At 71.8% G+C, this 57,268-nt stretch carries 47 protein-coding genes and 2 pseudogenes (2 of these 49 only partly in view); 28 read left to right on the forward strand and 21 right to left on the reverse strand.

The window, feature by feature from the left end; all coding sequences use genetic code 11:
• A protein-coding gene (locus ACTWQF_RS19350; RefSeq protein WP_443280802.1) for a geranylgeranyl reductase family protein crosses the window boundary here: on the forward strand, positions 1-393 show its 3' end. The gene continues 1,215 nt to the left of window position 1, outside the view; only the last 393 of its 1,608 coding nucleotides appear in the window; its start codon lies off the left edge, out of view; it ends in the stop codon at positions 391-393.
• A 48-nt stretch (positions 394-441) separates the two neighbouring features.
• On the opposite strand, the gene ACTWQF_RS19355 is transcribed toward ACTWQF_RS19350, so the two are convergent.
• Complete coding sequence (locus tag ACTWQF_RS19355) at positions 442-897, reverse strand: nitroreductase family deazaflavin-dependent oxidoreductase (protein WP_443280803.1); 456 nt, start codon at positions 895-897, stop codon at positions 442-444.
• Positions 898-1,134: 237 nt separating this feature from the next.
• On the opposite strand from ACTWQF_RS19355, the gene ACTWQF_RS19360 reads away from it, so the two are divergent.
• The 3 genes from ACTWQF_RS19360 to ACTWQF_RS19370 all read left to right on the forward strand — a co-directional run bounded on the left by ACTWQF_RS19360 (position 1,135) and on the right by ACTWQF_RS19370 (position 4,077).
• Entirely contained in the window at positions 1,135-1,845 is a 711-nt protein-coding gene (locus ACTWQF_RS19360) for a TetR/AcrR family transcriptional regulator (protein WP_443280804.1), read from the forward strand.
• A gap of 333 nt (positions 1,846-2,178) precedes the next feature.
• Positions 2,179-3,375 (forward strand): sensor histidine kinase, encoded by a 1,197-nt coding sequence (locus ACTWQF_RS19365; protein WP_443280968.1) that lies wholly within the window; start codon positions 2,179-2,181, stop codon positions 3,373-3,375.
• Between the two features lie 36 nt (positions 3,376-3,411).
• Positions 3,412-4,077 carry a response regulator gene (locus tag ACTWQF_RS19370; RefSeq protein WP_443280805.1) on the forward strand — a complete coding sequence of 222 codons (666 nt, stop codon included), beginning with the start codon at positions 3,412-3,414 and terminating at the stop codon, positions 4,075-4,077.
• A gap of 23 nt (positions 4,078-4,100) precedes the next feature.
• On the opposite strand, the gene ACTWQF_RS19375 is transcribed toward ACTWQF_RS19370, so the two are convergent.
• The 3 genes from ACTWQF_RS19375 to ACTWQF_RS19385 form a co-directional block, all read right to left on the reverse strand.
• Entirely contained in the window at positions 4,101-4,568 is a 468-nt protein-coding gene (locus ACTWQF_RS19375) for a DUF4442 domain-containing protein (RefSeq protein ID WP_443280807.1), read from the reverse strand.
• A 37-nt stretch (positions 4,569-4,605) separates the two neighbouring features.
• Positions 4,606-5,442 (reverse strand): alpha/beta fold hydrolase, encoded by an 837-nt coding sequence (locus ACTWQF_RS19380; RefSeq protein ID WP_443280808.1) that lies wholly within the window; start codon positions 5,440-5,442, stop codon positions 4,606-4,608.
• A 152-nt stretch (positions 5,443-5,594) separates the two neighbouring features.
• Complete coding sequence (locus tag ACTWQF_RS19385) at positions 5,595-6,845, reverse strand: MFS transporter (protein ID WP_443280809.1); 1,251 nt, start codon at positions 6,843-6,845, stop codon at positions 5,595-5,597.
• A gap of 17 nt (positions 6,846-6,862) precedes the next feature.
• On the opposite strand from ACTWQF_RS19385, the gene ACTWQF_RS19390 reads away from it, so the two are divergent.
• The 5 genes from ACTWQF_RS19390 to ACTWQF_RS19410 all read left to right on the forward strand — a co-directional run bounded on the left by ACTWQF_RS19390 (position 6,863) and on the right by ACTWQF_RS19410 (position 12,536).
• Positions 6,863-8,095, forward strand: a complete 1,233-nt coding sequence (locus tag ACTWQF_RS19390; RefSeq protein WP_443280810.1) for an ROK family protein — start codon at positions 6,863-6,865, stop codon at positions 8,093-8,095.
• A gap of 4 nt (positions 8,096-8,099) precedes the next feature.
• Entirely contained in the window at positions 8,100-8,639 is a 540-nt protein-coding gene (locus ACTWQF_RS19395) for a GNAT family N-acetyltransferase (RefSeq protein WP_443280812.1), read from the forward strand.
• Positions 8,640-8,851: 212 nt separating this feature from the next.
• Positions 8,852-9,169 carry an SHOCT domain-containing protein gene (locus tag ACTWQF_RS19400; RefSeq protein WP_443280814.1) on the forward strand — a complete coding sequence of 106 codons (318 nt, stop codon included), beginning with the start codon at positions 8,852-8,854 and terminating at the stop codon, positions 9,167-9,169.
• Positions 9,166-9,912: an ABC transporter ATP-binding protein gene (locus ACTWQF_RS19405; RefSeq protein ID WP_443280815.1), complete on the forward strand. Its 747-nt coding sequence runs from the start codon at positions 9,166-9,168 to the stop codon at positions 9,910-9,912. The genes ACTWQF_RS19400 and ACTWQF_RS19405 overlap by 4 nt, the downstream gene beginning before the upstream one ends.
• Positions 9,909-12,536 (forward strand): ABC transporter permease, encoded by a 2,628-nt coding sequence (locus tag ACTWQF_RS19410; protein WP_443280816.1) that lies wholly within the window; start codon positions 9,909-9,911, stop codon positions 12,534-12,536. The genes ACTWQF_RS19405 and ACTWQF_RS19410 overlap by 4 nt, the downstream gene beginning before the upstream one ends.
• Positions 12,537-12,569: 33 nt before the next feature.
• On the opposite strand, the gene ACTWQF_RS19415 is transcribed toward ACTWQF_RS19410, so the two are convergent.
• Together ACTWQF_RS19415 and ACTWQF_RS19420 are read right to left on the reverse strand one after the other, a co-directional pair.
• Positions 12,570-13,172, reverse strand: coding sequence for an ATP-binding protein (locus ACTWQF_RS19415; protein WP_443280818.1), 603 nt, complete (start codon positions 13,170-13,172; stop codon positions 12,570-12,572).
• A 143-nt stretch (positions 13,173-13,315) separates the two neighbouring features.
• Positions 13,316-13,627 (reverse strand): hypothetical protein, encoded by a 312-nt coding sequence (locus ACTWQF_RS19420; protein WP_443280819.1) that lies wholly within the window; start codon positions 13,625-13,627, stop codon positions 13,316-13,318.
• Positions 13,628-13,764: 137 nt separating this feature from the next.
• Between ACTWQF_RS19420 and ACTWQF_RS19425 the strand changes: the two genes are divergently transcribed.
• Entirely contained in the window at positions 13,765-14,895 is a 1,131-nt protein-coding gene (locus ACTWQF_RS19425; RefSeq protein ID WP_443280820.1) for a PLP-dependent cysteine synthase family protein, read from the forward strand.
• A 26-nt stretch (positions 14,896-14,921) separates the two neighbouring features.
• On the opposite strand, the gene ACTWQF_RS19430 is transcribed toward ACTWQF_RS19425, so the two are convergent.
• Together ACTWQF_RS19430 and ACTWQF_RS19435 are read right to left on the reverse strand one after the other, a co-directional pair.
• Complete coding sequence (locus tag ACTWQF_RS19430) at positions 14,922-15,410, reverse strand: SRPBCC family protein (protein WP_443280821.1); 489 nt, start codon at positions 15,408-15,410, stop codon at positions 14,922-14,924.
• A gap of 12 nt (positions 15,411-15,422) precedes the next feature.
• The gene (locus tag ACTWQF_RS19435) at positions 15,423-16,262 is read right to left on the reverse strand and encodes a DeoR/GlpR family DNA-binding transcription regulator (RefSeq protein ID WP_443280822.1); all 840 of its coding nucleotides are present in this window, start codon (positions 16,260-16,262) and stop codon (positions 15,423-15,425) included.
• A 230-nt stretch (positions 16,263-16,492) separates the two neighbouring features.
• Here ACTWQF_RS19435 and ACTWQF_RS19440 point away from each other — a divergent pair, with 230 nt between their 5' ends.
• Positions 16,493-18,955 (forward strand): hypothetical protein, encoded by a 2,463-nt coding sequence (locus ACTWQF_RS19440; RefSeq protein WP_443280823.1) that lies wholly within the window; start codon positions 16,493-16,495, stop codon positions 18,953-18,955.
• On the opposite strand, the gene ACTWQF_RS19445 is transcribed toward ACTWQF_RS19440, so the two are convergent.
• Both ACTWQF_RS19445 and ACTWQF_RS19450 read right to left on the reverse strand, forming a co-directional pair.
• On the reverse strand, positions 18,925-21,432 hold the full coding sequence (locus ACTWQF_RS19445) for a right-handed parallel beta-helix repeat-containing protein (RefSeq protein WP_443280824.1): 2,508 nt from the start codon (positions 21,430-21,432) through the stop codon (positions 18,925-18,927). The two genes, ACTWQF_RS19440 and ACTWQF_RS19445, sit on opposite strands and share 31 nt — an antisense overlap.
• 248 nt (positions 21,433-21,680) lie before the next feature.
• Positions 21,681-22,283 carry an Rv1733c family protein gene (locus tag ACTWQF_RS19450; protein WP_443280825.1) on the reverse strand — a complete coding sequence of 201 codons (603 nt, stop codon included), beginning with the start codon at positions 22,281-22,283 and terminating at the stop codon, positions 21,681-21,683.
• Positions 22,284-22,868: 585 nt separating this feature from the next.
• Between ACTWQF_RS19450 and ACTWQF_RS19455 the strand changes: the two genes are divergently transcribed.
• A complete protein-coding gene (locus ACTWQF_RS19455) occupies positions 22,869-24,293 on the forward strand; it encodes a family 2B encapsulin nanocompartment shell protein (protein ID WP_443280827.1) in 1,425 nt (474 codons plus the stop codon).
• A gap of 58 nt (positions 24,294-24,351) precedes the next feature.
• The gene (locus tag ACTWQF_RS19460; protein ID WP_443280828.1) at positions 24,352-25,737 is read left to right on the forward strand and encodes a family 2B encapsulin nanocompartment shell protein; all 1,386 of its coding nucleotides are present in this window, start codon (positions 24,352-24,354) and stop codon (positions 25,735-25,737) included.
• A 55-nt stretch (positions 25,738-25,792) separates the two neighbouring features.
• On the opposite strand, the gene ACTWQF_RS19465 is transcribed toward ACTWQF_RS19460, so the two are convergent.
• Complete coding sequence (locus tag ACTWQF_RS19465; RefSeq protein WP_443280829.1) at positions 25,793-28,177, reverse strand: phosphoketolase family protein; 2,385 nt, start codon at positions 28,175-28,177, stop codon at positions 25,793-25,795.
• Between the two features lie 150 nt (positions 28,178-28,327).
• Here ACTWQF_RS19465 and ACTWQF_RS19470 point away from each other — a divergent pair, with 150 nt between their 5' ends.
• From ACTWQF_RS19470 to ACTWQF_RS19480, 3 genes are all read left to right on the forward strand, one after another.
• Positions 28,328-29,671: a GAF domain-containing protein gene (locus tag ACTWQF_RS19470; RefSeq protein WP_443280830.1), complete on the forward strand. Its 1,344-nt coding sequence runs from the start codon at positions 28,328-28,330 to the stop codon at positions 29,669-29,671.
• Between the two features lie 96 nt (positions 29,672-29,767).
• Positions 29,768-31,291: an acetaldehyde dehydrogenase ExaC gene (exaC, locus tag ACTWQF_RS19475; protein ID WP_443280831.1), complete on the forward strand. Its 1,524-nt coding sequence runs from the start codon at positions 29,768-29,770 to the stop codon at positions 31,289-31,291.
• A complete protein-coding gene (locus ACTWQF_RS19480) occupies positions 31,291-31,653 on the forward strand; it encodes a DUF779 domain-containing protein (protein WP_443246883.1) in 363 nt (120 codons plus the stop codon). The genes exaC and ACTWQF_RS19480 overlap by 1 nt, the downstream gene beginning before the upstream one ends.
• 97 nt (positions 31,654-31,750) lie before the next feature.
• Here ACTWQF_RS19480 and ACTWQF_RS19485 read toward each other — a convergent pair whose 3' ends face one another.
• The gene (locus ACTWQF_RS19485; RefSeq protein ID WP_443280833.1) at positions 31,751-32,434 is read right to left on the reverse strand and encodes a DUF6643 family protein; all 684 of its coding nucleotides are present in this window, start codon (positions 32,432-32,434) and stop codon (positions 31,751-31,753) included.
• Between the two features lie 401 nt (positions 32,435-32,835).
• Here ACTWQF_RS19485 and ACTWQF_RS19490 point away from each other — a divergent pair.
• Positions 32,836-34,229 (forward strand): annotated as a pseudogene (locus ACTWQF_RS19490) (TerD family protein).
• Positions 34,230-34,271: 42 nt separating this feature from the next.
• On the opposite strand, the gene ACTWQF_RS19495 reads toward ACTWQF_RS19490, so the two are convergent.
• A complete protein-coding gene (locus ACTWQF_RS19495) occupies positions 34,272-35,423 on the reverse strand; it encodes a glycosyltransferase (protein ID WP_443280835.1) in 1,152 nt (383 codons plus the stop codon).
• Between the two features lie 251 nt (positions 35,424-35,674).
• Between ACTWQF_RS19495 and ACTWQF_RS19500 the strand changes: the two genes are divergently transcribed.
• From ACTWQF_RS19500 to ACTWQF_RS19515, 4 genes are all read left to right on the forward strand, one after another.
• On the forward strand, positions 35,675-36,487 hold the full coding sequence (locus ACTWQF_RS19500) for a glutamate racemase (RefSeq protein WP_443280836.1): 813 nt from the start codon (positions 35,675-35,677) through the stop codon (positions 36,485-36,487).
• 122 nt (positions 36,488-36,609) lie between these two features.
• Positions 36,610-37,227: a hypothetical protein gene (locus ACTWQF_RS19505; protein WP_443280837.1), complete on the forward strand. Its 618-nt coding sequence runs from the start codon at positions 36,610-36,612 to the stop codon at positions 37,225-37,227.
• A gap of 130 nt (positions 37,228-37,357) precedes the next feature.
• Positions 37,358-38,161 (forward strand): ABC transporter ATP-binding protein, encoded by an 804-nt coding sequence (locus ACTWQF_RS19510; RefSeq protein ID WP_443280838.1) that lies wholly within the window; start codon positions 37,358-37,360, stop codon positions 38,159-38,161.
• Positions 38,155-40,680: an FtsX-like permease family protein gene (locus tag ACTWQF_RS19515; RefSeq protein WP_443280839.1), complete on the forward strand. Its 2,526-nt coding sequence runs from the start codon at positions 38,155-38,157 to the stop codon at positions 40,678-40,680. The genes ACTWQF_RS19510 and ACTWQF_RS19515 overlap by 7 nt, the downstream gene beginning before the upstream one ends.
• 128 nt (positions 40,681-40,808) lie before the next feature.
• On the opposite strand, the gene ACTWQF_RS19520 is transcribed toward ACTWQF_RS19515, so the two are convergent.
• Both ACTWQF_RS19520 and ACTWQF_RS19525 read right to left on the reverse strand, forming a co-directional pair.
• A complete protein-coding gene (locus ACTWQF_RS19520) occupies positions 40,809-41,453 on the reverse strand; it encodes a LuxR C-terminal-related transcriptional regulator (RefSeq protein ID WP_443280841.1) in 645 nt (214 codons plus the stop codon).
• Positions 41,441-42,610 carry a sensor histidine kinase gene (locus ACTWQF_RS19525; protein ID WP_443280969.1) on the reverse strand — a complete coding sequence of 390 codons (1,170 nt, stop codon included), beginning with the start codon at positions 42,608-42,610 and terminating at the stop codon, positions 41,441-41,443. The genes ACTWQF_RS19520 and ACTWQF_RS19525 overlap by 13 nt, the downstream gene beginning before the upstream one ends.
• A gap of 215 nt (positions 42,611-42,825) precedes the next feature.
• Here ACTWQF_RS19525 and ACTWQF_RS19530 point away from each other — a divergent pair, with 215 nt between their 5' ends.
• Together ACTWQF_RS19530 and ACTWQF_RS19535 are read left to right on the forward strand one after the other, a co-directional pair.
• Entirely contained in the window at positions 42,826-42,996 is a 171-nt protein-coding gene (locus ACTWQF_RS19530; RefSeq protein WP_443280843.1) for a hypothetical protein, read from the forward strand.
• 50 nt (positions 42,997-43,046) lie between these two features.
• Positions 43,047-43,544: an NUDIX hydrolase gene (locus ACTWQF_RS19535; RefSeq protein WP_443280845.1), complete on the forward strand. Its 498-nt coding sequence runs from the start codon at positions 43,047-43,049 to the stop codon at positions 43,542-43,544.
• An 84-nt stretch (positions 43,545-43,628) separates the two neighbouring features.
• Here the strand turns inward: ACTWQF_RS19535 and ACTWQF_RS19540 are convergent, their stop codons facing one another.
• A complete protein-coding gene (locus ACTWQF_RS19540; protein ID WP_443280847.1) occupies positions 43,629-44,831 on the reverse strand; it encodes a cytochrome P450 in 1,203 nt (400 codons plus the stop codon).
• Positions 44,832-45,512: 681 nt separating this feature from the next.
• Between ACTWQF_RS19540 and ACTWQF_RS19545 the strand changes: the two genes are divergently transcribed.
• Positions 45,513-46,328 (forward strand): helix-turn-helix domain-containing protein, encoded by an 816-nt coding sequence (locus ACTWQF_RS19545; RefSeq protein ID WP_443280848.1) that lies wholly within the window; start codon positions 45,513-45,515, stop codon positions 46,326-46,328.
• On the opposite strand, the gene dhaM is transcribed toward ACTWQF_RS19545, so the two are convergent.
• From dhaM to dhaK, 3 genes are all read right to left on the reverse strand, one after another.
• Complete coding sequence (dhaM, locus tag ACTWQF_RS19550; RefSeq protein WP_443280850.1) at positions 46,313-46,729, reverse strand: dihydroxyacetone kinase phosphoryl donor subunit DhaM; 417 nt, start codon at positions 46,727-46,729, stop codon at positions 46,313-46,315. The genes ACTWQF_RS19545 and dhaM overlap by 16 nt on opposite strands.
• Before the next feature lie 2 nt (positions 46,730-46,731).
• Positions 46,732-47,376 carry a dihydroxyacetone kinase subunit DhaL gene (dhaL, locus tag ACTWQF_RS19555; protein WP_443280970.1) on the reverse strand — a complete coding sequence of 215 codons (645 nt, stop codon included), beginning with the start codon at positions 47,374-47,376 and terminating at the stop codon, positions 46,732-46,734.
• Positions 47,377-47,753: 377 nt separating this feature from the next.
• Complete coding sequence (gene dhaK / locus ACTWQF_RS19560) at positions 47,754-48,746, reverse strand: dihydroxyacetone kinase subunit DhaK (RefSeq protein WP_443280852.1); 993 nt, start codon at positions 48,744-48,746, stop codon at positions 47,754-47,756.
• A 615-nt stretch (positions 48,747-49,361) separates the two neighbouring features.
• On the opposite strand from dhaK, the pseudogene ACTWQF_RS19565 reads away from it, so the two are divergent.
• Both ACTWQF_RS19565 and ACTWQF_RS19570 read left to right on the forward strand, forming a co-directional pair.
• Positions 49,362-49,843: pseudogene (locus ACTWQF_RS19565) on the forward strand (carbohydrate ABC transporter permease); the annotation flags it as partial.
• A 292-nt stretch (positions 49,844-50,135) separates the two neighbouring features.
• Entirely contained in the window at positions 50,136-51,992 is a 1,857-nt protein-coding gene (locus ACTWQF_RS19570) for a glycoside hydrolase family 35 protein (RefSeq protein ID WP_443280854.1), read from the forward strand.
• A 619-nt stretch (positions 51,993-52,611) separates the two neighbouring features.
• On the opposite strand, the gene ACTWQF_RS19575 is transcribed toward ACTWQF_RS19570, so the two are convergent.
• Both ACTWQF_RS19575 and ACTWQF_RS19580 read right to left on the reverse strand, forming a co-directional pair.
• Positions 52,612-53,556: a hypothetical protein gene (locus tag ACTWQF_RS19575; RefSeq protein ID WP_443280855.1), complete on the reverse strand. Its 945-nt coding sequence runs from the start codon at positions 53,554-53,556 to the stop codon at positions 52,612-52,614.
• A 141-nt stretch (positions 53,557-53,697) separates the two neighbouring features.
• On the reverse strand, positions 53,698-54,585 hold the full coding sequence (locus tag ACTWQF_RS19580) for an iron-sulfur protein (protein WP_443280856.1): 888 nt from the start codon (positions 54,583-54,585) through the stop codon (positions 53,698-53,700).
• Positions 54,586-55,125: 540 nt separating this feature from the next.
• On the opposite strand from ACTWQF_RS19580, the gene ACTWQF_RS19585 reads away from it, so the two are divergent.
• Together ACTWQF_RS19585 and ACTWQF_RS19590 are read left to right on the forward strand one after the other, a co-directional pair.
• Positions 55,126-56,340 carry an ATP-grasp domain-containing protein gene (locus tag ACTWQF_RS19585; RefSeq protein ID WP_443280857.1) on the forward strand — a complete coding sequence of 405 codons (1,215 nt, stop codon included), beginning with the start codon at positions 55,126-55,128 and terminating at the stop codon, positions 56,338-56,340.
• Positions 56,337-57,268 carry the beginning of an IucA/IucC family protein gene (locus ACTWQF_RS19590; protein WP_443280858.1) on the forward strand. It continues 1,000 nt past the right edge of the window, so only the first 932 of its 1,932 coding nucleotides appear in the window; it begins with the start codon at positions 56,337-56,339; the stop codon falls past the right edge of the window. The genes ACTWQF_RS19585 and ACTWQF_RS19590 overlap by 4 nt, the downstream gene beginning before the upstream one ends.

Raw genomic sequence — 57,268 nt, forward strand, 5'->3', positions numbered from 1 at the left:
CGCCGCCCCGGCCTCTTCCATGCGGCGCTCACCGGATTCCGTCCCGCCTGGAACGTCTTCGCCCGCTTCACCCGCGGCGCCACCTCCCTCGCCGAGGTCGTCCGCGTCCACCCCATCGCCCGCCGGGCCTTGGACTCCCTCGACCGCCGGGAGGCCGGACGGGGAGAGGGCGCCGACGGCGCGGTCGGCCCCGGGAACGATCCCGGAAGCGGCCCCGGGGTCGACGACGGCAGTGCGGGTGATGGTACCGGCGGCGGGACCGGTGGGGCCGACGAGACGGGCGGGACCGGTGGGACCGGTGGAGGCCGCAACGGTGGCGGAGGCCGCGGCGGCGGTGAAGGCCGCGGCGGTGAGGGCAGTGCCGACGGGACGACGTCCGGGCGGTCCGCGTAGTCCTTCGCGCGGGGCGTGGCACTCGCCCCGCGCAGCCCGCGCGGGTGTTCAGCCTGTGTAGGTGAGCCGGAAGACGGGGTGACGCTCCGCCACCGAGCGGAGCTCCTCGTCGGAGGAGTCCGGGCCCACGCCCTCGAAGAACGCCCCGACCTCCCACTTCCACTTGCGCAGGTAGGCCCGCAGAATCTCCGGCTTCTCCGCGTCGGGCACCTCGGTCGCGGTGAAGCGCCGACCGCGCTTACCGTGGAACATCTCGCCCCCGCCCGCGGCGCGCATGTTGTGCGTCCACTGGACGTGTCCGCGGGCGGCCACCAGGTAGACCTCGCCCGCGTGGGTGAGCGGGTTGACCGGGGTACGGCGCCACTCGCCGCTCTTGCGTCCCTTGACCGCGAGCACGCTCGACCCCGCGAGGCTGATACCCCGCCGGGAGAGCCAGGAGACGGCGCGGTTCAGCACCTTGTTGGTGAACCAGCCGGGGCGCTTGACGAACGGCTTGGACGACATCTGTTCCTCCGACGAGGGGCGGGTGGAGCGGGAAGGCGGCGATGGAAGCGGCGCCGGGAGCGGCGATCCGAAACGAGAGCACTGCTCTCGACGTAGGGCAGTGTTGCACCTTCCGTGCTTCGAAACAAGAGCACTGCTCTCGGATTGCTGCGGCGCCCTCGTTGCTGAGCGCTGCACTCGAAGATGAGCACTGCTCTCGTTGTTGAGCGCTGCTCTCCTAGCTGGCACACTGCTTTCATGAGCAGCAAGATCCAGGGCGCCCGGCAGCGCGCCCGAGGCGAGATCACCAGCGCGATCAAGGACGAGGCACGCCGCCATCTCGCGAACGAGGGCGCCTCCCGTCTCTCTCTCCGCGCCGTCGCCCGCGAGCTCGGCATGGTCTCGTCCGCCCTCTACCGCTACTTCCCCAGCCGCGACGACCTTCTGACGGCGCTGATCACGGATGCCTACGACGCGGTCGGGTCAGCGGCTGAAGCGGCGCTCGCCGAGGCCGAGTCGGTGGGGGACTCGCATCTCGTTCGCTGGCAGGCCGTCTGCCGGGCCGTGCGGGCGTGGGGGCTGGAGCATCCGCACGAGTACGCGTTGATCTACGGTTCGCCCGTCCCCGGGTACGCGGCTCCGCCCACCACCACGCAGCCCGCGTCCCGGGTCGGTCTCGCCCTGCTGACGGTTCTCCGTGACGCGCACGCCAGTGGCGCGTTGCGGGAGCCCGCTCGGTCCTCCGCGGCGCCGGACGTGGTGCTCAAGGATACCGACCGGCTGGTCGGTGAGCTCGGGGTGCGGCTGCCCGCGGCTGTGGCGGCGGAGGCGGTCGCGGCGTGGTCGCAGCTCTTCGGGCTGGTCAGTTTCGAGCTGTTCGGGCAGTTCACCAATGTCGTCGCAGCGCGGGACGCGTTCTTCGACCACGCCGTCGAGCGCCTCGCCGATCAGGTGGGCCTGCGCCGCTGACGCGAGCGGTCCGTGCTGCTGACGCGAGCGGTGTCCGCCGCTTACCTGGACGCACGGCTGGCCCCCCCGCAGCCCGGCCCGCGTACTCCGCAGGGAGTAGCCGTCCGCACCGCGCTCGGCTGACGCCGCGGTGCGTGCGCCAGGGCTAGCGTGAGGGGTGTGACCAGCAGGCTCCCGTTCCGCCGCCCGTCGTGTGCCTCCAGGCACCGGCCTCCCGGCGTGCACCCGCGCCCTGGCGGCGACTCGCGCCGCGGTGGCGACTCGCCTGCGGGCGGCAACTCACCCGCGCCAGGCGACTCGTTCCTCGGCCGGAATCCCGGCGCCGACTGGCCGCTGTTTCCCCCGTGGCTCCGCCGCCCAGGGCAGGGGCCGGGGGCGCGGCGTATCCCGTGGCCGTCCTCGCTCGCCGTCCTGGTCGTCCAGCAGGTCGGCACCACCTTCGCCGCGTACAACCAGCGGGCCGACACCGTGGGCCTGGACGGTGCGGCCCGGGCGCTGCTGGTGCTCGGGCCGCTGTTGTTGCTGCTGCGGCACCGGTTTCCCCGTACTGCTGTGTTCGGTGCGTCGGCGGTCACGCTGGTGTATCTGGCGGCCGGTTATCCCTACGGCCCGTTGCTGTTCAGCGTCGTGGTGGCCGGGTTCGCCGCGCTCGTCGCCGGGTACCGGTACGCGACCTGGGGTGCGCTCGGGATGCTGTGGGTGGGCAATCTGCTGGCGGCCCACACGTTCTACGGCCGGCTGCCGCCGACGGGGAACGGGCCGGGGCCGTGGGGGACCGACCTGTTCATGGCCGTATGGATGGTCGCGCTGTGCACGGCGGGCGACCTGGCCCGGGTGCGCCGCGCCGAACGGGAGCGCCGGGTACGCGAGGAAGAGGAGGCCGCGAAGCGGCGGGCCGACGAGGAACGGCTGCGGATCGCGCGCGAGCTGCACGATGTACTGGCGCACAGCATCTCCGTCATCAACGTGCAGGCGGGCGTGGGGCTCGCGCTGCTGGACTCCGATCCGGCGCAGGCCCGTACGGCACTCACCACCATCAAGTCGGCCAGCAAGGAGGCGCTCGGCGAAGTGCGCCAGGTGCTGGCCACGCTGCGGGCGCCAGGGGATGCGCCCCGCGCGCCGGCGCCGGGTCTCGACCGGCTCGGCGAACTGACCGAGCAGGCCGCGAGCGCCGGGCTCCGGGTCAGCACCGAGACCGAGGGGACGCCGGTACCGCTGCCGCCGGGGGTGGATCTCGCGGCGTTCCGCGTCGTCCAGGAGGCGCTCACCAACATCGTGCGGCACTCCGGCTCCCGCACGGCAGCCATCCGTATCCGCTACGGCACCGACGTGCTGGAGCTGCTCGTCGACGACGAAGGGCCCGCGACCGGCACCGGGCCGACGGGGGGCGGCAACGGGCTGGTGGGGATGCGCGAGCGCGCCGCGGCGTTCGGCGGCACCGTCGAGGCGGGGCAGCGCCCGGACGGCGGCTTCCGCGTCCAGGTGACGATCCCGCTGCGCTCCGGGGAGACGAGGCCGCCGCTACAGTGAGCGCCCGGCCATGAGACGCCGAATCGAGGAGAGACCGTGATCCGTGTGCTGCTGGCCGACGACCAGCTCCTGGTGCGCGCCGGCTTCCGCGCGCTGCTGGACGCGCAGCCCGACATCGAGGTGGCGGGCGAGGCGGCCGACGGCGAGGAGGCGGTCGCGCTGGTACGGGAACGCGGCCCGGACCTGGTCCTGATGGACATCCGAATGCCCCTCGTGGACGGCCTGGCCGCCACTCGTCGTATCACCTCCGACCCGGAGCTGCGCGAGGTGAAGGTGGTCATGCTGACCACCTTCGAGCTGGACGAGTACGTCTTCGAGGCGCTGCGTTCGGGCGCTTCGGGGTTCCTCGTCAAGGACACCGAGCCGGACGAACTGGTGCGGGCGGTGCGCGCCGTGGTCGACGGGGACGCGCTGCTGTCGCCGGGCGTCACCCGGCGGCTCATCGAGGAATTCGCGGCCCGTTCCAAGGAGCCCGCGGGGACCGAGGGGCTGGCCGCACTCACCGAGCGGGAACGGGAGGTGATGGCGCTGGTCGGAATCGGGCTCTCCAACGAGGAGATTGCCCGCCGCCTGGTCGTCTCGCCGCTGACCGCCAAGACCCATGTGAGCCGCACGATGGTCAAGCTGGGCGCCCGCGACCGCGCCCAACTGGTCGTCCTCGCCTACGAGTCGGGCCTGGTGCGCCCGGGCTGGCTCGGCTGACTCTCTTACGGAGGGCCTCGCGGTCACCCGTCCCGCTTTTTGCGGCGTACGTAGAGCTGTTTGCGGACCCGGGCGACGACGGTGCTGTCCGCCGCGGTGACCGTCGACTCGAACCAGGGCAGCGCCTTGGAGCCGTCCGCGGTGGCGGTGCGGATCTCCTCCAGCCGGTCCTCGGTCAGCTTGAACTCGGTGTAGACGTCGCCGCGTCCGGGGGAGACGAACTCGATCTCGGCCGCCTTGTCCCACACCACGTACTCCCGGCCCAGCCGGTTGACCGCCAGCAGGCACCAGAAGGGGTCACTCATCGAGTAGAGCGAGCCGCCGAACTGGGTGCCGAAATAGTTGCGGTTCAGCCGGCCGAGCTTCAGCCGTATCCGGGCACTGCTCCAGTCGTCGGCGATGTCCAGGACCCGGATGCCTGCAAAGCGGTACGGCGGGTACCAGCTCAGGGCCCGCCGCAGTCCCTTCGGGGTGCGCAGCACGTTAGCCATGAGCGGGACGGTAGCACCGATCGTTACTGCTCGGTAATCACTTGTTGCCCAGGAACCTCACCAGCGCTGCGGTCAGTTCTGCCGGAGCATCTTCCTGTACGAGGTGGCCCGCGCCCTCGATCAGCCGGAGCCGGGCTCCGGGGATGCGGTCGGCGACCTGGTGTGCGTTGTCGGACCGGATCCAGGCGTCGTCGCTGCCCCAGCAGACGAGTACCGGCACTGTTGTCTCGCCGTACCGCTCTTCCGCTTCGTGGGTCCAGCGCTGGTCGTTCTGGGCGATCTGACGGAAGAACGCGGGCTGTCCCGCCTCGTCCAGCCAGGGCCGGGCCAGTTGGTCGAGGACATCGGGGTGCAGGCCCCGCGCGCTGGCGGAGGAGATGTACTCGCGGACCATGGCGCGATGGAGCGCGGGCGGCAGCTGACCGAAGATCTCGGGGTGCGTGCCCATCAGCTTGTACGTGGGTGAGCCCCAGGAGTCGAAGGCCACCACGACGTCCACCAGCGCGAGCCGCTCGAACGGTACTTCGTGCAGCAGGTGCGCACGCATGGCCACCGTGCCGCCGAAGTCGTGCGCCACCACGGCGGGCCGCTCCAGCCCCCAGTGCTCCAGGAGTTCGGTGAACACCCGGGCCTGCGCACCTAGGGTGACGTCCTGCCCTTCGTATTTCTCCGAAGCGCCGTAACCCGGCATGTCCCATACGTACACCTGGTGGTCGGCCGAGAGCGCGCGGGCGACGCTCCGCCAGGTGTAGGAGGACCAGGGCGTTCCGTGCAGCAGCACCACGGGCGGCAGTGCGGGGTCGCCGAGGGTGGCCCAGCGCACCGTTCCGGTCGTGCTCTTGAAGGTGCGGTCCAGCGTCCATGTGTCGTTCATGGGCACCACTCTGCGGGCCGCTGGGCCGTCGAAAAACTGGCCTGGGCGACGACAAACGCAAGATTCTGGCCACCTCAGGGGTCCGGCAGCCACCCGACCGTCGCCCCTCCCCGCGTCTCACCTCGCGACTCCCCCTCGGCTCATCCCGCGTCTCACCCTTCCGGCAGCACCGCCCGTCGCGTCGCCGCCGCGGTCACCGAGGCGAGCGCGGCCAGCAGCGCGACCGTCAGCAGCGCTGCCTGGAGCGAGAACCAGTCCGCCAGGAAGCCGATGGCCACCGGGCCGAACAGGATTCCGCCGTAGCCGAAGGTGGAGGCGGCGGCGACACCGCCGGGCCCCGCGAGGTCGCCTGCCCGCCCGATGGCGATGGGGAAGACGTTGGCCAGGCCGAGACCGGTGAGGACGAAGCCACCCAGAGCCAACCACACCGACGGCGCCAGCGAGCCCAGCAGCATGCCGCAGCAGCCGAGCGCGCCACCGCCGACCAGCACCCGGCCGGGGCCGAGGCGTTCGACGAGGGTCGTGCCCGAGAGCCGTCCCAGCGTCATGGCCCCGGCGAACACCGAGTAGCCGGAGGCGGCGAGGCCCGCGCTCGCCCCCAGATCGTCCGTCAGATGCAGCGCACTCCAGTCGGCCAACGCGCCCTCGCCGTACGCCGTACAGAGTGCGATCAGCCCCAGTACGGCGACCAGCCGGCGCGCCCGCCCGGTCATCCGCGTGGCCCGTGCGGGACCGGTGTCCTGCTCGTGCTCCGCGCGTGGTGCCACCGGCAGTTGGAAGCGCAGCAGGGGCCGGGCGGCGAGTGCGGCGACGATCAGCCCCGCGACCGTGAGGAGCAGCAGATGCCGGGTCGGGCTCAACTCCCCGGCGAGCAGCCCGCCGAGGCCCGCGCCGACCATGCCGCCGAGGCTGAAGGCGGCGTGGAAGCCCGGCATCACCGGGCGGCGCAGAGCGGCGATCAAATCGACGGCGGTGCTGTTGAGGGCGACGTTGATCCCTCCGTATGCGGCGCCGAAGACCAGCAGTACCAGTCCCAGGGCGAGTACCGAGCGGGTGAGCGGCGGCAGTGCGACGCTGAGGGGCAGCAAAAATCCGCAGGCGAGCAGAACAGGCTGGTTGCCGAAGCGAGAGCACAGCCGTCCGGTCACCATCATGGTGGCCACGGCTCCCGCCGACACGCCGAGCAGCGCGAGGCCGAGAGCGCTGGCAGAGGCGCCGGTCTGGGCCTTGACGGCGGGGATGCGGACAACCCAACCGGCGAAGAGGAAGCCATCGAGAGCGAAGAAGGCGGTCAGGGCGTAACGGAAGCGGCGCAGGTCCGGGCGGTGGGAAGCGGCGGTGGACCGGCCGCCGTGCCCCTTCGCACCGGCGAGCGCCGACCGTATTTTGTTTAGTGTCGGCACAAAGAGAGAATAGAGGCGTGACCCCTACGCGTACAACAAGGTTGGAGAGAGGGCGTTCGGCGCTCGGGCCCGCACTGGAGCTGGTCCACACCGGGCAGGCGCCCACCCGCGCCGTGCTCACCGCCGAACTGGGCGTGACCCGCGCGACCGCCGGGGCCGTGGCCGCCGAGCTGGAATCCCTCGGGCTGATCACCGTCGATGCCCATCCCACCGCTCCCGTCGGCAGCCAAGGCCGCCCTTCCCACCGGCTCGCCGTCGACCCCGCGGGGCCCGTGGCGCTGGCCGCGCAGATCCACGCGGACGGCTACCGCGCGGCCTTGGTCGGCCTCGGCGGGCGCATCGTCGCCACCGCGCCCGGCTGCGGCACCGTGGACGCCGACCCGGCGCAGGTGATCAGCGAAGTCGTCGGGGTGGGCGCCGAGTTGCTGCGCAGCACGGGGCGGCGCTGCGTCGGCGCGGGGCTCGCCGTGCCCTCGGCCGTCGCGGAGCCGGAAGGCACCGCGCTCAACCCGCTGCACCTCACCTGGGAGGCGGGCGCTCCAGTGCGGGACACCTTCCGCACCTGCCTCGCCGAAGCCGACGTCACCGGCCAGACCGGTGATGCTCCGGTCACCGGGTTCGCCGCCAACGACCTCAACGTCGCGGCGCTGGCCGAGCACCGGCACGGTGCCGGACGCGGAGCCCGCCATCTGCTCGTCGTCGGCACCGGACACCACGGCGTCGGCGGCGCGCTCGTGCTCGACGGGCGGCTGCACACCGGGAGTTCGGGCCTCGCCCTGGAGGTCGGCCATCTGACCGTGGACCCCGAGGGCCGCCCCTGCCACTGCGGCAGCCGCGGCTGCCTCGACGTGGAGACCGACCCGGTGGCCCTCTTCGACGCCGCCGGGCGCGAGGCCGACTCCGGCACCTCGCTGCTGACCCAGGCCGCCGAACTCGTCCGTACGGAGTACGACACCGATCCCGGGGTCCGTGAGGCGGCCGGCCGGCTCATCGACCGGCTCGGGCTCGGCCTCGCCGGGCTCGTCAACATCCTCAACCCCGACCGCATCGTGCTCGCCGGACTGCACCGCGCCCTGGTGGAGGCCGACGGGGACCGGCTGCGCGGCGTCGTCGCGGACCGCAGCCTGTGGGGGCGCAGCGGCAGCGTGCCCGTACTGCCCAGCGAACTGGAGCACAACTCCCTGGTAGGCGCCGCCGAACTGGCCTGGCAGCCCGTGCTCGATGACCCGATCGGGGCGCTGAGAGGATAGGCCCATGCTTATCCGAGCGGGTACCGCCCGCGAACTCGGCAGGCTTCAGGAGATAGAACGGGCTGCGGGCCGGTGGTTCCGCGACCTCGGCATGGACGAGATTGCCGACGACGAGCCGCCCTCGACGGAATGCCTGCGCGAGTTCGCGGACGCGGGCGGGCTGTGGGTCGCCACGGATGCCACGGACGCTCCACCAGTCGCCTACGTGCTCACCGAACCGGTCGACGGCTGCCTGCACATCGAGCAGCTCTCCGTCCACCCGGACCGCGCCCGGCGCGGCATCGGGCGCGCACTCCTCGACCACCTGACGGTCCGCGCAGCCGCCGACCGGATGCCCGCGCTCACCCTCACCACCTTCACCGACGTCCCCTGGAACGCGCCCTATTACGCACGCCTCGGCTTTCGCACCCTCGCCGCACACGAACTCGGCCCAGGACTACGGGAGATCCGCGTCCGGGAGACCAAGGCAGGGCTGGACCGCTGGCCGAGGGTGTGCATGCGCCGGGAGGTGGACGGGAGACAGGCTGCCGCTCCTCGCCGGTAGCCCCCGAGGGGACCGGCCGGGCACCTGCGCCAAGGCCCTCGCTCGCTCACGACCCTGAGTGAGGCGCCCCGCGAGGAGCAGCCGGAAACCCTCTCCGTACTCCCCGGGAGGTATCCGTACTGCCGCTGGCCGTACGACGACCGGGCCCCCTCTCGGCGCGCACGCTCGGTAGCGACAAAGCACTGCTGACCGCTACCGAGGAGCTGAGGATCATGCAGACCCTGGCGCAATGGCACAACGGCTCAGGACCGGGCCCCTGGATCCTGTTCTTCCCCCTCGTCTGGGCCACCGTCATCGCGGGCGGGATCTTCCTGCTGCGCCGCACCGTGTGGCGCGGCGGTCGCGGCCCCCGCGGCCCCTGGCAGCCGCAGCCGCACATGGCGCAGGGCGGCACCGAGAGCCCGCTCGACATGCTCGACCGGCGCTTCGCGCAGGGCGAGATCGACGAGGACGAGTACTGGCGCCGCGTCTCCGTGCTGAACGAGAGCACCCGCGAGCGCGGCCACGGGTCCAAGGGTGGCAAGCGATGAGCGGCACCGCCGCGGCCCGTGTCACCGCTGCAGTGAAGGTATACGGCGGCGGTGACACGGAGGTCCGCGCACTCGACGGCGTGACGCTCGGCTTCGCAGCGGGCCGCTTCACCGCCATCATGGGCCCCTCCGGATCGGGCAAGTCCACCCTGATGCACTGCGCCGCCGGGCTGGACACGCTCACCTCGGGGGAGGCGTACATCGGTGGCACCGAACTGGGCTCCCTCGGCGACAAGAAGCTCACCCTGCTGCGCCGGGAGCGGGTCGGCTTCGTCTTCCAGGCGTTCAATCTGCTGCCGACCCTGAACGTCGCCGAGAACATCACACTCCCGCAGGATCTGGCCGGCTCGCGTCCGGACCCGGAGTGGACCGCAGCCCTCATCGACGTCGTCGGGCTCGGTGACCGGCTGCACCACCGGCCCGGTGAACTCTCCGGCGGTCAGCAGCAGCGCGTCGCCGTCGCCCGCGCGCTCGCCTCCCGTCCCGAGGTGGTCTTCGCCGACGAGCCCACCGGCAACCTCGACTCCCAATCGAGTGAGGAGGTGCTAGGGCTGCTGGGCCGCGCGGTGCACGAGATGAGCCGCACCGTCGTCATGGTCACCCACGACCCGGTGGCCGCCGCACACGCCGACGAGGTCGTCTTCCTCGCCGACGGCCGGCTCGCCGGGCGGATGCAACAGCCCACGGCGGAGCGGGTGCTGGACCAGCTCAAGTCGTACGACCGTACGGGGGCGGCCCGATGAGCACCGACAGCAGAGCCCGCGCAGGCGCCGACAACGGCGCCCGTACGCGCACCGACGGCAGTGCCCGTGCCGCGCTGCGGATCAGCTTCGCGTCGCTGCGGACCCACAAACGCCGCTTCGCCGGGACCTTCTCCGCCGTGCTGCTGGGCGTCGCCTTTCTCACCGGCACCCTCGTCATGGGCGACACGCTGCGGGCGAGCTTCGACACGCTGTTCGGCAACGCGACCAGCGGCACCGACGCGGTGGTGCGCAGCGACAGCGTCATCACCACTTCGGACAACGCGATGGGCACCCGCAGCCCGCTGCGCACCGGCGAGAGCCTGAAGGCAATACGTGGCACGGCTGGCGTCGCCGCCGCCGAACCCAGCATCGAGGGCGCCGGGCAACTCGTCGGCACCGACGGCAAACCCGTCGGCGGCCAGGGCCCGCCCACCACCGCGGGCAACTGGATCCACGACAAGGAGCTCAACCCCTATGAGCTCTCCCGGGGCCGTGCGCCCCGCTCCTCCGGCGAGGTCGTCGTCAACGAGGGCGCCGCCGAGTCCGGCAAGCTACGGATCGGCGACGTGACGACCCTGCGCACCCCCGACCCCGTCCGGGTGAGGATCGTCGGCCTGGCCACCTTCGGCGGCGAAAGCGGCATGGGGCAGTCCACCTTCGCCGGGCTGACCCGCGCGGACGCCGAGAAATACCTGATGCCCGAGCCCGGCATGGCCGCCTCCATCCGGGTACGGGCCGAGGACGGCACCAGCGAGCGGCAGCTCGCCGAGCGGCTGGAGTCCGCACTGCCCAAGGGCATCGAGGCCGTCACGGGAGAGGAGGCGGCCGAGGAGAACTCCGAGAACATCTCGGGCCAGTTCCTGACCCTTTTCACCAGCCTGCTGCTCGTCTTCTCCGGCATCGCACTGCTGGTCGCCGTCTTCTCCATCCACAACACCTTCGCGATCGTCGTCGCCCAGCGCACCCGGGAGAACGCCCTGTTGCGTGCCCTGGGCGCCTCCCGCCGCCAGGTGCTGGGCACCACGCTGAGCGAGGCCGCGGTCGTCGGTGCCGTCGCCTCGGCCGTGGGGCTCGCCGGGGGCATCGGCATAGCCGCCGGGCTCCAAGTGCTCTTCCCGGCGGTCGGGTTCCCCTTCCCCGAGGGCTCGTTGGTCATCAGCGCCCTGTCCCTGCTGTTGCCGCTCGGTGTCGGGGTCGCGGTGTGCCTCGCCTCCGCACTGCTGCCTGCCGTACGGGCGGGTCGCACCGCGCCGCTGGCAGCACTGCGGGAGACCGCAGCGGAAGACACCCGCGTCTCCCGCGCCCGCGCCGCCCTCGGAGTCGTGCTCGGCGCTGCCGGGATCGCTCTCGCCGCGCTTGGCGCCGCCTCCGGCAGCAGGTCGGTGACGATGACCGCGTCCGGCGCCGTCGCCGTCCTTGCCGCGTTCATCGTCCTCGGCCCACCGGCGGCAGCACTCGCCGTACGGGCATTGGGCGGGCCGGTGGCCAGGCTGCGCGGTACGACAGGGGCGCTTGCCCAGCGCAACGCACTGCGCAGCCCCAAGTGCACCGCCGCGACCGCCGGCGCGCTGATGATCGGCGTCGCCGTCGTCACCCTCTTCACCGTCTTCGCCGCCTCGCTGAAGGCGATGATGGACGAGACGGTCAGCCGGAACTTCGCCGGGGACGTCGCCGTCGGCACCCCCGGCTTCGGCGCCGGCGGCAGCGATCTGAGCCCCGAGCTGGCCCCCGCCCTGCAGCGGCTGCCCGAGGTGGACACCGCGCTCGGCCTGGGCCGTGGCATCGCCCGCGTCGACGGCGCGGGCCAGGAACTGACCGTGACCGATCCGGCCGCGCTGCCGCGTGTGATGAACCTGGGCGAGGTGGACGGCTCCCTCACGGATCTGGGCACCCGAGGCATCGCCGTCTCGCGGAGCGAGGCCGCCGACCACGGCTGGCGGCCCGGCTCCACGGCGAAGCTCACCTTCACCGACGGCACCGAGCAGCGCTTCACCGTCCGCGCCGTCTACGAGACCGGCGAGCTGACCGGCGACTACGTCATCACCCACCAGGCGTGGGCACCGCACCGCACCCAGGACGCCGACAGTCTGCTGGCCGTCGGCTTCAAGGACGGCGTCTCCCAGGAAGCGGGCCAGGCCGCCGTCGAGCGGGTCGCGGACCGCTACGGCAAACCGGATGTGCAGACCCGTGAGGAGTACGCGCAGTCCGCGGCCGGCGGCATCGACATGATGCTCACCCTCGTCTACGCGCTGCTGGGCCTCGCCGTGCTCATCGCCCTGCTGGGCATCGCCAACACCCTCACCCTCGCCGTGCACGAGCGCACGAGGGAGCTGGGGCTGCTGCGTTCGGTCGGCCAGACCCGCGGCCAACTGCGGGCCATGGTGCGGTGGGAGTCGGTGCTGGTGGCCGCCTTCGGCACGCTCGGCGGACTCGGCCTCGGCGGGTTCCTGGGCTGGGCGCTGGTGCGGGCCACCGACAGCCGGGGGCTGAGCGTCTTCAGCCTGCCGCCGCTGCAGTTGGCCGTGATCGCCCTGGTCGGCGTCGCGGCCGGCCTGCTGGCGGGCTGGCGTCCCGCGCGCAGGGCGGCACGGTTGGACGTGCTCCGCGCCATCGCCACCGAGTAGCCCGGGCGGGGCAGCCAGGCTGTCGCGGGGCCCTCAGCCCGCTGCTGCGGGTTCCACCTCGGCGGGGGGCGGCACGGGCGCCGGGGCGGGGGCCGAGCGGTCCGGCGGGGCGGCGTCGCGTGCGGCACCGCCCGTACGGCCCCGGGGCTGGGCTGCCGGATCGGGCGAGGGGGCGGGGAGGGAGAACCAGACGGTCTTCCCGGAGCCGTCGGACTGGGTCCGCATCCCCCAGCTCTCACTTATGGACGCCACCAGCGCCAGCCCCCGCCCGCTGGTGGACAGCGGCTCCCGCTCGGCCGAGCCGCGAACCCGGGGCAGCCGGGGGTCGTGGTCGCGTACCGAGACCGTGAGCCGGTTCCACACGAAGGAGAGCTCCACGGTGCAGTGCTTGTCGGCGAGGGAGGGGCCGTCGCCGGCGCTGCGCACCTCGGGATCCGCGTGCCGGTGGACGTTGGCCAGCAGCTCGGTCAGCCCGAGTGCGGTGGCGTCTATGAGGGCGTCCAGACGCCAGTACCGCAGCTGGGCGGAGACGATCCTGCGAACCTGGCCTATGCGCGAGGGCAACGCCTGGAACTCCACGGCACAGTGTCGCGCTGGGCTGATGTGCTTGCTCGTGCTGCTCGGTGGACTGATCACCACTGTGACTCCCTCACGAGGGGCCGCCCGGAGGGCGGGGACGGATCACATGTGACGTGCGCTACAGAGCCAGGATGAGAGCGGACGAGCGGAGGTGCAAACGCTCAGCGACGATTCGGTCACTCAGGGAGCTCGGCGTCTGCTCATCTACCGAGCACACCGCGCTCGGCGGCGGCCTTCGCCCGCGCCGTACGCACGGCCGACAGCAACCCCTCCCGATGCCTCAGCCCCAGCCGCAGCAGATAGCTTCTGCCGCGCAACGTCGCCAGTGCCTGATCGCGCAGTCCGTAGACGCTGATCCGCACCTGGTCGACCGGCGCGCTGTCGATCTCACTGCCGTAGCTGGTCATCAGCACCAGCTCGCCGTCCCGCACCAGCACATGGCCGGCCCGGGTGAGTGAGCGAAGCATCCTGCTTATCCCGACCCCAGTCGCGTCGAACTCCGGCTCCGCCACTACACACCGCCTCCCACCGGATCCTGCCGAGCAGGGGTACCCCCGAGCGGTGCCCGTACACCCCGGGGGAACTCCACCCCTCGCCGGGAGCATGCCCATGTCCGGGCGTGTCTACCTACCCCCTCTATGATCGGCCCGTGAGCGCCACGGAACCCGCCCCTCCTGTCCCGGATCTCCCCACCCAGGACGTGGACCGCAGCGACCCGGACCACCGCGGCTGGCTGAAGGAGGCGGTACGCAAGGTGCGGGCCGAGAGCGGCCGCAGCGCCGACACCCACCTGCTGGCCTTCCCGCTCCCCGAGGAGTGGGGCATCGACCTGTACCTCAAGGACGAGTCGACCCACCCCACCGGCAGCCTCAAACACCGCCTGGCGCGCTCGCTGTTCCTCTATGCGCTGTGCAACGGGTGGATCCGCCCAGGCCGCCCCGTCATCGAGGCGTCCAGCGGCTCCACGGCGCTGAGCGAGGCGTACTTCGCCAAGCTGATCGGGGTGCCGTTCATCGCGGTGATGCCGCGCACGACGAGCCGCGAGAAGACCCGCCTGATCGAGTTCCAGGGCGGTACCTGCCATCTGGTGGACGACCCACGGACCGTGTACGAGGTCTCCGCACGGCTCGCCGCCGAGAGCGGCGGACACTTCATGGACCAGTTCACCTACGCCGAACGGGCCACCGACTGGCGCGGCAACAACAACATCGCCGAGTCCGTCTACCAGCAGCTCTGCCGGGAGCGGTACCCGGAACCCGCCTGGATCGTCGCCACCGCGGGCACCGGCGGCACCTCGGCGACCTTCGCGCGCTACATCCGCTACATGCAGTACGACACCCGGGTCTGCGTCCCCGACCCGGAGAACTCCTGCTTCTTCGACGGCTGGACACGCGGCGACCCGGACGCCACCAGCGAGACCGGATCCCGCATCGAGGGCATCGGACGGCCCCGTATGGAACCCAGCTTCGTGCCGGGCGCCATCGACCGCATGATGAAGGTCCCGGACGCCGCGAGCGTGGCCGCCGTACGCACTCTCGACCGGGTACTGGGGCGCAAGGCGGGCGGCTCCACGGGCACCGGGCTGTGGAGCAGTCTGCGGATCGTCGCCGAGATGCTGGCCGCCGGAGAGCAGGGCAGCGTCGTCACCCTGCTCTGCGACCCGGGCGAGCGATACCTGGACAAGTACTACTCCGACGCCTGGCTCGCCGGACAGGGCCTGGACATCGGCCCGTACACACGCACGCTGGAGCGCTTCCTCGCCACCGGCGAATGGTCGTAGCCACCCCGCCCCGCAGGCCCCGCACGTCAGGGGCGCAGTCTGCGCTCCAGCTTCCGCATCGCGTCCCGGAACGAGGCGCCGACTCCCGGTCTGCCCAGCCGCAGCACGGCACGCAGTACCGGCGTGCCGTCCACAGCCATCGTCCAGCGCACCCGGGTCCCGCCGGCTGTGGAGTACGCCAGGTTCCAGTCCTCCAGCATGGCGCGTACGCCAGGCGCGTTGGTGCGGTCGATCCGGTAGGCGTACCGCTCAGCGGGGTGCGCCGCGAGGACCGTCTCGTGGAAGAAGCCCCCGCCCTTCAGCCTGACATCCCGGGCCTTGCCGTCACCGGTGGGCCGCACGTCGGTGACCGCCGTGAACCAGCACGGCCACGTCTCCAACTCGTCGGCCAGCGCCGTGTAGACCCGCTCGACCGGCACCCCCAGATTCGCTGTGAAGGCGAGGCGGAGTGGCGCTGTGTCAGCGAAGTCCAGTCCGACAGGACGCAGTTGACGTGCCGACAGTTGACGTGCCATACGAACGACCCCCTAGCTCCCGTCCGGCTCCTGCTCCCCGGCCACCACCAGTTCCGGCAGCCGGTCCCGGATCTCCTCCCGCGCCTCGGGCGGCATCCCGCTGTCCGTCACCAGCGCGTCCACCTGGTCCAGCGAGGCGAACGAACTCAGCCCCACCGTCCCCCACTTGGTGTGGTCCGCGACCACGATCACCCGGCGCGCCGAACCCACGAAGTGCCGGTTCGTCTCGGCCTCCGCCAGATTGGGCGTGGACAGCCCGGCCTCCACCGATATGCCGTGCACACCCAGGAACAGCGCGTCGAAGTGCAGCGACCGGATCGCCGCGTCCGCGACCGAACCCACCAGCGAGTCCGAGGGCGTACGCACCCCGCCCGTCAGCACCACCGTCGCCGCACCCGGACGGCTCCCCGTGGCCCCGGCGCCCGCACGCTGCGCGGAGTGGAAGACATCGGCGACCCGCACCGAGTTGGTGACCACCGTCAGGTTCGGCACGTCCAGCAGGTGCTGCGCCAGCGCGAACGTCGTCGTACCGCCCGACAGCGCGATCGCGGTGCCCGGCTGCGCCATGGTGGCCGCCGCACGCGCGATGTCCTCCTTCGCGCTCAGCTCCAGGGAGGACTTCGCCTCGAACCCGGGCTCGTGCGTGCTCGCCTCGGCGACGGGTACGGCACCGCCGTGCACCTTCTCCAAGGCACCTTGCCGTGCCAGTGCGTCCAGGTCGCGCCGCACCGTCATGTCCGAGACCGACAGTTTCCGGGTCAGCTCGTTGACCCGCGCCCCGCCCCTGCGCCGCACCTCCTCCAGGATCAGCGCGCGCCGCTGCTCGGCGAGGAGGTTCTGGTTGTCGCTCACTTCCGCTGTCTCCGTTCCTTTCGTGACCGACTTCTCGAGGGCTGTGGGGGAGGCCGCCGGTGGGGCCATCCTCGCACGCGCACAACGGGTGCGCCGCTGTCACGACCGAGCACTCCGCACCCCACCTTCACCCTTGAGGGACTGGCACAGCGGCGGGCCGGGCGGTGATGCTGTCTCTACGTAGCTGACACCTAGCTGACAGACCGTTCGGGGGACTCGGGGGAAGCACAGTGCCGTCAGACCACGCACCTAATGGCGCGCCCGGAAAAGGGCCGGGACTCGCGCTCGAACTGCTCGTACACGGAGTGGGGGGAACCACTCCCGCCGAGATGCTCGGCGACGCGCGTACCGTGCGCGTCACGGGGGACAGCACGGCGGCGGTCCACCGCCGCACCGACGACAAGGACGCCGAGCGGCACCCTGCGGACCATGCGGGCAGGCCGGTCCCGGAGGCGTACTGCTGGTCGAACCTCACCTCGGGCAACGGGGCCCGCGCCCTGTGGCTGATCCTGCTGCCGTTCATGGTGGCCAACCTCGCGCACTGGACCCGGCCCGCCTCCCACGGCCGCTGCCGCACCGTGCGGCTGCACGGCCTCCTGGTCCGGCTGATCGCGCTCTCCTTGACGGTGCTGCTGGTCGCCGCCGTCTGCGAGGTCGCACTGGACCTCATCGCCTGGCAGTGCGCCGGAGCCGCGCGCTGCGGACAAGACCGGTCCTGGCTCGCCTTCATGACAGCACCGCAGGACCCCGGCGACCCCGGCGGCTGGTGGAGCCAGCCTGGCCGCAGGCTGGCACTGGCCGCCGTGCTGCCCACTGCTGTGACGGCGCTGCTGTGGTGGCTCTCGCACCGCACCTGGAGCGCGTACGAGTCCCAGCCGCCGCTGGAGCGCGCCGTCCCGGAGGACGCCCCGGCAGCCGACGGGCGACCGCCGCTGTCGCTGCCCGGCTTCTGGTACGGCAAGCGCCTCGTCGCCCGGCTGCGGGCCGCGCACACCGCCGTCGGGTTCCTGACCGTCGCCGCCGCACTCACCGCCGCCTCCACCCGCCACGACCGCGCTCCCGGCGGCAACGCCGTGCTCAACGTCTGCGGCTGGCTCCTGGAGGGGCTGGTGCTCGCCGGTGCCGCCTGGGTGCTGTTCGTCGTCTGCCGCAGGGGTCGCAAGGAGAGCGAGCCGGACCAGGATGCCGACACCCTCGCCGTACGCGCGCTGCCCGGCGCCTCCCTCGCCCTGTTGCTGCTCGCTGTCGTGCACAGCGGCTGGAGCCGTCCCGGCTGGACCTCCAGCGGGACGCTCCCGGGCGACGAGACGTTCAGCGTCATCGCGGTGCTCCAGGGCACGCTCGTGGTCGTGCTCGGCGTTCTCGGACTGCGGCTGCACCGCATCACGCGGCTGTCCCGTACCGCGCTGGGCGGGCTGGCCTCCGCCGCCGTCGGCATGCTCGCCTGCGCACTGGGCGGCCTGCTCTCCGGCGGCGTCTCGCAGCGGGTCGGCGACTGGCTGGACGGGCCCGGCACACCGGGTCAGGGCGGCGGCGACATCGACGGTCCGCCCACCGTGCTCACCTGGCAGGCGTCCATCATCCCCGTACTGCTCGCCCTGGTGCTGCTCCTGGCCTGCTGGTTCGCCTTCCGCGTATGGCGTGACGCACGGCGGCTCACCGGCGACGTGGCGGCCGGCTATCCCGGCGTCGTGCCCGACGAGTCCCGGTCCCGCCGGATCGCGTCGGCGATCGCCCGGGCCGGACTCACCGACCGGGCACCCTGGCTGGTCGCGACCGTCGCCGCCGCCACGCTCGTCCTGGGCGGCGGGGCCGTGGTCGGCACCATGGGAACCGGAAAGGTGCCCGGGGAGGCGACCGACGGCGCCCCCGACATCGTCGCCGGGTTCGCCGACACCGTGCAGGCGCTCGGCTCCTGGCTGGTCGGCTTCGCCTTCGTGCTGCTGCTCGCCTGGAGCCGCCGCGCCTACAAGGACGCCTCGGCCCGCCGCACCATTGGCATCCTGTGGGACGTGGGCACCTTCTGGCCGCGCAGCGCCCACCCGTTCGCGCCGCCCTGCTACGCCGAGCGCGCCGTGCCCGACCTGGCCTGGCGGATGGCGATGTGGACCCGCGGGCAACCGGAGCGGCAACTGGTGATCTCCGGCCACTCGCAGGGCAGCGTCCTGGCCGCCGCAGCCGTCTGGCAGCTGGACCCCGACACCCGCCGCCAGATCGCGCTGCTCACCTACGGCTCACCGCTGGAGCGGCTCTACGGGCGCTGGTTCCCCGCCTACTTCGGGCCGCACCGGCTCGCGGCGCTCCACGACGGCCTGGGGTGCTGGCGCAACCTGTGGCGGCTGACCGACCCGATCGGCGGCCCCGTCCGGCCCGAGACCGCCGACGCCCCCGAGCCCGGCCCGCCCGAGGAGTGCCGTGGCGTGGACCGCGGCCCGCTCCACGACCCCCTCGTCTACGGCCGCACCTGCGAACTGCCCCTTCCGGAGCCGATCCTGGCGCACGGCGACTACCAGGCCGACCCGGCCTTCGCCGAGGAACGCGCCGGACTGCTTGCCCGCCTCAAGGCCCGCTCCCGGCGGCTCCACAAGCATCCGGGGGGTGTGCCGCGGCAGCCCGAGCCCCGGCCGAACCGGTCGGAGAACGGATCGTGGGTCCGGGCCGGTCAGTCGGAGCCCGGCAGGTCCGACGGATAGAGCAGGGTGAGGTCCTCGGTGCTCGGGTCGGGCAGCTGCGCGACCCGGCCCGCGTGCCGCTCGACCATCGCCTCGAACGTCTGCCGTGCCGTACGGCCGTTACCGAACGAGGGGCCCTTCGGCAGCCGCGTGAAGTAGCCGAGCAGCGCCTGCCGCGCGCCTTCGCCCAGGTGGTACTCATGCTCGTCGGCCTGCTGCTCCACGATGCGCAGCAGTTCCTCCGGCGCGTAGTCGCCGAAGGTGATGGTGCGGGAGAAGCGGGAGGCCACGCCCGGGTTGGCGGCCAGGAAGTGCTCCATCTCGGTCGTGTAGCCCGCCACGATGACCACCACGTCGTCGCGGTGGTCCTCCATCAGCTTCACCAGCGTGTCGATGGCCTCCCGGCCGAAGTCGCGGCCCGAGTCCTGCGGGGCGAGCGCGTACGCCTCGTCGATGAACAGCACACCGCCCTTGGCCCGCTCGAACGCCTCCTGGGTGCGGATCGCCGTCGAACCGATGTGCTCGCCCACCAGGTCGACGCGGGAGACCTCCACCAGGTGGCCGCGCCGCAGCACACCGAGGGCGTGCAGGATCTCGCCGTAGAGGCGGGCCACGGTGGTCTTGCCGGTGCCCGGCGAGCCGGTGAAGACCAGGTGCCGCCGCGCGGACGCCGCCTTGAGCCCCGCGCGCTGCCGCCTGCGGCCGACCTCGATCATGTCGGTGAGCGCCCGGACCTCGCGCTTGACGCCCTCCAGCCCGACCAGCGCGTCGAGTTCGCCCAGCACCTCCTTGGCCGGGCGCGGTGCGTCCTCGCCGGTCTCCGCGCCGGACGTGCCGTCGCCCGGCGCGGTGGTGCCGCCCGTCGGTGCGGCGAGTGCAGGCGCGGCCGATGAGCTGCCCGAACGTTGCCGGGGGAGTGCGGCCTGCGCGGTCAGCAGCCCGGTCGAGCCGTCTCCGGACCCGTCGGCTGCGGACCCGGGCGAGGGGGTGGCGGCACTGGCGGCGGCGGACAGCGCGGTCACAGCCGTCGCGCTCTCGTCGCTGGTGCAGTCCTCGACTGTCGGACCCTCTTCGGCGAACTCGTAGCCGCCGCGGGTGCACCGCTCGGTACGGCAGCGGCGCAGCGTGGTGCGGCAGCCGTCGATTACGTGGAACCCGTAGCCGCGCGAGCCGGTCACCCGGCAGTTGTGGAACGTCCCGCGCCCCTCGGCGGACACATAGAACCCCGCCTCGCCGGCGCCGCTCACCGTGCAGCGCTCGATGGTGGGGTCCGCGCCCTTGGTGACGATGACACCGGTCGACGCCTGGTCGATGGTGCAGCCGTTGAGCACCCCGCCGCTGCCGTGGTCGCGGAACCAGGCACCGGTGGCCGCCTTGCTGATCCGGCAGTCGTCCAGCTGAACGACGGCACCGTCGCTCACCGAGACGGCGGTACCGCGCACCTGGGAGAGATCGCTGTCGAGCACGTCGGCGCGGGAGCCCCGGTCGAGGACGAACAGCGCGTCCGGCACCGAGTGCACCCGGCAGCTGTCCAGCACGGCGGTGGCACCGTCGCTGACCCACACCGCCGGATAGTCGCCCGTACTCTCGTGTATCTCGCAGCCGTTGGCGTCCGCACGGGTGCCCGGGTCCCATACCGACAGGCCGTTGCGGCCGAAGCGGCGCACTTTGGAGCGGGTCAGCGTCAGCACGGAGCGGGATCGCAGATCGACCGCGTTCTCCGGGATGTCGTGGATGTCGCAGTCGGCGAGGGTGAGCACGGCGTCGGCCTCCAGGGTGACGCCGTCGGCCGAGGTGCGGTGCACCCGGCAGTCGGTGAAGTGACCGCTGGCGCGCGCCGCGACGCGCAGCCCGCTGCCTTTGATCTCGTACACCTCGCAGTCGAGCGCCTCCAGCGTGCTGCCCTCGCCCTGCAGCGCGATACCTGCCCCCGAGGCGAGGTGCACCCGGCAGTGCGCGAGGCGCGGACGTGCGCCGTCCCGCACCAGGACGCCGGACTGACCGGCGGCCACCACCTCGCACTCCTCGTAGACCCCACTCGCCCCGCCGGTGATGCTCAGGCCGATCCCGGCCGGATTGTCCACGGTGCAGCGCCGCACCGTGGGCCGGGCGCCGCCGCGTACCTCGATCCCCGAAGCCGAGCGGGTCATCACGCGCAGCCCGGCCAGCTCCGGGGCCGCGTCCTCCACCAGTACAGCGGGTACGGCCGAGTCCTGGCCCTCGACCTGGAGGTCCTGGACGAGCGCGGCGGCCCGTACGGTCAGCGCCACCCCGTCAGCGGGCGCGATACGCACAGGCCCGGAGCCGCCCCGCTCCGGGCCGCGCACGGTCACCATGCGTTCGATGACGAGGTTCTCCCGGTAGGTGCCCGGAGCCACGGTGAGTACGTCACCGTCGCCCGCCGCCTCCAGCGCGGCGGACAACGACGCGTATTCGCCCGTGCGTCGCCGCCACCGCGACGTGCCGCTGTGCGTCACCTGGACCGAGCCCTGTGCCATGGAGTGCTGTGCCCCAACCTCGTGCGTGCCAAGATGCGTTACGCCTGTCGCACGGAACGCCGGGTGCGTCGTTCGTGCTGGCCGCACCACCGTAGCGTGCGCTGGTGGTCGGCGTTGACGGGTCCAACCGAGTGACCGGCACGGACACCGCTCCGGCACCCTTCGGAACCCCGTTCGGAACCCCCTCGGAGTCGCTTCGGAATCCTTTCGGGAGACCGATTCGGAACCCGCGGAACCGCGAGCGCCCGTCAGCTGCTGGTGCCGGTGCGGCCCCAGTCGGGACCGATACGCCCCCACTCCTCGTCCCAACGCGCATACCGGCGCCGCAGCAGCAGCCGTACGGCGGTCCGGCGCCCGGCCTCCAGCACCCCGGCGGTGCAGGCGGCGCCGGCCAGCCCTGCCAGCAGCGAGTACGAGCCGGCGCTGCGCACACTCATCGGACGGGACGTCAGACGGCCGTGCGTATCGGCCCACACAGGGAAGCGGCTGCCGGCCTCCACGGGATGACGCAGCACGAGGACGCCTGTGTGCCGGCTGCCGTCGGGCCCGGTCCAGTGCGCCGTGACCCGGTTGCGGTTCGGGGCACCGGCGGCGGCCTCCCTCTCGGAGTCCAGCGGCGGGAGAACAGTCACGTGCTCGACCGTCGCCCAGATCCGCTGTCTTTGGTCCCGCTGCTCCTGGGCCGTGTGAAGCAGCGCCTCATGGGCGGCTTCCGCCGCGCCCCAGCCCGCCAGCGGTGTGCCCAGGACAACCAGCAGCGCAGCGCACAGGGTCAGCCATGCCTCACGGCGGTCGGTTCGGCGGCACAGCGGATTTCCGCGCCAGCGCCACAGGCCGACAACAGTGCGCACCGCTGCTCACCCCCTTCTCGCCGTCCCTTACGTACCTCATCGGGCTCGGTGCATGCACGAGAAGGGCCGAAGAGCCTAAAAGTCACCGATTTGTGATCGGTGTGCCGGACATCGGGGCCTGGTCCGGATGGCCCGGCCTGCACCTGGTCGAGGCGCGGGGCATGGTGGTTCGGGCGCACTCTTTCGTGGTCCGTGGGCTCGTCCGTGGGTCCCTTTCCACTCCGCAGGCTCGCTTCGTTCCCCCTCGTGATCCGCCGAGTTTACCGAGTGGACTTCCGGTGTCGGACAGCGGGCGCAGACCTGGCGCCTGTGCGCCCCCCGGCGCGCCCACGCATGGTGGTGGTGGGTTCCGTAGGGGGCGGTGGCGCGCACCGCACTGGAAACGTCGCACATGGTGAGGACGGCCGGAATTTCGTCACCGTCGGTGAATCGAACGGGAGTCGGCGGGGCCTTTACCCCGGAAATCGCGCGGGCATTCGGAGAGCGGCGTCATCTTTTGAGCGATTGCCGCGGGTCATGGACCTCACCTAGCTTCGAGCCGCGGCATGTGAATTGACAGATGATCACGAGGATTGGCGGTGTCGGATGACGACTGCGGCGGAGCGGAATTCCGGTAACGAGAGCGCGGAGCAGGCGTCCGAACAGACGCAGCAGAGCCTCGCCACAGCGGCGGCACGGAATCTCGCGACCACCACGAAGACGCCCCCGCAGATGCAGGGGATCACCTCGCGGTGGCTGCTGCGGGTCCTGCCGTGGGTGCAGGTGACCGGTGGCACCTTCCGGGTGAACCGGCGGCTGAGCCACACCCTCGGTGACGGCCGCGTCGAGTTCGTCTCCACCGGTTCCGAGGTCCGGGTCATCCCGCTGGAGCTCTCGGAGCTGCCGACGCTGCGTGGTTACGAGGACCGCGAGGTCCTGGAGGCTCTCGCCGCCCGGTGCGAGCAGCGCGACTTCCGCCCCGGTGAAGTGATCGTCGAGGAGGGGCAGCCTGCGGACCGGCTGGTGCTGATCGCGCACGGCAAGCTGCGCCAGTCCATCCGCGGCAGGTACGACGAGGACATCACCCAGGGCGTGCTAGCGGACGGCGACTTCGTCGGCGACGACCGGCTGACCGGGCAGTCCGGCACCTGGGACCACACCCTCACCTCGCTCACCAGCGGCACTGTCCTCACCCTGGAGCGGCGCGCCTTCGATGCCGTCCTGGCCGACTCCGACTCCCTCCGCGCCCACCTGGCGAGCATTCGTTCCCTGATCCCGTCCCAGCGCACGGAGAACGGCGAGTCCGCGATCGAGCTGGCCTCGGGGCATGTGGGCGAGCCGGCACTGCCCGGCACGTTCGTCGACTACGAGCTCAGCCCGCGCGAGTACGAACTGGAAGTCGCCCAGACCGTGCTGCGCGTCCACACCAGGGTCGCCGACCTGTACAACCACCCGATGAACCAGCTCGAGGAGCAACTGCGGCTCACCATCGAGGCGCTGCGCGAGCGCCAGGAGAACGAGCTCGTCAACAACCGACAGATCGGACTGCTGCACAACGCCGATATGAAGCAGCGCATCCACACCCGTTCCGGCCCGCCCACCCCGGACGACCTGGACGAGCTGCTGGCCACCGTATGGAAGGACCCCAGCGTCATCCTGGCCCACCCCAAGGCGATCGCCGCGATCGGCCGTGAGTTCAGCAGGCGCGGCCTCTACCCCCAGTCCGTCGACTACGAGGGCCACTCCGTGCCCGCCTGGCGCGGCGTCCCCGTCCTGCCCTGCAACAAGATCCCGGTCAGCCCGCAGGGCAGCACCTCCGTCCTGGCGATGCGTACCGGAGAAAAGGCGCAGGGGGTCGTCGGACTGCACCAGACGGGAATTCCCGACGAGTACAGCCCGAGCCTTTCGGTTCGCTTCATGGGCATCAACGAAAAGGCAGTTATGTCCTACCTGGTGAGTGCTTACTACTCCGCTGCCGTACTCGTGCCCGACGCACTCGGAATTCTCGAGGACGTCGAGATCGGGCACTGACGCAGAGCCGTCGAACACCACGAAACAGGCAGTCGGAACCACCAGGAACTGGCGACAGATGACGACGCACCCCGAAGAAGCCCAGCAGGACCGCTCCAGCCTCTCCACAGCGGCCGCGCGCAAGCTCACCACCACGACCAAGACGCCGCCGCAGATGCAGGGGATCTCCCCTCGCTGGCTGCTGCGAGTGCTGCCCTGGACCGAGACCACCGGCGGTACCTACCGCGTCAACCGGCGGCTCACCCACACCCTGGGCGACGGCAGGATCGAGTTCGTCTCCACCGGCGCCGACGTCAGCGTCATCCCGGCCGAGCTGCGGGAGATCCCCCTGCTGCGCGGTCTGGAGGACGAGTCGGCACTGCGCGCCCTGGCCGACGGGTTCACCCAGCGTGAGTACGCGCCCGGCGACGCACTGGCCACCCGCGGCGAACCGGCCGACGAGCTGCTGCTGATCGCGCACGGCCGGGTCGTCAAGCAGGCGGCGGGACAGTACGACGAGGAAATCGAACTCGGCGTCATCGCGGACGGCGACCACGCCGGTGACCAGATCCTCACCCCGGAGCCCGGCAGGTGGGAGTACACCCTGCGGGCCACCACACGCTGCACCGTTCTCGCGCTGCCGCGCAGCACGTTCCGGCAGACCGCGGACGCCTCCCCGCCGCTGCGCGACCACCTCGACGCGGTGCTCTCCCGCTCCGTCCCCGCGCAGAACCGGCGCGGCGAGGCCGATATCGCGCTGGCCTCCGGACACATCGGCGAGCAGCTGCTGCCGGGCACCTTCGTCGACTACGAACTGAGCCCGCGCGAGTACGAACTGGCCGTCGCACAGACCGTGCTCAGGGTGCACAGCCGGGTCGCGGACATCTACAACGACCCGATGAACCAGGTGCAGGAGCAGCTGCGGCTCACCATCGAAGCGCTGCGTGAGCGCCAGGAGAACGAGCTCGTCAACAGTCGCGAGTTCGGGCTGCTGTACAACGCCGATCTCAGCCAGCGCATCCGCGCCCGTTCGGGCCCGCCCACCCCCGAGGACCTGGACGAACTGATCTCACGCCGCCGCAAGACCCGCTATCTGCTGGCGCATCCGCGTGCCATCGCCGCCATCGGCCGCGAGTGCAGCAAGCGCGGCATCTACCCCGAACAGACCCAGGTCGAGGGCAGCAGGGCCGTCGCCTGGCGCGGCATCCCGCTGCTGCCCTGCGACAAGATCCCGGTACGCGCGGACGGCACCACCTCGGTGCTGGCCATGCGCACCGGGGCGGAGGACCAGGGCGTCATCGGGCTGCACCAGACGGGAATCCCCGACGAGATCCAGCCCAGTCTCAACGTCCGCTTCATGGGCATCGACGACCGGGCCCTGATCTCGTACCTCGTCAGCGTCTACTTCTCGGCCGCCGTGCTGGTGCCCGACGCGCTCGGCATCCTGGAGGACGTCGAGGTCTGACCCAGGACGGTCCGGCCCATCGAAGCAGGGGCCGGACTCCTGGAGTCACCGGAGGTCACCGGCCGGGCCAGCGCCAGTCGGTGACTTCCGGCATGTCGGTGCCGTGCTCGACCACGTACGCCCGGTGCCGCCGCCGCAGGTCGGCCGCACGCTGCCGGACGCTCGCCGCTCGGGCGCCGAGCCCCTTCGTCCGGTCGATCACGTCCATCACCAGGTGGTAGCGGTCCATGCCGTTGCGCACCACCATGTCGAACGGCGTCGTCGTCGAGCCGGACTCGCGGTAGCCGCGTACCGCCAGCTGCTGGTGCACCGCCCGGGAGTAGGTCAGCCGGTGCACCAGCCACGGATAGCCGTGGTACGCGAAGATCACCGGCCGGTCCTTGGTGAAGACGGTGTCGAACTCCGCGTCGCTCAGCCCGTGCGGGTGCTCGGTGGGGCTCATCAGCCGCGCCATGTCCACCACGTTGACCACCCGAACCGCCAGCTGGGGCAGCCACTCGCGCAGCAGCGAGGCGGCGGCCAGCGTCTCGTGGGTGGGCACGTCCCCCGCGCAGGCGAGCACCACGTCGGGCCCGGTGTCGCCGCGCTCGGTACCGGCCCACTCCCACACCCCCAGGCCGCGCGCACAGTGCGCCCGTGCCTGGTCGAGATCCAGCCAGTCGAAGCAGGGGTGCTTGCCCGCCACCACCACGTTCACCGTGTCCCGGGTCCGCAGCGCGTGATCGGCCACGCACAGCAGGGTGTTGGTGTCCGGCGGCAGATAGACCCGCACCACGTCCGGGCTCTTGCTCAGGACATGGTCGATGAAGCCGGGGTCCTGGTGCGAGAAGCCGTTGTGGTCCTGGCGCCAGGCGTGCGAGGTGAGCAGATAGTTGAGCGCGGCGACGGGCCGCCGCCACGACACCTCCCGGGCGCTGTGCACCCACTTCACATGCTGCGCCGCCATGCTCGCGACCAGGTTGGCGAACGCCTCGTAGGAAGCGAACAGCCCGTTCCTTCCGGTCAGTACGTACCCCTCCAGCCAGCCCTGGCACAGGTGCTCGGAGAGCACCTCGAGCACCCGGCCGTGCCGGCCCAGGTGCGTGTCCGTACGCAGCAGTTCGGCCTGCCAGCCGCGGTCCGAGGCGCCGTAGACGGCGGCAAGGTGGTTGGAGTCCGTCTCGTCCGGGCCGAACAGCCGGAAGTCGCGGCACTCCTCGGTGGCCGCCAGCAGCCCCTTCAGCAGCTCACCGAGCACCCGTGTCGGCTCGTGCGCCCCGGCACCGGGCCGCTCCACCGGCACCGCGTACGACTCCAGCGGGGGCAGCGGCAGCTCACGCAGCAGCCGACCGCCGTTCGCCTCCGGGACGGAACCCAGCCGCAGGTCACCCTCGGGCACACACGCCAGCACCTCGGGCCGCGGCCTGCCGTCCTGGTCGAACAGCTCCTCGGGACCGTACGAGCGCAGCCACCGCTCCAGTTGCCGCAGCCGGTCCGGATCGTCCCGTACTCCCGGCAGGGGTAGCTGGTGGGAGCGCCAGGTGCCCTCCACCGGCTCCCCGTCCAGCTCCCGTGGGCCCGACCAGCCCTTGGGCGTACGCAGCACCACCATCGGCCAGCGCGGCCGCCCACTGTCGGCGTCGCCCAAGCGTGCCGTGCGCTGGATGGTGCCGATCCGGTCCGCTGCCGCGTCGAAGGCTCCGGCCAGCGCACGGTGAGCCTGCAGCGGCGGGGTGTCCTGCTCCGCCGTGACGAAGAGCGGGTCGTAGCCGTAGCCGCGCATCAGCGAGTACAGCTCCTCCTCCGGCAGCCGGGACAGCACCGTCGGGTTCGCGATCTTGTAGCCGTTCAGATGCAGCACCGGCAGCACAGCGCCGTCGTGCAACGGGTCCAGGAACTTGTTCGCGTGCCAGGAGGCGGCCAGCGGACCCGTCTCCGCCTCGCCGTCCCCGACGACCGCACACACCAGCAGGTCCGGATTGTCGAACGCGGCACCGTAGGCATGCGCCAGCGCGTAGCCCAGCTCCCCGCCCTCCTGGATCGACCCCGGAACGCTCGGCGCCGTATGGCTGGGAATACCGCCCGGCTGGGAGAACTCCGCGAAGAGCCGCTCCATGCCGGCCGCGTTCCGCGGCACGTCCGGCCGCAGCTCCTGGTAGCTGCCCTCCAGCCACGTGCCCGACAGCACGGCAGCCGCCCCGTGGCCTGGCCCCCACACGCTCATCGCGCGCTGCCCGCGCTCGCTGATCAGCCGGTTCAGATGGGTGTACACGAGAGTGAGACCGGGACAGGTGCCCCAGTGGCCCAGCAGCCGCAGCTTGATGTGCTCGGGCCGCAGCGGCTCGCGCAGCAGGGGGTTGGCACGCAGATACAGCTGGCAGGCCGAGAGGTAGTTGAGGGCACGCCAGTGTGCGTCCAGCGCCTCGGCCTCGCGGTCGGTGAGGGACTCGTGTTCCGGCATGCCGGATGGGTACCAGGACGGGCCGGTTCCGACACCCGTGATCCCCGGCAAGGTGGCCGGTACCGGGTCAGGTGGGCGAACCGTGGTCAGTGGGGGCGATACCGTGCCGGAGCCGTTGTCTGCCGCCCACGCGCACTGCACGATGACGGGGTGCGCAATCCATGGCTGGCGCTCGAAGCGGGCGCCGACGCGGCCGAGCGGGCCGGGCAGCTGCGCCGCGCTCACGAACGGTTCCTGACCGGCGGGCCCATCGCCGCGCCCGTCCGCGAGGTGGTGGCCGACTCCTGGCGCCGCTGTGCCGGGGCACGGCTGGGCCCCGAGAGCATGGCCGGGGTCGAGATGGACGACGCCGGGCTCGCCCTGCGCCGCGAGACCCACCCCCTCGCCCGCGCGATGCCGCTCTTCCGCGAGCTGCTGGGCACCATCGCCGACGACGGCGCCCACCTGCTGTCCGTCTGCGACGAGCGCGGCACCATGCTGTGGGTGGAGGGCCATCCGCAGGTGCTGCGCCGCGCCGAGCGGATGAACTTCGTCCCCGGCGCCCAGTGGGCCGAGCGCGCCAGCGGCACCAACGCACCCGGTACCGCGCTCGCCGTCGACCACGCCGTCCAGATCTTCGCCGCCGAGCACTACTGCCGCCCCGTACAGTCCTGGACCTGCGCCGCGGCACCCCTCCACGACCCGCGCACCGGGCGCCTCATCGGCGCCGTCGACCTCACCGGCGGCGACCACCTCGCCTCGCCGCACAGCCTCGCCCTCGTCCAGGCCACCGCCCGCGCTGCCGAGGCGCGGCTGGCCGCGCTGGAACCGGCGCCCACCGCGGGCGGCGCACCGGTACCGCCGCACGGCTGCACGCTCGCCGTGCTCGGGCGGGACGAGGCGCTGCTGCACACCCCGGAAACCCGCGCCGCCGGGGGCCCGCTGCGGCTCGGGCGGCGGCACAGCGAGATCCTGCTGCTGCTCGCGGCCCACCCCGACGGGCTGACCGGCGAAGCACTCGCCCGTGAACTGTACGGCGAGCGCGACGTCCACCCTGTCACCCTGCGCGCCGAACTCTCCCGGCTGCGGCACCTGCTGGGTCCTCTGCTGGACTCCCGCCCCTACCGGCTGCGGGACCGCCCGCACACCGACTACGACACGGTCGCCGACGCGCTCGCCGCGGACGAACCCGCCGCCGCTCTCGACGCGTACAGCGGCCCGCTGCTTCCCGGCTCCGAGGCACCGGGTGTCGTACGGCTGCGCAGGCTGCTGGAACAGCGCCTGCGCCGCCGCCTGCTCACCCGCCCCGACGCACGGCTGCTGGAGAGCTGGCTGTGCACGGCAGCGGGGGAGGAGGACCTGGAGGTGTGGGAGACCCTGCACGCCGTACGTCCCACCCCTCAGACGACGGCACGCGTACGCGAACTGCGGGACGCATACGGCCTGTTACCGCCCGACGTTCCGCCCGGCCAGGGAGGCCGGCGCGCAACGTATCCGCAACGTTCCCGGAACTAGCCTCCCGGCAACCTCGCCCGCCGACCGACAGGCGGCGGCCGAGTACGCCGAGTACAGGCGAGGACACCTGTACGCCGAGCACAGGGAGGCACAGCAATGAGCCGCTACGCCGCACCGGGAACCGACGGCGCGCTGATGAGCTACCAGCCGCGCTACGACCACTGGATCGGCGGCAGCTATGTCGCCCCGAAACAGGGCGGATACTTCGAGAACCCCACCCCGGTGACGGGCCGGCCCTTCACGGAGATCGCCCGCGGCACCGCCGAGGACGTCGAGCGTGCCATCGACGCGGCCCACGAGGCAGCACCCGGCTGGGGCCGTACGCCACCCGCCGAGCGCGCCCAGCTCCTCAACCAGATCGCGCAGCGTATGGAGGCGCACCTGGAGGAGCTTGCCGTCGCCGAGAGCTGGGAGAACGGCAAGCCGATCCGCGAGACGCTGGCCGCCGACATCCCGCTGGCCATCGACCACTTCCGTTACTTCGCCGCCGCGATCCGCTCCCAGGAGGGCACGCTCTCCCAACTCGACGAGGACACCGTCGCCTACCACTTCCACGAACCGCTGGGCGTGGTCGCGCAGATCATCCCCTGGAACTTCCCCATCCTGATGGCGGTCTGGAAGCTGGCCCCCGCGCTCGCTGCCGGCAACGCCGTCGTCCTCAAGCCCGCCGAGCAGACCCCGGCCTCCGTCCACTACTGGATGAGCCTGGTGGCCGATCTGCTGCCGCCCGGTGTCGTCAACATCGTCAACGGCTTCGGCGCCGAGGCGGGCAAGCCACTGGCCGGCAGCGCCCGCGTCGCCAAGGTCGCCTTCACCGGGGAGACCACCACGGGGCGGCTGATCATGCAGTACGCCTCGGAGAACCTCAAGCCCGTCACCCTGGAGCTGGGCGGCAAGAGCCCCAACATCTTCTTCGAGGACGTCTCCGCCGACCGCGACGACTTCTACGACAAGGCCCTCGAAGGCTTCACCATGTTCGCCCTCAACCAGGGCGAGGTGTGCACCTGTCCCTCACGTGCGCTCATCCAGCGCGGCCACTACCGCGGCTTCCTGGACGCGGGCATCGAGCGCACCGAGGCCATCGTGCAGGGCCACCCGCTGGACACCGACACCATGGTGGGCGCACAGGCGTCCAACGACCAGCTCGAGAAGATCCTCTCCTACCTCGACATCGGCAGGCAGGAGGGCGCCCGGGTACTCACCGGCGGCACCCGTGCCGAATTGGGCGGCGAACTGGAGGGCGGCTACTACGTCCGGCCCACCATCCTGGAGGGCAGCAACCGGATGCGGGTCTTCCAGGAGGAGATCTTCGGCCCGGTCGTCTCCGTCACCGAGTTCGAGGACTTTGACGACGCCATCGCGATCGCCAACGACACCCTCTACGGGCTCGGCGCCGGAGTGTGGACCAGGGACGGCCCCCGCGCCTACCGCGCAGGCCGCGCCATCCAGGCCGGACGGGTGTGGACGAACTGCTATCACGCCTACCCGGCCCACGCGGCCTTCGGCGGCTACAAGCAGTCGGGCATCGGCCGCGAGAACCACCGGATGATGCTCGACCACTACCAGCAGACCAAGAACCTGCTCGTCAGCTACGCCCCGCAGAAAATGGGACTGTTCTGATGGATCCGGGCGGGACCGAGCGGGTCGCCGTCACCGAGGCGGCCGCTGAGCTGCTGCGCGAGCTGACCGGCAAACACGGACCGCTGATGTTCCACCAGTCCGGCGGCTGCTGCGACGGAAGCAGCCCCATGTGCTACGGACGCGGCGAGTTCCGCACCGGGAGCTCCGACATCCTGCTCGGTGAGCTGGAGATCGACGGGGTGCCGGAGCCGGTGCCGTTCTGGATGTCGGCGAGCCAGTTCAAGTACTGGAGCCACACCCATCTGACCGTCGACGTCGTCCCGGGCAGGGGCAGCGGTTTCTCCCTGGAGGCCCCCGAGGGAGTGCGCTTCCTGATCAGGTCCCGGCTGCTGGAGAGTTGAGAACCGGACACCGCGCCGGTGACACCTCGGGCACCGCCGTCTCCCCAACGGCGGTGCCCGCCGGCATCGTTCGCGGTTCCTACGGCGCCCGGGCTGTTCAGTACCCGCGGCCCGGGTACTGGTGACCGTCGTAGGGGTCCTCGTACTGGGTCGGCATCGGACGGGGCGCCGCCGGGCGGGGCGCCACCGGACGCATGTACTGCGTCGCCTGGTTCTGCACAGGCTGCTGCTGGTACTGCTGCACCTGGACCTGCGGCTGCTGCGGCTGCATGGGCGGCTGCTGCTGCGCCGGGCCCCCCGGCCCCGGGTAGCCGTAGCCGCGCGGCGGTGCCTGCTGCGGAATGTGCGGTGCGGGTGTGTGCTGAAGCGGTACGGGTCCGCCCTGTCCGGCTCCGCCACCGCCGGGCGGCAGTGCGGCGGGCGCCTGGCGCATCGGCTGCTGCCGCATCGGCGCGGGCGCGGCCTGCTGCTGTGCGGGGTGGGGCATCTGGGGCTGGGGCATGGCCGGCCCCGGATAGCCGCCGTAGGACGGCGCGGGGGCGTGCTGCATGGAGGCGGGCTGCTGCATCTGGTGCTGCGGCGCGGCAGGCCCCGAAGGCAGCGCGGGGGGCAGCGCCGCGAGTGCGCTGCCCGTGCCCCCCGTGTCATAGGCCGACGGCACCCGGATGGGAGCGATCTGCGGCGTGCCCCGCTCGGCGACGAGACTGTCGTAGATCGGCGTCTCGGGGTAGGACGGTGCAGCGTAGTAGCCGCCGCTATAAGAGCTGCGGGGGGAGGTCATGCTCATAAGTTAAGCCCAAAATCAGCATCGACACTAGAGAGGTACAGAAGGAACGCACGCCCCACCCGCATCAGCGCAGGCAGGAACCGGTTTTCACCCCATCGGGGACAGCCGCGCCAAGGGCGCGCGCAGGGGAGCCCGAACAGGGCGAATACCCCCCATGCCGATCACGGTGACGGCTGATCAGGCACAGGGACATGGCTTGTTCCCGCCTGTCCCATTTGTGGGCGCGCGGGAGAAGAAGCTGACAGAAGCATAAGCCCCCCGGCAAGGACATAGAACGCCCATGCCCCCACCAGCCGTTCGAGTACTACCGGTCGTGGTGCAGGGGCTTCGGCAGCGGCGGCGCCGTGCAATAGGTTGGGGACGGCACAGGGAACCGAGCCCAGGGGGGAGTGGCCATGACGATGCGCAAGGGGACGAACGTCCCCGTACCCGCCGCGGCGGTGCGGGTCGAGCTCGGCTGGTCGTCCGGTCCGCACGTGCCGGACGTCGACGCCTCGGCGCTGCTGCTCACCGAAGAGGGCAAGGTCCGCTCCGACGGCGACTTCGTCTTCTACAACCAGGCACGGCATGCGTCCTCCGCCGTACGGTACGAGGGGAAGAACCCGATAGGCGCCTCCTGCACCGACGAACTGACCGTCGATCTCGACAGTGTCGAACCGGACATCGCACGCATCGTCATCGCCGCATCCGCGGACGGTGGCAGCTTCGGCCAGGTGCCGGGGCTGTACGTACGGCTGCTCGACGCGAGCGTCGGCGGCGGTCCGGGAGCGGGCCAGGAGATCGCCCGCTTCGACCCGGTCGACGCGGCAGGCGAGACCGCGTATCTCCTCGGCGAGCTCTACCGCCGCCAGGGCGCCTGGAAATTCCGCGCGGTCGGCCAGGGCTACAACAGTGGACTCGCGGGTCTGGCGACCGACTTCGGCATCAGCGTGGACGAGCCGTCGCCAGGCCCTTCGCCCTCCGGCAGCACCCCTTCGGCGCCCGGCACCGCCGTACCGCCGCAGCCGCACACCGTCGGTACCCCGCACGTGCCGGCCCCGCCCGGAGTGCAGGCCCCCCGCGTGCCACCGGCCCCCACCTCTCCTGCCGCGCCCACCGCTCCCGCGGCGCCCGCCCCTGCTGCCGCGCTGTCGCCGCCGGCCGCGCCCGTGCGGTTGAGCAAGGTGACGCTCACCAAGGAGGCGCCCTCGGTCTCGCTCACCAAGCAGGGCGGCACCTCCGGCGGCATGCGGGTCAACCTCAACTGGACCACCCAGGCGCAGCCGCCGAAGGGTCTGGCGGGACGGCTCACCCGTGCCATGGGCGCGCTCACGGGGCCAGACCTGGACCTGTGCGCCCTCTACGAACTCGCCGACGGACGCAAGGGCGTCGTCCAGGCACTCGGCAACTCCTTCGGGGCGCTGGACCGTCCGCCCTATATCCACCTCGACGGTGACGACCGCACCGGCGCCGTCGAGACGGGCGAGAACCTCACCATCAACCTCGACCACGTCGCCGAACTGCGCCGCATCCTCATCTTCGTCACCATCTACGAGGGGGCCCGCAGCTTCGCCGGGCTGCACGCCACCGTCACCCTCAAGCCGCAGCACGGCGCCCCTGTCGACTTCTCCCTCGACGAGTGCACCGTTCCCTCCACGGTGTGTGCCTCGCCCTGATCAGCAACGAGAACGGCGAGTTGATGGTCCGCCGCGAAGCGCGCTATCTCGTGCCCCGGCGCGGCGTCAGCCCGCAGCGCACCGTGGACGAGCAGTACGGCTGGGGCATGCAGTGGACGCCGGGCCGCAAGTGACGGAGGGCCGCACCGGGGAGAAGTGATCCGCGGTCCGCACGTTCAGGAGTAGGTACGGCCCTTCCATGCCGCACCCCGGCCCCGGTAGTGCTGCACCGCCGAGTCGACGGTCATCGCCAGATACAGGACGGCTGTCACCGGCAGCAGGGGCGCCAGCCACAGCGGCTGCCGGTAGTAACGCAGTATCGACACGTACGACAGTGTCATCACCAGCCACGCGGCCCCGCCCACCGGCGAGCCCGCGCACGCCGACACCGGCGGCACCACATACACCAGAACGAGCCCCCCGACGGTGCACACCAGCAGGAGCGGGTTGTTGAGCAGCTGTGCGTAGGCGCTGCGCGAGACCATCCGCCACAGCGGCCCCAGACCCACATACGGGCGCACACTGCTCACCCGGTCCGCGAGCCCCAGCCAGATCCGGCCGCCCGACCGCTTGACCGCACGGCCCAGCGTCACATCGTCGATGACGGCGTCCCGGATGCTGTCCGGCACCCCGGCCCGTACCGCGGCCTCCGTCCGCAGCAGCGCACACCCGCCCGCCGCCGCGGCCGTGCGCGCCCCCGGGTTGTTGACCCAGCGGAACGGATACAGCTGCGCGAAGAAGTACACGAAGGCGGGCACGATCAGCCGCTCCCAGCCCGTCCGCACCCGCAGTCGCGCCATCTGCGAGACCAGGTCGAGCCGCTGGGAGACCGCGCCGCGCACCAGACTGCGCAGCGAGTCGGGCCCGTGCGCGATGTCCGCATCGGTCAGCAGCACGAACTCCGGCTCCTCCGGCCCGGAGCGGGCGTGTGCGATGCCGTGCCGTACGGCCCACAACTTGCCCGTCCAGCCCGGCTCGGGCTCGCCGGGGTTCAGCACGGTCAACGGCGGCCCGTCCGGGGCGTTCCGGGCCAGCTCCCGCGCGAGCGCGCCGGTGCCGTCGCTGGACCCGTCGTCCACCAGCAGGATCCGGGCATGCCCGGGATACTCCTGAGTGAGCAGTGTGGGCAGGGTCAGCGGCAGTACCTCGGCCTCGTCCCGGGCGGGCACGACGACCGCGACGGACGGCCAGGTCACCGGATCCCCGTCCCCGGGCGAGGGCGGCATGCGCACATCGGTCCGCCAGAAGAAGCCCTGCCCCAGCAGCAGCCACGCCCACGCGGCCAGCGAGGCGAGCGGAACGGCAGAGGTCCAGGTGAGCGCGCTCATCGTGCGGCAGTCTGCCGTACGCCGGAAGCCACCGGCACTCCGCCGCGCCCCGGACGGGCCCCACCCTTTCCGCCGCGGCCCCGCTCTCCGCCGCAGCGGCGCCCAGCTTCCACAACGCAGCCCGGCGGCGAGGGGAGCCGCGGAAAGATAAGGAGGGCGCGGGAGGGAGCGCGGGGCGCAGAGAGGTGCGTGCTCTGGCCACGTAGCGGCGACCGGACCCCCTCGCTGCACGTGAAGTACAGTTGCTTCACGTGAAGATCGCGCTGATGGACTCCGGTATCGGCCTGCTGGCCGCAGCCGCGGCAGTACGCCGCGCACGGCCCGACGCCGACCTTGTGCTCTCCTCCGACCCGGACGGTCTGCCCTGGGGGCCGCGCGACAGCGGCGACATCACCCGGCGAGCGCTCCAGGTCGCCCGTGCCGCCGCCGCACACCGGCCGGACGCGCTGATCGTCGCCTGCAACACCGCCTCCGTACACGCGCTGCCCGCCCTCCGCGCCGAGCTGGAGCCTGCCCTGCCGGTCATCGGTACCGTCCCCGCGGTCAAGCCGGCGGCGGCCGCCGCCGTCCGCACCGGCGGCCGCGTCGCCATCTGGGCCACCCCGGCCACCACCGGCAGCCCCTATCAGCGCCGACTCATCGAGGAGTTCGGGAACGGCGCCGACATCACCGGTGTGCCCTGCCACGGGCTCGCCGATGCCATCGAAAGCGGCGACGAGGACCTCATCACGGCCGCCGTCCAGGCAGCCGCGGAACTCACCCCCCATGACGTGGAGACCGTCGTCCTGGGCTGCACCCACTACGAGCTGGTCGGCAACCGCATCCGGGAAGCACTGCGCGGCGACCGGCCGGACGGCCCCGCGCTCCAGGGCTCGGCCGCCGCCGTCTGCGCCCAGGCACTGCGCCGCGCGGGCGCCCAGCCGGACCCCGGCGCGGCGCCCACCGGGAGCCTCACCGTCCTGCACAGCGGCCGGGTGGCCGCCCTCCCGGAAGCCGCACTCGTCTACGCGGAGGGCCGCCTGCTCGCCACCGCGGAGGCCGAGGCGACCGCCGTACGAGGCTGAGCGCCCGCCTCCGTTTCCTGACGCAGCGCGGCTCGTCCTTACGGAGCGTGTCGGATCCGCATCCGGGAGGCCACGGCCTGCTCGGGCTGCCGGTGCGGGGTGCCGGGAGTAATCTGCCGAACATGAGTGACCATCCCTGCGACGGCGCCCCACTCGCCGAGGGTGGCGCCGGATCCCGCGACGAGACCGACCGCACCACCACCCGCCCCGGGCCCCTGGAAGACGTCGTTCTGCCGCCGAGCGCCGATGTGTGGACCGGGCGGGCGACCAGCCGGCTGCAATGGGCGCTCGCCGCCTTCGGCGCCGGCTGCGTGGCGCTCGGCATCGACCTCGCGGTGGACGTGACATGGTCCGGCGGGCTCGTGCCGCTGGTCATGTCCGTCGTCGGCTGCGTCGCGGTCGGCCTGCTCATCCTCTTCGGCACGCTCGCCTTCGTCCACGTCGAGGTGAAGGTCGAGGGGGACACGCTGGAGGTGCGGTGCGGCCATGCCGGTGTGCCGCGTCGCCGTATCCACCTGCGGGACGTGATCGAGGCCGACCATGCGCCCAGCGTCACCCCGCGGCACTGGGGAGGCTGGGGCTACCGCTGGCGGCCCGAGAAGGGCACGGCCGTGGTCATCCGCCGCGGCGAGGGGTTTGTCCTCCGGCTGGGTGACGGGCGGCTGTTCACCGTCACGGTGGACGACGCCGAGGCGGCCGTCCGCCACATCCGCGCCCGCCTGCAAGCGCTGCGGACCTGATCCGGGGCCTCGTACCCCGGTGTCCCGGGGTGGAGCGGGCTCCACCTCAAGACACCAGCACGCTCTCTCCTCCCGTCTCCGCCTGCTGCATAGCGTCCACGTGGCACTCCCGCACACGGAAAGGACGCTCATGCTCGGGCGCCCCAGCGCACACGCACCCGCTCGACCCGCGGCCGTACGCTCCGCTCCGACGGACCCTGCCGCGTGCCCGGCTCTGGAACTCGACGGTGTCAGCCGCAGCTACGGCAGCCGTCGTGCCCTGGACAGCGTCGGCCTCGTCCTGCCACGGGGCCGCTTCCTGGCCGTCATGGGCCGCTCCGGCTCCGGCAAATCCACACTGCTGGCCTGCGCGGCAGGTCTGGACCGGCCCGACGCGGGGAGCGTCACCGTCGGCGGTACCGATCTGGCCGCACTCGGCGAGCGGGACCGTACCCGGCTGCGCCGGGACCGTATCGGCTTCGTCTTCCAGGACCTGAACCTGCTGCATGCGCTCAGCGTGCGGGAGAACGTAGCGCTGCCGCTGCTGCTTGCCGAAGAGCACCGCAGCGCCCGTGCCCAGGACCCGGAACCGCTCCGGCGCGCCGACCGGGCGCTGGCCCAGGTCGGGCTGCTGGAGCGGGCCGAGGCGCACCCTGGGCAGCTGTCCGGTGGCCAGCGGCAGCGCGTCGCCGTGGCCCGGGCACTGGTGACCGCGCCGCAGGTGATCCTCGCCGACGAACCGACCGGCGCCCTCGACCCGGTCACGGCACAGGAAGTCCTCGACCTCCTCCGCCACACCTCGGCCGCGGACGGGCCCGCCGTGCTGATGGTCACCCACGACCCGGCCGCCGCCGGCATGGCCGACCGGACCGTCTTCCTCACCGAGGGCCGGATCACCGCCACCCTGGAACGCCCGTCGCCGGCCGACGTGCGAGGGGAGCTGGCCCGATGGTGAGGGGGAGCGGTGTTCGACTGCTCGCCCGCCGTGCCGGACAACAGCACCGTGCCGCGTGGTCCACAACGCTCGCCGCACTCGCCCTGACCTCCCTCCTGTTGGGTGCCGCGGCGCTGTCCGTCGCCTCCGTGGCGCTGGGCCAGCCCGGGGTGACCGCCCGCGCGGGCGCGCCCGTGGTGGTGGCGGGCAACCAGAACACCCGGTTCACCGCCAAGCCGTGGGGCAGCGAGGCGGAGACGGTGCACGCCGCCCTCACCGAACGCGTCCGCGTGCCCCGCGCGGCCCTCGGAGTGCTCCGCGAGGTCGAGGGTGTACGGGCCGCTGTTCCCGACGACGAGTTCACCATCCGTACCGGCGCGGGCGACCCGCCGCTGCCGGGCCGCTCCTGGGAGGCGGCCTCGCTCACCCCGTACGGGCTGCGCGAGGGCCGGCCACCGCGCACCCCGGGCGAGGTCGTGGCAGGTGCCGGGCTGCGTGCCGGACCGGGGCAGCGGCTGGCCGGGCGGCGGGTCGTAGGCGTCGCCGAAGGGCCGGGCGTGCTCTATGTGACCGCGACCGAGGCCCGCAGACTGGCCGGGCACCCAAGCTCGGTCGACGCCATCGGCGTACTGGCCGAACCCGGAACCTCGACCCGCCAGTTGTCCGCCCGGGTCCGCGTGGCCCTCGGCCGGGCCCGGCTGAAGGACACCAGCGCGGCATCACGTGCCGAAGGAGACCCGGCCGGCCTGCGGGTGCTGACCGGTGACGGCCGTGGCGCGGCCGAGAATCTGGGTGGGACCCCCGCCCGTTCGGCGCTGCTGGAGCTGCTCGGTTCCGTCACCGCGAGCCTCGTACTGGTGGCGTTGCTGGTGATCTGCTCGCTTGCCGCCCAGGCACTGCACCAGCGCGAACCCGAACTGCGGCTGCTGCGTACGATCGGCGCCACGCCGCGCCAACTGCGGGCCGCGGTCGGCCGTGAGGTGTCCCGGAAAGCCGCCCCCGCTGCTCTCTGGGGCGCCCTGTTGGCCGTCCCCGCGTTCCTGGCGCTGCACACCGCGCTGGTGGCGCGTGGCGCCCGGCCCGAGGGACTGGTACTGCCCACCCCTGTCTGGATGTTCCTCCTCCCGCTGGGTACCGCGGCGCTCACGGTCGGCGTCGCCCGCCTCGCGGCGCTGCTCGCCTGTGCCCGCGTCGCACGGGGGCGGCCCGCGGACAGCACCGGGGGCGGCAGCGGCAAGGGGCGCAAGGCCGCCGGGCTCATCCTGCTGACGGCCGGGGCGAGTTCCGCCGGTACGGCGGCCCTTCAGCGCGGCGAGGCGGCTGCCGCTGCCGCGGGCGCCGCGGCCGTCACCCTGGTCATCGGCTGCGCGCTGCTCGGGCCCTGGATCGCCGCCGCGGCCGTGCGGCTGCTGCGGGGGCCGCTGCGGAAGCTGGGCGGTGTCGGCGGCCGACTGGCCGAGACGTACGGCACCGCCGACTCCCGCCGACTGGGCGCTGCCCTCACCCCGGTCGTCCTGGTCACCGCGTTCGCCGGGGTCCAGCTCTCGGCGACCGCGACCGTCGACGACCAGACGAGCCGTCAGGCAGCCCGGGCCGTACGCGCCGACCTCGCCGTCACCGCACCGGGCGGGCTACCCGCCGCCGCACTCGACCGGCTCCGTGACACGGACGGGGTCGCGGCGGTGACGGGACTGGCACGCAGCACGGTCGTCCTCGCTCGCAAGGAGACCGGCGAGCCCCGGCTGGAGCGGCTGCCCGCACTCGGAGTCACTCCGCACGGCGTGACGGCGACGCTCGCATCCGATGTGCGGGAGGGCAGCCTGGCCGCCCTGCGGCCCGGCCGCATCGCCGTCGGAGCCGACCGCGCCCGGAGCCAGGGCCTGCATCCGGGCTCGACCGTACGGATCCGCTTCGGCGACGGGGCCGAACGGGCACTGCGGGTCGTCGCCGTCTACGAACGCTCCCTGGCGCTGGGCGATTTCCTCCTCTCACGCACCGAACTGATCCGGCACACCACCGACAACCGCCTCACTCGCGTACTGGTCGCCACCGCACCCGGAGCGGACCCGGCGCGGACCCGGGCCGCGGTCCAGCGGGTACTGGACACGACGGCACCGGGGGCCCGCACAGGCCCCGCTGGTCCGCCGACGCCGCCGCGGACAGAGGGTGAGGACGCCGCCCGTCTGATCTCCGGCATCGCGGTCACCGCCATCGCCGCGCTCGCCGCGCTCACGGTGGTCAGCACGCTCCGCCTCGTCCAGGCCGGCCGACGGCGGGAGTTCGCGCTGCTGCGCGTTCTCGGCGCGGTGCGCGGGCAGCTGCGGCGGATGCTGGCGGCGGAGGCCACCGTGCTCACCCTCGCCGGGCTGGCCTGCGGGGCAGCCGCCGCAGTGCTTCCGCTGACCGCGCTGAGCTTCGCGCTCGCCCGCTCCCTGCCCTCACTCCCCCTGTCGCAGGCCGCCGCCGTCGTCGCACTGGCGACAGCCGCGATCACGGCCGGGATGCTGTGGCCGATCAGGGAACGGACCAGGAGCCGTTGACCGGGTGAACCACGGGGTGCCGCTCAGCGCCTGAGGCAGACGAATCAGCGCTTGAGGTAGACGAGCCGGCTCCTGTGGCCGACGAGTCAGCGCCTGAGGCAAACGAGCCAGCGCTTGAGGCAGACGAGTCAGCGCTTGAGGTAGGCCAGCACTGCCAGGACTCTGCGATGTCCGCTGTCGCTGGGCGGCAGCCCCAGCTTCGCGAAGACGTTTCCGATGTGCTTGTGAACCGAACGCTCCGTGATGACCAGGGCCTTGGCGATGGTGGCGTTGTCGCGACCTTCAGCCATCAGGTGCAGCACCTCCTCCTCACGCGGGGTCAGCGAGTCCAGCGGTCCGCTCCCGCGGCCCCGGGACATCAGCTCCGTCACCACCTCAGGATCGAGGGCGGTGCCTCCCGCTGCGACCCGTTCCAGCGCCTCCAGGAACTCGTCCACCCGGCCCACCCGGTCCTTGAGCAGATAGCCCACTCCATGCGCCCCGCCGCCGAGCAGCTCTGCCGCGTACGTCTCCTCGACGTACTGCGACAACACCAGAACCGGCAGCGTGGGCAGCTTCCGGCGGGCGTCCAGCGCAGCGCGCAGCCCCTCGTCGCGGAAGCCGGGCGGCAGCCGAACGTCGAGGACCGCCACATCAGGGCGCTGCTCCAGCAGCAGCGGCAGCACCTCGGGCCCGGTGGCGGCGACCCCCGCCACCTCGTGCCCAGCCGAGCCGAGCAGCAGCACCAGCCCCTCGCGCAGCAGGGCGTTGTCCTCAGCGATCACCACACGCACGGCAGCTCCACATCCACCACGGTCGGTCCCCCCGAAGGGCTCGTCAGACGTACGCTGCCGTCCAGCGCCGCCACTCTGCGGCGGACACCGAGGAGGCCCGTGCCCGCGTTCTCGTCCGCGCCGCCGCGGCCCTCGTCCCGCACCCGCACCCTCAATGCCCCGTCCGCCCGCCGCAGTTCCACCGCTGCCCGGTCGGCGCCGCTGTGCTTGGCGGCGTTGGTCAGGCTTTCGGCGACGACGAAGTACGCCGCAGCCTCCACGGCGGCCGGAGCCCGCGCTCCGTCCTCGTGCCCGTCCGCCAGCCCCTGGGTGACGACCGAGACCTCCAGTCCGCTCCCTGCTGCCAGCGCCCGGACCGCGCCCACCAGTCCGCGGTCCGTGAGCACCGGCGGATGGATGCCACGCACCACGTGCCGCAGCTCGGCCAGCGCCTCCTCGGCCTGGTCCTGCGCAGTGTCCAGCAGAGTGCGGGCGGCTGTCGGGTCCTGGTCGTATGCGCGGCGCGCCAGTCCCAGCCGCATCGACAGCGCCACCAGATGCGCCTGTGCGCCGTCATGCAGGTCCCGCTCGATGCGCCGCAGCTCCGCGCCGTGCGCCGCCACGGCACCTGCGCGGGTCGCCGCAAGCTGGTCGACCCGTTCGGACAGCCGGGTGCTGGGGGAGGGCAGAAGCAGCAGGCGGGATATTCGGGCCTGGAGCGTGGCGAGCTCCGTCAGCCGTGGCAGCAGCACGGCCGGACGGCGTGCGAGCCGGCACCACACGCCGTCGACCAGCAGCCCGAGCGGCCACAGCACCATCGCCACGTAACAGAGGACGAGTCCGTACAGCAGCTGCGCGGCCAGCCAGCGCAGGTCCCGGTAGGTGCCCGGGTCGGTCACCGCGGCCTGGACGCGCTCCAGCAACGAGCCCTGATCCAGCGGGAGATACTTCTCGGGGACAGGGGAGCCGAGCCAGGCGGCGGCCCTACGCCGCTCGAAGCCCGCCAGCCCGCGCAGCACCCGGACGGTTTCGGGCAGCATGCCGGCGCCGATGACGAACGCGGTCGCTGTGGCCGCGAGCAGCATCAGACCGATCATCAGATAGCAGACGAGGCTGAGCCCGGCCCCCGCCACCAGGTGGAACGAGGCCCGGACCGCGCTCCGCAACACCTGTCGCACCGTGACCCGCCGCATGACGATCAGCGTATGCGTGCGTGGGCCCATCGCGCGGTAGAGCTGGCTACACCTTCGATTCGGGAGCCAGCGCTATGGGTTCGTGGCCGTGGGAGAGGGAGAGTGGGCGACAGCGCTGGACGCGAGTCCGAGCTCGCCCACCACCCGCTGAGCTCGCACGCATCCACGTTCGTCCGTTCTCTCGTTCATGGAGGAGTCCTGTGAAGTCCATGCTCTGGCTCGTGCTCGCCGCCTGCGTCGTCGCCAACGTCTTCCTCAGCCTCGCAGGGCCCGGCGGCGCCACCCAGATAGTCCTCAGTGTGCTGACCGGGCTGGGCGTGCTGGCCTGCGGTGTGGGGCTCTGGATGCTGCGGGACCGGCGCGTGGCCTGAGCTGGCGGTACGTCGCGCGGGCCGCGCCGCCGGGGACGTAGGCTCGGGACATGGCGACTCCCGACTTCATCCGCGAACTGCGGCGTTCCGCAGGGCACCAGCTGCTCTACCTGCCCGGCGTCAGCATGGTCGTCTTCGACGACCAAGGGCGGGTGCTCCTCGGACGGCGCGCCGATACCGGCCAGTGGTCCCTGATCGGCGGCATCCCGGAGCCCGGCGAGCAGCCTGCGGACTGCGCGGTGCGCGAGGTGTTCGAGGAGACCAACGTGCGCTGCGTTCCGGAGCGCGTCGTTCTCGTGTACGGCCTGGACAAGCCCGTCACCTACCCCAACGGTGATATCTGCCAGTTCATGGACATCACCTTTCGTTGCCGTGCCACCGCCGAAGCGGCGAGCGTGGCGCGGGTCAACGACGAGGAGTCCCTCGAGGTCGGCTGGTTCGGTCTGGACGAGCTGCCGACGATGAAGGAGTACGCATACTTCCGCATCAAGCAGGCCGCCCAGGAGGGTCCCGCCTGGTTCGCAACGTCGCCGCACGCGGGCGGGTGACGGCAGCGAGCCAAGATTCCGGCGGGACTCCCGCAGCTCACAGCCGGCCGGCAAGAGCGCCGGAATGCGCGGTTCCGCCCCTGGTCAGCGGGTGGAGGCGGTGCCGCGGACGGTGACGGGCAACGTGCGCAACCCGCGCAGCGTCGCGGTGCGTTCGTACTCGGCGGGGCCCGCGGGCTCGAAGCCGATCCCGGCTGCGTCCAGTGCGGCGAGCACCGCACGCAGCTGCAAGCCTGCGAGGCCCGCGCCCAGACAGGCGTGGGCACCGCGGCCGAAGGCCAGGTGGATCCCCTTGCGCCGGGTCAGCTCGACGGCGTCCGGGTCGGCGAAGACCTCAGGGTCGCGGTCGGCGGCGCCCAGCATCAGGACGACCTCTTCACCGCGTCGTATCCGCTGGCTCCCGACCTCGCTGTCCGCGACGCACACCCGGGCAGCGGCCTGCACCGGCCCGTCGAGTCGCAGCAACTCGTCGACGAGCGCGTCCAGCCGGTCCTCGGCCACCGCGCGGGCGAGCAGCTCGGGCTCGGCCACCAGCCGGGCGAGCGCGTTGCCCAGCAGACGGCTGACCGACTCGTATCCGGCATGCAGCACGCCGCGCAGCGAGTTGGCCAGCACCGCCTCCGATACGTCCGGAGCCTGGGCGTGTGCGGCGCGTGCGGCGCCGATGAACCCGCCCTCGTCGGCGTTTTCCAGCCACTCGCTCACCAAGCGGCTCAGCTCGGCCTTCGCCTTGGTCCCCGGCTCCGCACGCGAGGGCTCAAGACCCGCGTCCATGCTGCGGACGATCGCGTTGGACAGCTCCTCCAGCCAGGGCCCGTCGGGCGCGGTGACACCGAGGAAGTCGCACATCGTGTGCAGGGCCAGCGGGCGGGCGAACGCGCTGACGAGATCGACGGAACGGCCGGCGCCCAGCAGTCCTGCCGTACGGTCCGCCGCGAGCCGGGCCGCGGTGTCCTGCACAGCCGTGTGGGAGCGGGCGTGCAGCGCGGAGACGAGCAGATGACGGATGGCTCCGTGGTCGGGCGGGTCGAGGGTCTGCACACTCAGCTGAGCGTCCGGGATGTCCTCTCCCATCCTGCGGAAGTCGGAGCCGAACGCGGCGGTGTCACCCAGGACGTGGCGGCACTCGGCGTACCCGGTGAGCACCCAGGCGCGGAGCTGCGAATGCCGGTAGACCCTGCGGTGCTCGCGCAGCCGTCGGTAGACGGCATACGGGTCGGCGATGACATCGGGAGCCAGGGGGTCGTAGAGGGGGTCCCGCTGTGTGGGTGCCGCCGTTCCCGTCATGGCCAGCCTTTCTCGGGTCCGGGTGGAGTGGGGGGTGATGTGAAGGGCCGGACCGTCCGCGGCCACGCAAGGTTGTGCGCGGCCGCGACGACGGCGAACTCATCAGTAGAAGTAACGCATTGCGCTGTCCCCCTTCCGCACGGGTTATTGATGCCCGCCGTCACAGGATCAGGACGGCTGGATTTTCTTCGGGTCCGACATGGAATCCGGCTCCCGAAAGGGAAAACAGGCCACCGCCCCGACGTCGGATCGGGCATGGACGTCCCTGGCAATCGATGCCGAGAGCACTACCGAGGGCGTGGATATGAAAGGAGTCTCCTACTTTCCGCCTTCCCTGTTGGTCGTCGTGACCGAATGGTGGCCGTGGTCACCCTCCGACAGCCGGTGTGCTCCGCGCAAGGGGATGGCGGATTGAGGGCGCCTACTTTTCCACGGGAGGAAAAGTGAGTGTCACATTCCAAGCTGAATCCTGGATTCCGCAAGTGGTGGTGAATGCGGGTGACCGTTGCGGGGCATCCGAAACGACGGTGAGGGGATTGCTTTGGTGATCAAACTGTGAAGGCCCCCGAAATCCGAACGACTTCAAAGGTGTATGTCTATGGCGAACAGCTTGGCGTGCCGTCCGGCGCAACACCGCCCGGGCACCGGGCAGAAGAGGCTTGACGGAACCGGATGTGCCTGGTGAGCGCGGCGAGAGGGTTCGCGTTACTGGCGGCCATGACGGCGCTGGAGCGGGAGGACCCGGGCACTCCCCATCGGCTGAGCGTGATAGCCCGGCGGGCCGGACTGAGCGCCTCCAACGCGAACAAGCTCCTGGCGCAGGCTGCGGAGCACGGGCTGGTGCTCCGCACCGGATACGGGCGGTACGCGCTGGCCGGGACGCTGACCCGGGTGGCGGCCGAGGCAGCCCACCGCGCCCGGACCCGGATGACAGCCCCGGCCACGCAGTCTCCTGGCGGCGGCACGCCGTGGCGCCCGCCGCCCACCACGACGGTGGCCGCCACGGGCCGCGAACGGCGCTCGGAGCGCCGCGCGGACCGGAGCTCCGACCGACGCCCGGACCGGCGCACTGATCGACGCTCCGGGCTGAGCATCGATCACGGCGTCGAAGGTGGGCTGGAAGGTGGGCTGGAGGGAGAGCTCGAAGGCGGTCCTGAAGGCGGTCTTGAACGCGTCGTTCAAATTGGCCCTGGCAGCGTCGAAGGCGGCCTTGAACAGGGCCATGAACGGCGCCTGGACGGTGGCCCGGAGCGGGGGCGCGTGGACGGCGGTCCGGAGCGGGGCCTTGAGTACGGCCTTGAGCGTGGCCTCGGGCAGGGCTTCGACCCGGGACCCGGCCGGGGGCCTGACCTGCGTGACGACCGGGGCTTCGACCGGGGTGACAGCCGGGGCTTCGACCGGGGTGCCGAGGAGAGCGGGCCGCGGGGCACAGCGGGCGAAGGCGCCGACGCCCAGCTCAGGCGCCGACGCCTCACCGCTGCTCAGAGCTTGCGGTAGGTGTAGGCCTCCTCCGCTGCCGAGGCCACCGCTGCCAGGTCGCCGCCGCCCGCAGCCGTCACGACGGCGGCGACCGCACCCTCGACCAGCGGAGCGTCCACCAACCGGGAGAGCTCGGGCAGTTCGTCATCCTCTGCCAGCAGCGTCTTGACCGTCAGCACCGCACTGCCCAGATCGACCAGCAGCGCGACGCCCGCTCCCTCGTCCATCCGGTGCGCGGCCTCGACGATCAGCTCCTCGCTGGTGCCCAGGCTCCCGTCGGGCAGCCCGCCCGCGCCGGTGACCAGCGCGTCCGGCACCCCGGCGAGCCCGGCGGCCAGCCGCGCGACCGAGTCGGCGACCTCCTTGCTGTGCGAGACCAGAACGATCCCTACCCGCTTGCCGTCGTTCGTGTCCGCCATGCTCACTCACTCCCGCCGCTGTCGCTCTCCCCGGAATCGGCCCCTTCCGCGTCTTCCTCCGCATCCTGTGCGGTGTCCGCTTCCGCCAGCGCGGCCACCAGCAGCGCCGCCGAGGTCGCGCCCGGGTCCTGGTGGCCGATGCTCCGCTCGCCCAGATAGCTGGCCCGGCCCTTGCGGGCCTGCAGCGGCACCGTCTCCTCGGCGCCCTGCTCGGCCGCCGTACGCGCTGCCTCGAAGTCCTTGCCGCCGCTGTCCGCCAGCGCCTCGACGGCCGGGAACAGCGCGTCGAGCATCGTCTTGTCGCCCGCGACGGCGCCACCCAGCTGCGCCACCGCCTCGATCCCCGTACGCAGCGCGGCTGCCAGCTCCTCCCGGCTCACCTGTTCCGCGCTTCCGAGTACCTTGCCGGCACGGCGCAGCAGGGTTCCGTATAGCGGTCCGGAGGCTCCGCCGACCGTCGAGACCAGCTTCCTTCCCGCCGTCATCAGCACAGCGCCCGGTGTCGGGGGGACCTCCTCGCCCAGCTCCTCGCGTACCGCTTCGAAGCCGCGGCGCATGTTGCCGCCGTGGTCCGCGTCGCCGATCGCCGAGTCCAGCTCGGTCAGCCGGTCGGCCTCGCGGGCGACCGCGTCCGCCGCGGCCGTCATCCAGCGTGCGAAGAAGGCGGCGTCCAGCTCTGGTACGCCTTCGCTGCCGCCGCCATCGTCACCGGACCCGCCGGCGTCGTTCGTCACCTTGCCGCTCACTCTTGCTCCTTCGCCGCTGTCCCGATCCTGGTGCTGCGCTGTTCGCTGCAGCAGTACTGCCGCGCTGCCGTACCGCACGGCTGTGGTTGCTGTGTTGCCGTACCGCGGTACTGCTGCGCCGCGGTACTGCGTACTGCTGCCGTCTTGCCGTCCACTGCTGTTCCACGGCTACTGCAGCACTGCTGTTACCGCGCCACTGCTGTAACGCCGAACTGCTCTCTGTCGTGCCATGCTCTCGCCCGCCGTACGGTGCCGTGGCGGTGTCCGGTGCTGCGCGGTCAGACGCCCCACCGCAGCCCCGGGGTTCGCACGGGTGCGTCCCACAGCCGCAGCAGCTCCTCGTCGCCCCGGCACAGCGTCACGGAGGCACCCGCCATGTCCAGCGAGGTCACATAGTTGCCGACGAGAGTACGGGCGACCGGAATCCGGCGTTCGGCCAGGACCCGGTGCACCTCGCCGCAGAACCCGTACAGTTCCAGCAGCGGCGTCGACCCCATGCCGTTGACCAGCGCCAGCACGGGTTCCTCGGGCCGCAGGTCCTCCAGTACGGCGTCAACGGCGAAATCCGCGATCTCGCCTGCCGTCATCATCGCCCGTCGCTCGCGGCCCGGCTCCCCATGGATGCCGACGCCCAACTCCAGCTCGCCCGGCGGCAGTTCGAACATCGGGCCGCCCTTGGCAGGCGTACTGCACGGGCTCAGCGCCACCCCGAAACTGCGCGACGAGTCGGCCACCTGACGTGCGACAGCCTCCACCCGCTCCAGCGGGGCTCCCTCGGCGGCGAGCGCGCCCGCGATCTTCTCCACGAACAGGGTCGCGCCCGTACCCCGGCGCCCGGCCGTGTGCGTGCTGTCGGTGACGGCCACGTCGTCCTCCACCAGCACCTTGCCGACGCGCACACCCTCGTCCTCGGCCAGTTCGGCGGCCATGTCGAAGTTGAGCACGTCCCCGGTGTAGTTCTTGACGATGAACAGCACACCTTCCCCGCTGTCCACGGCTGCGGCCGCGGCGACCATCTGGTCGGGGACGGGAGAAGTGAAGATCTCGCCCGGACACGCAGCGTCCAGCATCCCCGGTCCCACGAATCCGCCGTGCAGCGGCTCGTGCCCCGAACCGCCGCCCGAGATCAGCGCCACCTTTCCGGCGACGGGCGCATCCCGCCGGATCACCACCCGCCGCTCCACGTCCACCGTCAGGTCCGGATGCGCCGCCGCCATCCCGCGCAGCGCGTCGGGCACCACGGATTCCGGAACATTGATCAACATTCTCATGCGTACCTCCTGGTGAGGGGAGCAGCCACCTCGGTGAGCTGCGTCTTAGCAGGTCATAGCAGGTTTGGGGGCGGATGGTCCATAGGCTGATCTCGGCGCTCCGTGGCGCCGTGGGGCGGGGGGTTGTCGGGGCCGATGCTGACTTCTTGCTGACTTGTCTGACGGTGCCGGTCGAACTTGCGATCGGGGTCGTCCGCGTTCGGACAGTCTCTCGCGAGGAGAGTGGAGTCGTCACGCATTCGATGCCCTCGTGACGCCGTCTGGGGGCGGTGCCTCGGGGTCCACGTCGTCGGTGAGACGGCGTGGGCGAGCTGGTCGCGCGGGTGTACGACCGCGCTTCTTACTGTTCGCGGCCTGTCGGCCTTCCCCGGGAGCACCGTCTTGACCCCGCACCTGCGCGGGTAGGCGCGGCTGGTCCGCGAGGCGTACGGCTTGTCGGCGGCGACCGCGTCGGGACGGATGCGCGGACGATCGACTGCCCCGCGGACCTTGATCCCTCCAGCACCGCAACGAACCAGGACTGTCGGCAGCAGGCTGTCCCGCCGTGAGCACGAACGGCAGCGAGCGGCACCGGCGATCCGCAGTGAACCACCCCGCGGGTCAATACGCCGAGCGTTCGTCCCGACGGCCCTGCTGGTGGGGCTCTACCGCGAATTTCACCAGCTGGAGATGCTCAACTCGGTCTGGACGCTGATCCTCACCAGCGCGGCCTTCAACCCCGCCTTCGCGGTCTGGATCCTGACGGCCTACATCTCCTCGATCCCGCCGGAGCTGGAGGAGGCCGCCATGGTCGACGGCACCAGCCGCTTCGGCGCGATGGTGAAGGTGACACTGCCGCTGGCACTGCCGGGCGTGGTCACGGCGGTGATCTTCACCTTCATCAGCTCGTGGAACGAGTTCGTGATGGGCCTGACGCTCTCCACCGAGCCCGACAAGCAGCCGCTGACCGTGGGCATCAACAACTTCATCGGCAACCACACGTGCAGTGGAACTATCTCTTCTCCGCGTCGGTCGTCGCCATCGTGCCCGTGCTCATCCTCTTCGCCTTCATCGAACGGCACGTCGTCTCCGGACTGACCGCCGGCTCCGTGAAGTAGGCCGTAGCCGTGGGGATCGACGGTCCCTATTACCCCCGTCGTTGCTCTGCACGTGGGTTTCCGGGACGCCTGACAAGGCGCTCCTGGGGCCGCGCACCCTGGCTCCTCGTGGGGCGTTCACTTTTCGCGCCCCGCCCCCTTGTGTTCGCTTTCGAACGTGACCACACTCTTACGCGCAAGAAGCCACATTTCTCAACGCGGCCAGCGTGCTCAGGGAGTTGGGTGTACACGGCGCCTGCGCGCGACGGTGCGGCACGGCGCGCCTCCTTGGGGCCCGACAGAAGGAGTGAGCATGACGCAGTTCAGCCGAAGAGGCTTTCTCGGCGCGTCCGCGGTAGGAGCGGCCGCGATGGGCGGCGTGCTGGGCAGCAGCCGCACGGTACTGGCCCAGTCGGCAGCCCCCTCCGGGCTGACCGTGAAGGACGGGCAGTTCCTGCTGGACGGGAAGCCGTTCCGCATCCTGTCCGGCGCCTTCCACTATTTCCGCACCCACCCGGACGACTGGCGCGACCGGCTGACCCGTATGCGGGCACTTGGCCTCAACACCGTCGAGACGTACGTGGCCTGCAACTTCCACGAAGTGCGCCGCGGGAAGTACGACTTCACCGGCTGGCGGGACCTGGTCCGCTTCATCCGCATCGCCGAGGAGGTGGGCCTCAAGGCGATCGTGCGGCCCGGCCCCTACATCTGCGCCGAATGGGACTTCGGCGGACTGCCCGCCTGGCTGCTGGAGAAGAAGGACCAGCCGCTGCGCCGCACCGACGCGGTGTACGAGCGCGCCTGCGACGAGTGGCTGGGTGCCGTGCTGCCGCGCCTGGTCGACCTCCAGGCCACCCGCGGCGGCCCGATCATCGCCGTGCAGGTGGAGAACGAGTACGGCAGCTACGACGACGACCACGCGCACCTGGAGCACCTGAAGCGGACCACGCGCTCGCACGGCATCGACAGCCTGCTGTTCTGCTCCAACGGGACCACCAAGGAGATGCTGGAAGCGGGCAACCTCCCCGACCTGCTGGCCACCGTCAACTTCGCGGGTGACCCCACCGGGCCGTTCGCCGAATTCCGAAAGTTCCGCCCCGAAGACCCGCTGTTCTGCACCGAGTACTGGGACGGCTGGTTCGACCACTGGGGCGAGGACCACCACACCACCGACCCGGCCGAGACCGCCGGCAACGTGGAGAAGATGCTCAAGGCGGGCGCCTCGGTCAACCTCTACATGGCGGTCGGCGGCAGCAACTTCGGATGGTTCGCCGGCGCCAACATCGACGGCCACTACAAACCGACGATCACCAGCTACGACTACGACGCCCCGATCAGCGAGTCGGGCGAACTCACCGAGAAGTTCCACAAGATCCGCGAGGTCATCGGCAAGTACGCCCCGCTGCCGAACGACCCGCTCCCGGCCACCCCGCGCCGCCTGGCCGCGCAGACCACCGGTACCACCGGCGCGGTACCGCTGACGACCCTGCTCGACAAGCTCAGCGGCCCGGTCCACCGCCGCACCGACCCCGTACACATGGAGGCCCTGGGCCAGGCATTTGGCCTCATCCACTACCGGACCAAGCTGTCCGGACATCAGGGCACCGCCAAGTTGAAGATCACCGGGCTCGGCGACCGCGCGCTGGTCTTCCTGGACGGCAAGCAGATCGGCACGCTCGACCGCAACCAGCCGGACGGCACCGTGGACGTCACCGCGGACGGCGCTACGAGCACGCTCGACGTGCTGGTCGACCCCACCGGCCGGGTCAACTTCGGCAAGGGTCTCAACGATCCGAAAGGCATCACCGGCAAGGTACTCCTCGGCGACAAGGAATTGCGTAACTGGGAGATCCGCTCGCTGCCCCTGGACGACCTGTCCGGACTCCCCTTCCGCAAGGACACCCCGGCCCCGGACGCCGGCCCGACGTTCCACCGGGCGACCCTGACCGTCGACCAGCCCGCCGACGGCTTCCTCGCCTTCCCCGGATGGGACAAGGGCATGGTCTGGCTCAACGGCTTCGCGCTGGGCCGCTATTGGTCGCTGGGCCCGCAAGTCACCCTCTACGCCCCCGCCCCGCTGTGGCACAAGGGCCGCAACGAGCTCGTGGTGCTGGAGACGGCTAAGCCCGGCACGCAGATCGACCTGCGCTCGGAACCGGACCTGGGCTGACCCCAGCTCACCGGATGCGGAGTGCCGGGAGCCTGGTAGGTACGACCCGGCACCCCAACATTCAATGCGCAGGGTGGAACCGGCCAGCTCGGTGCCGAAGGGCAGCAGCATGCGCGCGCCCCAGAGGGAGTCGCGGCCGAAGAGGGTGGCGAACCAGGGGGCGCCGGCGGCGAGGAACAGCTCGTCGCGGGCCTCGGGATCGGCGAGCAGCAGCCGCTCCAGGTCGGCGTGGGCCTGGTCCACCCAGCGGTCCAGAGAGCGGTCGGAGCTGCACAGTGCGGGCGTGGCCCAGGGGGTGGCGGCCGATGCCTCGGGGGCGGGGAAGAGTTCGCCCTCGCTGTCCTCGGCGGTGCACACCAGCTCGGTCTCCCAGCTGCTGCCGGGGGCGAGGTCGAGGTCGTAGCGGAGCAGGCCCTGGTCCGCGTCGACGGCGGAGACGGCGGCGGAGCCGGCCAGCCGGACCGTGAAGCCGGCGCCGTCCGACCAGACGAGTCCGCCGTCCCGGGCGTCGGCGGTCCGCGGGGCGACCTGTTGCCCGCACTTGACCTGCTCCATGGTGGCCAGGTGCTACGGGGGGCGCGGGCGGCCTCATGCCCGACCCTCCCGGTGGTGCCGGGATTCAGTGCTTGTGCTGCGTGGACGGAGAAGCCGGTGCGGCCCCGTCCTGTTCTCCGCCCTGTGCGGCGCCCGCCCGCACGGTGAAGGCCGCGGTGCGGACTTTGCCCTCGTGTTTGAAGTCGAGGAAGAGGCGGTACTGGCCCTCGGTCGGCGCGGTGGTGGTGAACGAGATGCCCGGTCCCGCCTTCGTCTTCCCGTCGCCTGGTTCGCCGTTGGGGTGGACGTGCAGGTACGCCAGGTCGCCGGCGCGGAGCGCGACCAGGTGCCCGTAGGCACCGAGGTAGGGCTGGAGGTCGGTGACGGGTTTGCCGTCGCGGGAGACCTTCAGCTTGAGCTCCTGTGCCGATCCGGGCTTCAGTTCGCCGTCGAGGGTCACGCGGTACCCGTCGACGGTGGCGGTGCGTGAGGGCTGGGGCAGTGCCTTGGGCTCGTACGCGCCGGAGGCGGCGAGGTCGGCGCCCAGGGTGAGGCCCTCGGCGGCGCCGCGCGGGACGAAGTCGGCGAAGAGCCGGTAGTCGCCGCTGCGCGGCAGCTCGGTGCGGATGCTCCACTCCCCGCTCTTGTCCCGCTTCGGGTGCAGATGGCGATAGGTGGCCAGATCGCGCGAGGCGAGTATCAGGTGCAACTCCTTGTCGTGCTCCGTCTTGTACGAGGTGACGGCGTCGCCCTTCTTGTCGCGTACCACGAAGCTCAGCTTCTCGCTCTTGCCGGCGGTCAGACGCGGGGTGCGCAGATCGAGGCGATAGCCGCGCTCGGTGCTCTGGAGCCCGCCGGGAGACTCCTCTGCTCCACTGTCGCTCGCCTTGGAGTCGGGCTGCCGGTGCCCATCGTGATCGCTCGCCTCCGGGGAGGAGATCGGCTCGATGGCCGCGCCGATGCCGTACGCCCCCGAGAAGGTGGCGGCGAGCGCGACGGTGAAGACGGCGATCTTTCCTGCGGTGTTCATGGTGGCTCCCTGTTCCTGCATGGCGCAGCCCCCTGCGGGCCACTCCATGAAGATACCCCTCGGGGGTATGAAGTCAAGCGTGGGGAGAACCTGCAAGGCGGGGCTACGGAGGGGTGGGACGCCCTCTCCGCCGGACAAGCCCTAGTGCTCCAGCCTGCGCAGCCGCTCCGCGTCGCTGGTGCGCGGACAGGTGAGGCAGGGTTGGGCGGTGCCGATCGTGTAGTAGAGGCAGCAGCCCAGCCGGGTGCGGGTGAGGTGGGAGCGGCCGGAAGCGTCGGTGAGGCGCCGGAAGCCGGCGCCGCCGGGGAAGGGTGGGACGGGGCCGGGCAACAGTTCGGTCGCCGCTCGGACGGCGTCCTCCTCCTGGCCGAGCATGCGGCCGAGGTACCAGATGCCGGAGACCAGATCGTCCTCGACCATGCCCCACAACGCCCGTGGCCCGCGTCGGACTTCGGGCTCGATTGCGCTCAGCAGCGGGCGCAGATGGTCGACGACGGCGGACCGTAGTTCGGCGCGGAGCGCTTCCTCGTCGACCAGCGCCCGTGCCCCGGGGCTGTCGTGCGCCGCCTCGTCGTCCGCGAGGCAGGAGAACGCCTGGCCCGGGGTGACTTCCACGGCTCCCGTCTCCAAGTCGACCCGGATGTCGCCCGGCCGGATGCGCGGCACGCGGCGCTCCAGATACCAGGCGCCGCTCATGAGGAGGACGACGGACCACGTGTAACCGTGCAGCGCGCGCGAGGCGGCCACGTGCCTGCGGGCCGTGTGTGCGTCGCGCCGCTGGATGCGGGTCGACTCCGCGCAGACGAAGCGGTCCAGGGCCGCGGGGTCATGGCTCAATGCCGCGCCACTGACCTGCTGTTGGGAGAGGGTGCGGGGGAGGTCGGTGCCGTCCGTCGTCGCGACCCGTGCGTTCAGTGCTTCGCAGGTGGCGATGACCCGCTCGTACAGCGCGGTGAGGACGTCGGGACCGGACGTCGTGGCGGGGCGGGGGAGGTGCGGTGTGCGCCGGGAAGCCCGGGGCGTGCTCATCGAAGATTTCCTTCTTGGGGTGCATGGGGCGACGGAGGAGGGAGGGACGGAAAGGTTAGGCTCACCTTAGTGGTGCTGGCGCTGGTTTGATCAACTGGTATGGATCAGACGGCTGTTCTGCGGAGCGCAGTTTGCTCCTTAAGGTTTGCCTAACCTAATCTCCAACGTCGTGTTCATGGTCCGACCGGCCGCGCCTCCGGACGCGTCGCCTTCCTCCCGCGTACGGCGCTGGGCCCCGCTCTTCCTGATCGGGCGCCCCGCCCTCAACTTCCTTGCCTGGGCGACGACGACGCCCAATCGCTCGGGGGGTCCGTGACACGCCTCCGGCCGGCCGGGGGGAGCCGCCATGGTGCTGCTCGTCGGCGCCCCGCGTGGTGGCCGACCCGTCGCCTGCATCGGGCCCGCCCCTCGAAGCAACCCGACCGCCAGGTATCGCACTAAGACGGCCGCCACCGCCGCGTACGCCCGTCCCCGCGTCCGCCTTCCCTCCGCACGAACGCCCCCTCCGCCACCCCGGCAGAATCGGATCGGCTCACTGCCATGCGGCTCTATCTGCTCGCCCTGAACCCCACCGCCTCGGTCACCGACGGCTTCCTGCCCGCTGCCCGACGGCTCGGCCTCCAGGTCACCCTGCTCACCGACCAGCCCGAAGCGCACACGAGCTCCGGGACCGGCACTGGTGGCGACGGGGTCGAGGTCCTGGAATGCGATGTCCGCGACTTCCACGCGCTCATCACCCGTATCTCCGCCCACCACGTACCGGACGCGGTCTTCACCAACAGCGACCACCTCCAGACCCAGGCCGCCCTCACCGCGGACTACTTCGGCCTGCCCGGCAAGGACTGGCGTGCCGCACTGCGCACCAAGGACAAGGCGCAGCTGCGCCGTCACCTCGCAGCCACCGGCATCGACACCGTCCGAGCGGTCGAACTCCCCACCGGCCGGGACCCGGAAGAGCTCCGCGCGCTTCCCGTCCCGTACCCGTGCGTACTCAAGCCGCGGGAGGGCGTGGCCAGCGAGGACGTCGTACTGGCCGAGGGGCCGGACGAACTGGTGCGGTACGCACAGGACATCAGGGCCCGGCGTGCGGGCGTTCCGCTGGTGGTGGAGGAGTACCTCACCGGCGAGCTCCACACCCTGGAGACCCTCGGCGACGGCCGCGTCCGGCACCTCCTGGGCGGCTTCCAAAGCGAACTCTCCCCGCCACCCGTCTTCATCGAGACGGCGCACCGCTATGTCGCCGCCCACCCCGAGCACATCACCTGGCAGGTGCTGGCACAGCTCGACGCGCTCGGCGTCGGCTTCGGCGCCTGCCACACGGAGTTCATCGTCTCCGACGGCCGGGCCCGCATCATCGAGGTCAACTACCGTGCCATCGGTGACCAGTGCGACCTGCTGCTGGCCCAGCTGCTGGACATCCCCCTCTTCGAACACATCCTGCGCACCCACCTCGGGGAGCCGCTCCCCGCCGACCTGGCCGTCCGTACCGGAGCCCACGCCCGGGTCGCCTTCCCCCTGGCCGACCGCGCCGGAACGCTCACCTCCGCACCCGGTGCCTGTGATCGGGAGACGGGCGCGATACAACTCGCCTACCGGCCCACGCGCGCCGTGGGCGAGCGGCACGAGCTGTACGGCACCAACCGCGACTTCCTCGGCGTCGTGCGTGCCTTCGGCCCCGACGGTACGGATCAGCAGTCCGTCGACCGGGCCGTGGAGGACTTCCTCGTGGAGCAGCACTGGGAGATCACCCCATGAGCACGACGGACATCCCCACGACATCAACGACGAACTGCGAGGAGGAGCTGGCGCTGCGCGTCCTCGACGCCCTGCTGCGCGAGGACGTGGCGGGCCTGCGTACCCGTAGCCGCGCCGAGCAGCGCGAGGACGGCACATGGCTGCGTCTGGACGGCGGACGCTTCGACGACGCGGAAGCCGGCACGCTGTTCCTGCCCGTCGCCGAGGACGGCTTCCAGTGCGTATGGCGGGCCCGGCTGCCGCTGCTGCTGCACCAGCCGTACGACGTACACCAGCCGTACGACGTGCGTCAGCCGTACGACGTGCGTCAGCCGTACGACGTGCGTCAGCCGTACGACGTGCGTCAGCCGTACGGCTTGCCCCAGCCGTACGGCGGAACCGCCGCCCGGGAACTCACCGCACCCGACGAGATCGTCGGTGCCCTCCGCACGCGGGCCGACCCGCAGGACCGCGCCGGATTCGACGACTTCGCCGAGGAATGCCGGCAGACCCTGTCCACCATGCGGCTGCACGCGGACACCCGCGCGGAGACGGTGGACCGCCTCGTCGCCCGCTACGGCGCCGACCCGGCCGACTGGACGGGACTGGCCGGGGGCCTCGGGCTCGACACCCTCGCCGCCCGCCACGACCATCCCGTCTACCCCACCGCACGCGGCCGCTCCGGGCTCGGTGAGGAGCAACTCCGTGCCTACGCCCCCGAGTTCCACCCCCGCTTCGCGCTGCGCTGGCTCGTTCTGCCCCGGGAGACCCTCACCCTGCCGGCAGGCGAGCAGGCGCTGCCCCAGTGCTGGCCGACCCCGGCCGCGCTGGGCCTGCCCGGTCCGGACGGCGACCACCTCGCCCTCCCCGTGCACCCGCTCAGCATCGGCACGCCGCTGCGTGACGCGCTGCGTGCGGCGGGTCTGGAGGACCGGGCACGCCTGGCCGA

It is taken from the genome of Streptomyces sp. 8N114, from assembly GCF_052245835.1.
In the GTDB taxonomy this organism is placed as follows: domain Bacteria; phylum Actinomycetota; class Actinomycetes; order Streptomycetales; family Streptomycetaceae; genus Streptomyces.

Bases quoted from the DNA above. Each gene is read 5' to 3' on its own strand.
- ACTWQF_RS19355 (WP_443280803.1), bottom strand. From the start codon at position 897: ATGTCGTCCAAGCCGTTCGTCAAGCGCCCCGGCTGGTTCACCAACAAG.
- ACTWQF_RS19360 (WP_443280804.1), top strand. From the start codon at position 1,135: ATGAGCAGCAAGATCCAGGGCGCCCGGCAGCGCGCCCGAGGCGAGATC.
- ACTWQF_RS19375 (WP_443280807.1), bottom strand. From the start codon at position 4,568: ATGGCTAACGTGCTGCGCACCCCGAAGGGACTGCGGCGGGCCCTGAGC.
- ACTWQF_RS19380 (WP_443280808.1), bottom strand. From the start codon at position 5,442: ATGAACGACACATGGACGCTGGACCGCACCTTCAAGAGCACGACCGGA.
- ACTWQF_RS19395 (WP_443280812.1), top strand. From the start codon at position 8,100: ATGCTTATCCGAGCGGGTACCGCCCGCGAACTCGGCAGGCTTCAGGAG.
- ACTWQF_RS19400 (WP_443280814.1), top strand. From the start codon at position 8,852: ATGCAGACCCTGGCGCAATGGCACAACGGCTCAGGACCGGGCCCCTGG.
- ACTWQF_RS19405 (WP_443280815.1), top strand. From the start codon at position 9,166: ATGAGCGGCACCGCCGCGGCCCGTGTCACCGCTGCAGTGAAGGTATAC.
- ACTWQF_RS19410 (WP_443280816.1), top strand. From the start codon at position 9,909: ATGAGCACCGACAGCAGAGCCCGCGCAGGCGCCGACAACGGCGCCCGT.
- ACTWQF_RS19430 (WP_443280821.1), bottom strand. From the start codon at position 15,410: ATGGCACGTCAACTGTCGGCACGTCAACTGCGTCCTGTCGGACTGGAC.
- ACTWQF_RS19445 (WP_443280824.1), bottom strand. From the start codon at position 21,432: ATGGCACAGGGCTCGGTCCAGGTGACGCACAGCGGCACGTCGCGGTGG.
- ACTWQF_RS19455 (WP_443280827.1), top strand. From the start codon at position 22,869: ATGACGACTGCGGCGGAGCGGAATTCCGGTAACGAGAGCGCGGAGCAG.
- ACTWQF_RS19460 (WP_443280828.1), top strand. From the start codon at position 24,352: ATGACGACGCACCCCGAAGAAGCCCAGCAGGACCGCTCCAGCCTCTCC.
- ACTWQF_RS19465 (WP_443280829.1), bottom strand. From the start codon at position 28,177: ATGCCGGAACACGAGTCCCTCACCGACCGCGAGGCCGAGGCGCTGGAC.
- exaC (WP_443280831.1), top strand. From the start codon at position 29,768: ATGAGCCGCTACGCCGCACCGGGAACCGACGGCGCGCTGATGAGCTAC.
- ACTWQF_RS19480 (WP_443246883.1), top strand. From the start codon at position 31,291: ATGGATCCGGGCGGGACCGAGCGGGTCGCCGTCACCGAGGCGGCCGCT.
- ACTWQF_RS19485 (WP_443280833.1), bottom strand. From the start codon at position 32,434: ATGACCTCCCCCCGCAGCTCTTATAGCGGCGGCTACTACGCTGCACCG.
- ACTWQF_RS19495 (WP_443280835.1), bottom strand. From the start codon at position 35,423: ATGAGCGCGCTCACCTGGACCTCTGCCGTTCCGCTCGCCTCGCTGGCC.
- ACTWQF_RS19505 (WP_443280837.1), top strand. From the start codon at position 36,610: ATGAGTGACCATCCCTGCGACGGCGCCCCACTCGCCGAGGGTGGCGCC.
- ACTWQF_RS19510 (WP_443280838.1), top strand. From the start codon at position 37,358: ATGCTCGGGCGCCCCAGCGCACACGCACCCGCTCGACCCGCGGCCGTA.
- ACTWQF_RS19515 (WP_443280839.1), top strand. From the start codon at position 38,155: ATGGTGAGGGGGAGCGGTGTTCGACTGCTCGCCCGCCGTGCCGGACAA.
- ACTWQF_RS19535 (WP_443280845.1), top strand. From the start codon at position 43,047: ATGGCGACTCCCGACTTCATCCGCGAACTGCGGCGTTCCGCAGGGCAC.
- ACTWQF_RS19540 (WP_443280847.1), bottom strand. From the start codon at position 44,831: ATGACGGGAACGGCGGCACCCACACAGCGGGACCCCCTCTACGACCCC.
- dhaM (WP_443280850.1), bottom strand. From the start codon at position 46,729: ATGGCGGACACGAACGACGGCAAGCGGGTAGGGATCGTTCTGGTCTCG.
- dhaL (WP_443280970.1), bottom strand. From the start codon at position 47,376: ATGACGGCCGCGGCGGACGCGGTCGCCCGCGAGGCCGACCGGCTGACC.
- dhaK (WP_443280852.1), bottom strand. From the start codon at position 48,746: ATGAGAATGTTGATCAATGTTCCGGAATCCGTGGTGCCCGACGCGCTG.
- ACTWQF_RS19570 (WP_443280854.1), top strand. From the start codon at position 50,136: ATGACGCAGTTCAGCCGAAGAGGCTTTCTCGGCGCGTCCGCGGTAGGA.
- ACTWQF_RS19575 (WP_443280855.1), bottom strand. From the start codon at position 53,556: ATGAACACCGCAGGAAAGATCGCCGTCTTCACCGTCGCGCTCGCCGCC.
- ACTWQF_RS19580 (WP_443280856.1), bottom strand. From the start codon at position 54,585: ATGAGCACGCCCCGGGCTTCCCGGCGCACACCGCACCTCCCCCGCCCC.
- ACTWQF_RS19585 (WP_443280857.1), top strand. From the start codon at position 55,126: ATGCGGCTCTATCTGCTCGCCCTGAACCCCACCGCCTCGGTCACCGAC.